Annotated in this window: 49 protein-coding genes (2 of these 49 only partly in view); 12 read left to right on the top strand and 37 right to left on the bottom strand. The window is 67.2% G+C overall.

All coding sequences use genetic code 11. The features are described from left to right. The 8 genes from K4043_RS09245 to gap all read right to left on the bottom strand — a co-directional run. Window positions 1–1,046, bottom strand: the 5' portion of a protein-coding gene (locus tag K4043_RS09245) for a M1 family metallopeptidase (RefSeq protein WP_265309081.1). 271 nt of this gene lie to the left of the window's left edge; only the first 1,046 of its 1,317 coding nucleotides appear in the window; the start codon lies at window positions 1,044–1,046; its stop codon lies off the left edge, out of view. Window positions 1,047–1,173: 127 nt separating this feature from the next. Further along, window positions 1,174–2,178, bottom strand: coding sequence for a class I fructose-bisphosphate aldolase (locus tag K4043_RS09240; RefSeq protein ID WP_123730338.1), 1,005 nt, complete (start codon window positions 2,176–2,178; stop codon window positions 1,174–1,176). Between the two features lie 152 nt (window positions 2,179–2,330). Continuing rightward, complete coding sequence (pyk, locus tag K4043_RS09235) at window positions 2,331–3,797, bottom strand: pyruvate kinase (RefSeq protein WP_123730337.1); 1,467 nt, start codon at window positions 3,795–3,797, stop codon at window positions 2,331–2,333. A 213-nt stretch (window positions 3,798–4,010) separates the two neighbouring features. Next, window positions 4,011–4,652 carry an HAD-IA family hydrolase gene (locus K4043_RS09230; RefSeq protein ID WP_265309080.1) on the bottom strand — a complete coding sequence of 214 codons (642 nt, stop codon included), beginning with the start codon at window positions 4,650–4,652 and terminating at the stop codon, window positions 4,011–4,013. Continuing rightward, window positions 4,649–5,824 carry a phosphoglycerate kinase gene (locus tag K4043_RS09225; RefSeq protein WP_123730335.1) on the bottom strand — a complete coding sequence of 392 codons (1,176 nt, stop codon included), beginning with the start codon at window positions 5,822–5,824 and terminating at the stop codon, window positions 4,649–4,651. Before K4043_RS09225 ends, K4043_RS09230 begins: the two co-directional genes overlap by 4 nt. A 114-nt stretch (window positions 5,825–5,938) precedes the next feature. After that, window positions 5,939–7,309: a DUF3999 domain-containing protein gene (locus tag K4043_RS09220; RefSeq protein ID WP_265309079.1), complete on the bottom strand. Its 1,371-nt coding sequence runs from the start codon at window positions 7,307–7,309 to the stop codon at window positions 5,939–5,941. Then, window positions 7,309–9,975, bottom strand: coding sequence for a DUF2339 domain-containing protein (locus tag K4043_RS09215; protein ID WP_265309078.1), 2,667 nt, complete (start codon window positions 9,973–9,975; stop codon window positions 7,309–7,311). The genes K4043_RS09220 and K4043_RS09215 overlap by 1 nt, the downstream gene beginning before the upstream one ends. 177 nt (window positions 9,976–10,152) lie before the next feature. After that, the gene (gene gap, locus K4043_RS09210; protein ID WP_019183902.1) at window positions 10,153–11,154 is read right to left on the bottom strand and encodes a type I glyceraldehyde-3-phosphate dehydrogenase; all 1,002 of its coding nucleotides are present in this window, start codon (window positions 11,152–11,154) and stop codon (window positions 10,153–10,155) included. 200 nt (window positions 11,155–11,354) lie between these two features. On the opposite strand from gap, the gene K4043_RS09205 reads away from it, so the two are divergent. Next, a complete protein-coding gene (locus K4043_RS09205) occupies window positions 11,355–11,984 on the top strand; it encodes an OmpW family outer membrane protein (RefSeq protein WP_265309077.1) in 630 nt (209 codons plus the stop codon). 110 nt (window positions 11,985–12,094) lie between these two features. Here K4043_RS09205 and K4043_RS09200 read toward each other — a convergent pair whose 3' ends face one another. After that, window positions 12,095–12,796 carry an aspartate/glutamate racemase family protein gene (locus K4043_RS09200; protein WP_265309076.1) on the bottom strand — a complete coding sequence of 234 codons (702 nt, stop codon included), beginning with the start codon at window positions 12,794–12,796 and terminating at the stop codon, window positions 12,095–12,097. Window positions 12,797–12,917: 121 nt separating this feature from the next. Here K4043_RS09200 and K4043_RS09195 point away from each other — a divergent pair, with 121 nt between their 5' ends. Both K4043_RS09195 and K4043_RS09190 read left to right on the top strand, forming a co-directional pair. Further along, window positions 12,918–13,733, top strand: a complete 816-nt coding sequence (locus tag K4043_RS09195) for a S1/P1 nuclease (RefSeq protein ID WP_265309074.1) — start codon at window positions 12,918–12,920, stop codon at window positions 13,731–13,733. A gap of 10 nt (window positions 13,734–13,743) precedes the next feature. Next, complete coding sequence (locus tag K4043_RS09190; protein WP_265309073.1) at window positions 13,744–14,556, top strand: MBL fold metallo-hydrolase; 813 nt, start codon at window positions 13,744–13,746, stop codon at window positions 14,554–14,556. A gap of 33 nt (window positions 14,557–14,589) precedes the next feature. Here K4043_RS09190 and K4043_RS09185 read toward each other — a convergent pair whose 3' ends face one another. From K4043_RS09185 to K4043_RS09175, 3 genes are read right to left on the bottom strand one after another with little or no spacing between them, the layout of a single operon-like run. Continuing rightward, the gene (locus tag K4043_RS09185) at window positions 14,590–15,162 is read right to left on the bottom strand and encodes a hypothetical protein (RefSeq protein ID WP_265309071.1); all 573 of its coding nucleotides are present in this window, start codon (window positions 15,160–15,162) and stop codon (window positions 14,590–14,592) included. Then, complete coding sequence (locus tag K4043_RS09180) at window positions 15,159–16,370, bottom strand: TonB family protein (RefSeq protein ID WP_265309070.1); 1,212 nt, start codon at window positions 16,368–16,370, stop codon at window positions 15,159–15,161. Before K4043_RS09180 ends, K4043_RS09185 begins: the two co-directional genes overlap by 4 nt. Next, complete coding sequence (locus tag K4043_RS09175) at window positions 16,363–16,728, bottom strand: BlaI/MecI/CopY family transcriptional regulator (protein WP_265309068.1); 366 nt, start codon at window positions 16,726–16,728, stop codon at window positions 16,363–16,365. The genes K4043_RS09180 and K4043_RS09175 overlap by 8 nt, the downstream gene beginning before the upstream one ends. A gap of 235 nt (window positions 16,729–16,963) precedes the next feature. Between K4043_RS09175 and K4043_RS09170 the strand changes: the two genes are divergently transcribed. Continuing rightward, the gene (locus tag K4043_RS09170; RefSeq protein WP_265309066.1) at window positions 16,964–18,916 is read left to right on the top strand and encodes an acetyl-CoA hydrolase/transferase C-terminal domain-containing protein; all 1,953 of its coding nucleotides are present in this window, start codon (window positions 16,964–16,966) and stop codon (window positions 18,914–18,916) included. A 134-nt stretch (window positions 18,917–19,050) separates the two neighbouring features. Here the strand turns inward: K4043_RS09170 and tkt are convergent, their stop codons facing one another. The 14 genes from tkt to K4043_RS09100 form a co-directional block, all read right to left on the bottom strand. Continuing rightward, window positions 19,051–21,060 carry a transketolase gene (tkt, locus tag K4043_RS09165; protein ID WP_123730324.1) on the bottom strand — a complete coding sequence of 670 codons (2,010 nt, stop codon included), beginning with the start codon at window positions 21,058–21,060 and terminating at the stop codon, window positions 19,051–19,053. Between the two features lie 151 nt (window positions 21,061–21,211). Continuing rightward, the gene (locus K4043_RS09160) at window positions 21,212–22,555 is read right to left on the bottom strand and encodes a dicarboxylate/amino acid:cation symporter (protein ID WP_123730323.1); all 1,344 of its coding nucleotides are present in this window, start codon (window positions 22,553–22,555) and stop codon (window positions 21,212–21,214) included. 67 nt (window positions 22,556–22,622) lie between these two features. Next, window positions 22,623–24,326, bottom strand: a complete 1,704-nt coding sequence (locus tag K4043_RS09155; protein WP_265309064.1) for a BatD family protein — start codon at window positions 24,324–24,326, stop codon at window positions 22,623–22,625. Further along, window positions 24,323–26,032, bottom strand: a complete 1,710-nt coding sequence (locus tag K4043_RS09150; protein WP_265309063.1) for a VWA domain-containing protein — start codon at window positions 26,030–26,032, stop codon at window positions 24,323–24,325. The genes K4043_RS09155 and K4043_RS09150 overlap by 4 nt, the downstream gene beginning before the upstream one ends. Then, window positions 26,029–27,036, bottom strand: a complete 1,008-nt coding sequence (locus tag K4043_RS09145; RefSeq protein WP_265309062.1) for a VWA domain-containing protein — start codon at window positions 27,034–27,036, stop codon at window positions 26,029–26,031. The genes K4043_RS09150 and K4043_RS09145 overlap by 4 nt, the downstream gene beginning before the upstream one ends. Continuing rightward, complete coding sequence (locus K4043_RS09140) at window positions 27,033–27,494, bottom strand: DUF4381 domain-containing protein (protein ID WP_265309060.1); 462 nt, start codon at window positions 27,492–27,494, stop codon at window positions 27,033–27,035. The genes K4043_RS09145 and K4043_RS09140 overlap by 4 nt, the downstream gene beginning before the upstream one ends. Next, on the bottom strand, window positions 27,491–28,414 hold the full coding sequence (locus K4043_RS09135) for a DUF58 domain-containing protein (RefSeq protein WP_265309059.1): 924 nt from the start codon (window positions 28,412–28,414) through the stop codon (window positions 27,491–27,493). Before K4043_RS09135 ends, K4043_RS09140 begins: the two co-directional genes overlap by 4 nt. A 5-nt stretch (window positions 28,415–28,419) precedes the next feature. Further along, window positions 28,420–29,442, bottom strand: coding sequence for a MoxR family ATPase (locus K4043_RS09130; protein ID WP_265309058.1), 1,023 nt, complete (start codon window positions 29,440–29,442; stop codon window positions 28,420–28,422). 115 nt (window positions 29,443–29,557) lie between these two features. After that, window positions 29,558–29,845 (bottom strand): YkgJ family cysteine cluster protein, encoded by a 288-nt coding sequence (locus tag K4043_RS09125; RefSeq protein ID WP_123730317.1) that lies wholly within the window; start codon window positions 29,843–29,845, stop codon window positions 29,558–29,560. 132 nt (window positions 29,846–29,977) lie between these two features. Beyond that, window positions 29,978–31,966, bottom strand: coding sequence for a type IV pilus secretin PilQ family protein (locus K4043_RS09120; RefSeq protein ID WP_123730870.1), 1,989 nt, complete (start codon window positions 31,964–31,966; stop codon window positions 29,978–29,980). Window positions 31,967–31,986: 20 nt separating this feature from the next. Continuing rightward, the gene (locus tag K4043_RS09115) at window positions 31,987–32,523 is read right to left on the bottom strand and encodes a pilus assembly protein PilP (RefSeq protein WP_123730316.1); all 537 of its coding nucleotides are present in this window, start codon (window positions 32,521–32,523) and stop codon (window positions 31,987–31,989) included. Further along, window positions 32,520–33,197, bottom strand: a complete 678-nt coding sequence (locus K4043_RS09110) for a type 4a pilus biogenesis protein PilO (RefSeq protein ID WP_123730315.1) — start codon at window positions 33,195–33,197, stop codon at window positions 32,520–32,522. The genes K4043_RS09115 and K4043_RS09110 overlap by 4 nt, the downstream gene beginning before the upstream one ends. Continuing rightward, the gene (locus K4043_RS09105; protein ID WP_123730314.1) at window positions 33,194–34,015 is read right to left on the bottom strand and encodes a PilN domain-containing protein; all 822 of its coding nucleotides are present in this window, start codon (window positions 34,013–34,015) and stop codon (window positions 33,194–33,196) included. Before K4043_RS09105 ends, K4043_RS09110 begins: the two co-directional genes overlap by 4 nt. Then, window positions 34,015–35,073 carry a pilus assembly protein PilM gene (locus tag K4043_RS09100; protein ID WP_123730869.1) on the bottom strand — a complete coding sequence of 353 codons (1,059 nt, stop codon included), beginning with the start codon at window positions 35,071–35,073 and terminating at the stop codon, window positions 34,015–34,017. Before K4043_RS09100 ends, K4043_RS09105 begins: the two co-directional genes overlap by 1 nt. A gap of 223 nt (window positions 35,074–35,296) precedes the next feature. Between K4043_RS09100 and K4043_RS09095 the strand changes: the two genes are divergently transcribed. After that, window positions 35,297–37,717 (top strand): penicillin-binding protein 1A, encoded by a 2,421-nt coding sequence (locus K4043_RS09095; protein WP_123730313.1) that lies wholly within the window; start codon window positions 35,297–35,299, stop codon window positions 37,715–37,717. A 182-nt stretch (window positions 37,718–37,899) separates the two neighbouring features. Further along, window positions 37,900–38,547 (top strand): hypothetical protein, encoded by a 648-nt coding sequence (locus tag K4043_RS09090; RefSeq protein ID WP_265309054.1) that lies wholly within the window; start codon window positions 37,900–37,902, stop codon window positions 38,545–38,547. An 18-nt stretch (window positions 38,548–38,565) separates the two neighbouring features. Here K4043_RS09090 and K4043_RS09085 read toward each other — a convergent pair whose 3' ends face one another. Next, on the bottom strand, window positions 38,566–39,330 hold the full coding sequence (locus tag K4043_RS09085; RefSeq protein WP_265309052.1) for an alpha/beta hydrolase: 765 nt from the start codon (window positions 39,328–39,330) through the stop codon (window positions 38,566–38,568). Between the two features lie 96 nt (window positions 39,331–39,426). Here K4043_RS09085 and K4043_RS09080 point away from each other — a divergent pair, with 96 nt between their 5' ends. Beyond that, entirely contained in the window at window positions 39,427–40,212 is a 786-nt protein-coding gene (locus K4043_RS09080; RefSeq protein ID WP_265309051.1) for a helix-turn-helix transcriptional regulator, read from the top strand. A gap of 206 nt (window positions 40,213–40,418) precedes the next feature. On the opposite strand, the gene K4043_RS09075 is transcribed toward K4043_RS09080, so the two are convergent. The 10 genes from K4043_RS09075 to K4043_RS09030 all read right to left on the bottom strand — a co-directional run bounded on the left by K4043_RS09075 (window position 40,419) and on the right by K4043_RS09030 (window position 53,509). Continuing rightward, window positions 40,419–42,035, bottom strand: a complete 1,617-nt coding sequence (locus K4043_RS09075) for an autotransporter outer membrane beta-barrel domain-containing protein (protein WP_265309049.1) — start codon at window positions 42,033–42,035, stop codon at window positions 40,419–40,421. A 1,096-nt stretch (window positions 42,036–43,131) separates the two neighbouring features. Further along, complete coding sequence (locus K4043_RS09070; protein ID WP_265309048.1) at window positions 43,132–44,409, bottom strand: citrate synthase; 1,278 nt, start codon at window positions 44,407–44,409, stop codon at window positions 43,132–43,134. A 316-nt stretch (window positions 44,410–44,725) separates the two neighbouring features. Beyond that, on the bottom strand, window positions 44,726–44,986 hold the full coding sequence (locus K4043_RS09065) for a type B 50S ribosomal protein L31 (protein ID WP_019183873.1): 261 nt from the start codon (window positions 44,984–44,986) through the stop codon (window positions 44,726–44,728). A 112-nt stretch (window positions 44,987–45,098) separates the two neighbouring features. Continuing rightward, entirely contained in the window at window positions 45,099–46,034 is a 936-nt protein-coding gene (locus K4043_RS09060) for a nucleoside hydrolase (protein ID WP_088432679.1), read from the bottom strand. Between the two features lie 317 nt (window positions 46,035–46,351). Further along, entirely contained in the window at window positions 46,352–48,463 is a 2,112-nt protein-coding gene (gene recG / locus K4043_RS09055; protein ID WP_265309047.1) for an ATP-dependent DNA helicase RecG, read from the bottom strand. A gap of 1 nt (window position 48,464) precedes the next feature. Next, window positions 48,465–48,857, bottom strand: coding sequence for a RidA family protein (locus tag K4043_RS09050; protein ID WP_121039448.1), 393 nt, complete (start codon window positions 48,855–48,857; stop codon window positions 48,465–48,467). A 401-nt stretch (window positions 48,858–49,258) separates the two neighbouring features. Then, window positions 49,259–51,418 (bottom strand): bifunctional (p)ppGpp synthetase/guanosine-3',5'-bis(diphosphate) 3'-pyrophosphohydrolase, encoded by a 2,160-nt coding sequence (locus tag K4043_RS09045; RefSeq protein WP_121039451.1) that lies wholly within the window; start codon window positions 51,416–51,418, stop codon window positions 49,259–49,261. Between the two features lie 156 nt (window positions 51,419–51,574). Then, window positions 51,575–51,874, bottom strand: a complete 300-nt coding sequence (gene rpoZ / locus K4043_RS09040; RefSeq protein ID WP_005410877.1) for a DNA-directed RNA polymerase subunit omega — start codon at window positions 51,872–51,874, stop codon at window positions 51,575–51,577. 112 nt (window positions 51,875–51,986) lie between these two features. Further along, window positions 51,987–52,652, bottom strand: a complete 666-nt coding sequence (gene gmk, locus K4043_RS09035) for a guanylate kinase (protein ID WP_088432676.1) — start codon at window positions 52,650–52,652, stop codon at window positions 51,987–51,989. Continuing rightward, complete coding sequence (locus K4043_RS09030) at window positions 52,649–53,509, bottom strand: YicC/YloC family endoribonuclease (RefSeq protein WP_121039457.1); 861 nt, start codon at window positions 53,507–53,509, stop codon at window positions 52,649–52,651. The genes gmk and K4043_RS09030 overlap by 4 nt, the downstream gene beginning before the upstream one ends. 120 nt (window positions 53,510–53,629) lie before the next feature. On the opposite strand from K4043_RS09030, the gene rph reads away from it, so the two are divergent. The 5 genes from rph to K4043_RS09005 form a co-directional block, all read left to right on the top strand. Continuing rightward, window positions 53,630–54,358, top strand: a complete 729-nt coding sequence (gene rph, locus K4043_RS09025; RefSeq protein ID WP_123730306.1) for a ribonuclease PH — start codon at window positions 53,630–53,632, stop codon at window positions 54,356–54,358. Beyond that, entirely contained in the window at window positions 54,355–54,744 is a 390-nt protein-coding gene (locus tag K4043_RS09020; protein ID WP_259259268.1) for a VOC family protein, read from the top strand. The genes rph and K4043_RS09020 overlap by 4 nt, the downstream gene beginning before the upstream one ends. Beyond that, on the top strand, window positions 54,741–55,334 hold the full coding sequence (gene rdgB / locus K4043_RS09015) for an RdgB/HAM1 family non-canonical purine NTP pyrophosphatase (protein WP_265309045.1): 594 nt from the start codon (window positions 54,741–54,743) through the stop codon (window positions 55,332–55,334). Before K4043_RS09020 ends, rdgB begins: the two co-directional genes overlap by 4 nt. Beyond that, window positions 55,334–56,551, top strand: a complete 1,218-nt coding sequence (gene hemW / locus K4043_RS09010; protein ID WP_265309043.1) for a radical SAM family heme chaperone HemW — start codon at window positions 55,334–55,336, stop codon at window positions 56,549–56,551. The genes rdgB and hemW overlap by 1 nt, the downstream gene beginning before the upstream one ends. Window positions 56,552–56,719: 168 nt before the next feature. Continuing rightward, window positions 56,720–57,671, top strand: the start of a protein-coding gene (locus K4043_RS09005) for a DUF1631 domain-containing protein (protein ID WP_265309042.1). 1,484 nt of this gene lie beyond the right edge of the window; the window shows 952 of its 2,436 coding nt (coding positions 1–952); the start codon lies at window positions 56,720–56,722; the stop codon falls past the right edge of the window.

Below are 57,671 nucleotides of genomic sequence, written 5' to 3'. Positions count from 1 at the left end.
CGCAGCGCGTCCAGCCGCGTGCGCCAGATGGTGACCTGCGCCTGGTAGGCCGCCTCTCCCTGCGCCTGCTGGAGGTAGGCGGCGGTCATGAAGTTGGCCATGCCTTCGTTGAGCCAGAAATGTTCCCAGCCGGCGCAGGTCACCCGGTTTCCCCACCACTGATGTGCGGCCTCGTGCGCCATCAACGCGGTTTGGGCGGGGTCTTCCAGCAATTGCTGGCCGTAGCGCTCGGACATCAGCGATAGCCCGGCCATTTCCTGCCCGATCGTGCGGGCCACCAGCGCCTGCTGATAGTCGCCGCGATACGGCAGTCCCGCGCGTGCGGCGAAGAAATCCAACATCGCGCCCGTAGCGGTGAACACGCGCTGCAGCTGCCCGGGCGAGCGCTCCCTGGACAGGAACCGCAAGCCGGTCGCGCCATGCTGCTGGGTGGCTTCGTGATAACGGCCCGCGGTGAAGCCGTAGACATACCCCGGCATCGGCGTCTCCAGCTGCCATCGGTGTTCGATGCGCCCATCGGGAAGCGTGCGCACCGGCAGCGCGCGACCGGTCCCGGCGGCCAACAGGCCCGCCGGCAGGGTCACGGACAGGGCCAGCGTGGCGCGCTCGTCGGGGGCATCCACCGAGGGCATCCACTGACTGGTCGAAAAGATCGTGTAGACCTCGTCGCGCTCGGGCGCGAATTCCAGGCCATACGGCGGTTGGCCGTGATAGCGGATCGTCACGCTGGCGGTATCGCCCCGCGCAAGCGGTTCGGCCAGCGTGATGTGCACCTTCGCCTCGTCCTGCGCGAACGCCAACCCGCGATCGCCCTGCAGCACCGCCGTCACCTTGAGCGCGCCGCTGTCCAGCGTCACTGCGCGCAGCGCATGCTCGGCCCGGAACCGCACCGTCTGCTCGCCAGTGACGCGCTTGTGGGCGATGTCGGGCACCAGCGCGACCTCGTAATGCAGCACATCGAAGCCGCGCGATGCCACGGCGTGCGCCGATGCGCTCACCAGCAGCAACGGCAGTACACACAGCCAGATACAGAGGCGAGCGAACATGAGACCCATCCATGCGAAGGTGGACCGCATCGTGCCAGAGCACGCGCGCCTTTGCGCACCGTTGTATCGCGCAAACAAAAACGCCGGCACAAGGCCGGCGTTCTCGTTGACGGTGGTCAGGCGTGAATCAGCCGTTCCACTTGCCCAGGGCGGCCTGGCCGTTTTCCTTGGCGCGATCAAACACGGTCTGCTGTGCCTTGGCGATGTTGGCCTTGGTGTCCTTGGCCCACAGCTTCAGCGCAGCCTGCTGCATGGCGCGGCCGTAGGAGAAGCTCAGCGGCCACGGCAGGTTGCCCATCTGGTTCATGGCGTTCAGATGCGCGGTGGACTGCTCATCGCTCTGGCCACCGGACAGGAACACCACGCCCGGCAGGATCGCCGGCACGGTGCTCTTGAGGCACATCACGGTCGACTCGGCCACTTCCTCGACGTCGGCCTGCTCTTCGCAGCCCTTGCCGGAGATGACCATCGAGGCCTTCAGGATGGTGCCTTCCAGCAGCACGTTCTGCTGGTACAGCGCGTCGAACAGCGAACGCAGGGTGGCTTCGGTGACTTCGTAGCAGGTCTCGATGTCGTGGTCGCCGTCCATGATCACTTCCGGCTCGACCATCGGCACCAGGCCGCATTCCTGGCACAGCGCCGCATAACGGGCCAGCGCGTGGGCGTTGGACTCGATGCAGGTGCCCGACGGGATGCTTTCACCGATGTTGATGACCGCACGCCACTTGGCGAAGCGCGCACCCAGCTTGTAGTACTCCTGCAGGCGCTCGCGCAGGCCATCCAGGCCTTCGGTGACCAGCTCGCCCGGGCAGCCGGCCAGGGCATGGGCACCCTTGTCGACCTTGATGCCCGGAATGATGCCCTGGGCCGCCATGTACTTGGCGAACGGGACGCCATCCTTGGTGGACTGACGGATGGTCTCGTCATACAGGATCGCGCCGGAGATGTGCTCGTTCAGCTTGGGCGTGGTGAGCAGCAGTTCGCGGTAGGCGCGACGGTTCTCCTCGGTGTTCTCCAGGCCGACGCTGGCGAAGCGCTTGCCGATGGTGCCGGTGGATTCGTCGATCGCGATGATGCCCTTGCCCGGGGCGACCATGGCCTGTGCGGTTTCAGCCAGCTGTTCGATGCTCATGTACTTCCTGTGGCGGGTGCGGGAAAACGCCAATTATAGACCCCGCCTCCCGTGAACTGGCCGTCCACGAAATCTGGAAACGATTCCATCTGAAACGACGAACCCGCGCGGCCGTGAGGCCACGCGGGTCCGGGTCTTTCGAGGTGGGTCGGTTAGAGTTCGCCGAGACCGCTCGCACGGCCGTCTTCGCCCACTTCCAGCAGGCGCAGCGTGTTGGTGGCGCCATGGGTTTCCATGTGCTCACCGCTGGTGAAGACGACGCGGTCGCCGCTCTGCAGCTGGTTCGCTTCGAACAGCAGGCGGATGCTGCCGCGCGCGGCTTCGCGCGGGGTCAGGCCGCGGCTGTCGAAGTTGATCGGGAACACATCGCGCATCAGCGCCATCTGGCGGCGGGCGCCGTCATGGCGGGTCACCGCGAACACCGGTGCCGAGGCACGGAAGCGCGACAGGTAACGCGCGGTGCCACCGGATTCGGTCATCGCCACGATCGCGCGCACGCCCACGTGCTGGGACAGGAACATGGTGGCCATGGCGATCGCCTGATCGGCACGTTCCAGGTTGCGCGGCGAGGCGCCGAAATCGGTCTCGGTCTGGAACTGGCGTTCGGCACCGAGGCAGATGCGCGCCATCGCTTCGACCGCCTTGACCGGGTACATGCCCGCGGCGGTTTCGGCCGACAGCATCACCGCATCGGTACCGTCGATGACCGAGTTGGCCACGTCCAGCACTTCGGCGCGGGTCGGGATCGGGCTTTCGACCATCGACTGCAGCATCTGGGTGGCGGTGATCACCACCTTGTTCTGCGCCAGCGAGGCCTTGATGATCTTCTTCTGCAGGCCCGGCAGTTCGGCATCGCCGATTTCCACGCCCAGATCGCCACGCGCGACCATGACCACGTCACTGGCGTCGACGATCTCTTCGAGGTTCTCGATCGCTTCGGTGCGCTCGATCTTGGAGACCAGCGCGGCGTAGCAGCCGTGCGACTCGGCGATCTCGCGCGCGTCGTTCATGTCCTGCGCGTTGCGGCAGAACGAAACGGCGATGAAATCCACGCCGATCTTGGCCACGATGCCGATCAGTTCTTTGTCGCGCTCGGTCAGCGCGCCCAGCGACAGGCCACCGCCCTGCTTGTTCAGGCCCTTGCGGTCGGACAGCACGCCATCGTTGAGCACCGTGTTGATGATGCGTTCGCCCTGCACTTCGATCACCTGCAGCTGCATCAGGCCATCGTCGAGCAGCAGCACGTCACCGGCGACCACGTCCTGCGGCAGGCCGAGGTAGCTCACGCCGACCTGGGTGGTGTCGCCCGGCGGCGGGGTGGCCGAGGCAACCAGGTCGAAGCGGTCGCCCGCCTTGAGCTTGATCTTGCCTTCAGCGAAACGCTCGATACGGATCTTCGGGCCCGGCAGATCGGCCAGGATGCCCACTTCCACGCCCACGCGGGCGGCGGCGGCACGTACATCGGCGGCGCGCTTGGCCTGCCCGGACGGGTCACCGTGGCTGAAGTTGAGGCGAACCACGTTCACGCCGGCGCGGAAGAGATCCTCCAGCACGCCCGGCGGGTCGGTTGCCGGTCCGAGGGTGGCAAGGATCTTGGTGCGACGCTGACGCTCAATCATGGTTAATGGGCTCCCGTTAAAGGAGTGAAATTAGCACACCCGTCACGTCCCATGAATACGATTACACCGCTGGCACGCTTGGGTTTCGCTGTTGTCCTGCAGACAGCCCGAGACGACCGGGCGGACAGTCGTTTGACCGCCCGGCGGCCAGCGCCAATCGCGGCGGGGCTTTGCGCAGGACATGCGGCGGCGTACGGATCGCCGCCGCGACCCTCAATCGATCAGGGTGAGCAGGTCGTCCGGTGCCTGCGCGAGGTGCGCCGCCCCGGCGACCGTGAGCTCTTCGGCACCGCCGAAGCCCCACAACACGCCGATATTGCGCAGACCGTGATGGCGGGCGCCTTCGATATCCATGCGCCGGTCGCCGATCATCCAGCACTCCGCAGGGGTCAGCGACAGCCGGTGCAGGGCCTCGGCGACCAGCTGCGGCTTCTCGCTGCGGCTGCCATCCGGGGTGGCCCCGATCACATCCTCGAAGCAGTCGCCGAACGGCAGGTGCTCGACGATGCGCCGGGCGTGTGGCTCGTTCTTGGCGGTGACGATCGCCAGCCGATGGCCGCGTTCCTTCAAGGCCTGCACGACCTGGCCGATCCGCGGGTAGACCTCGTGCTCGCGCCAGCCGACCACGTCGAAGCGCTCGCGGTAATACGTCACCGCCTGTTCGACCTGGGCCGCATCGTTGAACAACGGCGCGAAGCTGGTGCGCAGCGACGGCCCGATCCAGCGCCGCAGGTCCGCCTGCGGCGGAACCGGCAGGCCCATCTGGGTGAGCGCATGCGCCACGCACCCGGTGATCCCGACGGCCGAATCGATCAGCGTGCCGTCGAGATCGAAGAACAGCACATCGCGGCTCACGAGCCGCGGGCCTCCAGCGCGGCGACGGCCGGCAGGGTCTTGCCTTCCAGGAACTCCAGGAACGCACCGCCACCGGTGGAGATGTAGCTCACCTCGCCCGCGATGTCGTACTTGTCGACCGCGGCCAGGGTGTCGCCACCACCGGCGATCGAGAACGCCGGCGAGGCCGCGATGGCACGGGCCAGCGCCTCGGTGCCATGGCTGAAGGCCTCGAACTCGAACACGCCGACCGGGCCGTTCCAGACCACGGTGCCGGCCTTGGCGATCAGGCCAGCGTAGTGCTGGGCGGTATCCGGGCCGATATCCAGGATCAGGTCATCCTCGGCCACGTCGGCGACGGCCTTCACCGTGGCGTCGGCGTCCGGCAGGAACTGCTTGGCCACGACCACGTCGGTCGGCAGCGGGATGTCGGCGCCACGCGCCTTGGCATCGGCCACGATCTTCTTCGCAGTGTCCAGCAGGTCCGGCTCATACAGCGACTTGCCGACCGAGTAACCGGCGGCCGCGATGAAGGTGTTGGCGATGCCACCGCCGACGATCAGTTGGTCGACCTTGCCGACCAGGCTGGAGAGCAGTTCGAGCTTGGTGCTGACCTTGCTGCCGGCCACGATCGCCAGCAGCGGCTGGGCCGGGGCGAGCAGCGCCTTGGCCAGCGCGTCCAGTTCGGCCATCAGCAGCGGACCGCCAGCGGCGACCGGAGCGAAGCGGATCACGCCGTGGGTGGAGGCCTGCGCGCGGTGCGCGGTGCCGAAGGCATCCATGACGAACACATCGCACAGCGCGGCGTACTTCTTCGCCAGCGCTTCATCGTCCTTGCCTTCGCCGACATTCATGCGGCAGTTTTCCAGCAGCACGATGGAACCCGGTGCGACGTCCACGCCATCGACCCAATCACGCACCAGCGGCACCTCGACCCCGAGCAGCTGCGACAGGCGCAGCGCCACCGGGGCCAGCGATTCGGCCTCGCTCCACACGCCTTCCTTCGGACGCCCCAGGTGCGAGGTCACCATCACGGCGGCGCCCTTCTCCAGCGCCAGCTTCAGCGTCGGCAGCGACGCGGTGATGCGCTGCTCGGAGGTGATCTGGCCGTTGTCGATCGGCACGTTCAGATCCTGGCGGATCAGCACGCGCTTGCCGGAGAGATCGAGGTCGGTCATGCGAACGATGGACATAAGCAACTCTTTGGCTCTGAAGAAGGAAGGGCGCCGTGCGGCGCAGACGATCATTGTCCCGGCTGCGCGGGTGCATCGCAAATCCATAACAGGGACGGAGGTAGTTAAGCGCGCTTAACTACCTCCGTCCCTGGGCGGCTGGCGCAGCAGGCTCACCGCGAACCCACCGACGATCAGTACGCCGATCACCAGCAACGCCCACAGCAGCCACTGTTTCCAGTCGCGCTGCGGGGCCACCGCGGCATCGCCGGCGAGGACTTCCGGTGCGCCCTGCACGGTGGCCTGCGCCGGTTGCCACTGCGCGCCATGCTGCTCGCGCAACTGCGCGACCACCGTGGCCACTGGCGCCTCCTGGCGTTCGGCACGGAGGCTGCCGGCGGCCACCGCAAACGGCGGCTCGCCCTGACTGAGGAAGACCAGCGCTTCGGGCTGATAGCCAAGCTTGAGTGTTGGCGCCGGCATCGACTGCGGCTGGCTGGCCACCAGCTTCCAGTAACGGTCACGCGTGCTGCGTGCCAGCGGCTGGGTCTGCGATTGGCGACGGTCGGCGGCGTCCTGCAGCTGATAGGCCACCCACGGGCCGGCGCGCACCTGCCACGGTTGATCGGCATCATCGCGGCTCAACAGCGTCCACTGCACCACGCTGTTGTCGGCGGTGGCGATATCGGCCTGCGCGATCGGGAAGCGCCCGTCCAGCTGATACTCGAATTCGCCGGGTTTGCCGGCGGTACCGGTCAGCGACTGCCAGCGCCACGCGATCGCCTGCGCGGCCGGCGCCAGCTCGGCCTGCACCGTGGACAGCGCCGGCAAGGCATCGGCGCCGATCGGCAGGATGCGGAAGTACTTGGCCTGGCGCGCGATCTCGATGCGGCGCTGCTGCAGACGGCGACCTTCGTACTGCAGGTCCACCAGCGGCACGTCGTCGGCGATGCGCAGCCAATCGCGCAGATCGTTGCTCATCTCCACGCGAACGCGCGCCTGCAGCGGCGACTGTGTCTGCCAGTCCAGGCGCAGCGCCTGCACGCCGGTCTTCAGCGCGCTGGCATCAATCAACCAGCCGGCCGGTTGCCCGGCCGCGCCACCGCGTCCCAGCCGCGCTTCCACCCGGCGCACGCTGCCGTCGGTATTGCGCTCTGTCAGCAGCTGCAGATCATCGCCGGAGGTGCCGGCCATCGGTGGCAATGGGAACCAGGACAGCGTCTGCCATTGCGGGGCCTGCGCCAGTGGCTGGTCGGCGGCCAGCAGTGCCGAGGGCAGTGCCTGGCCTTGTGCGTTGAACACCTGCACGTCGGCCAGGCGTGGCGACACCGCGGTGCGATAGACGCCCTCGTCCAGCGTCAGCCGGTAGGCACCGGCCTGCGGCTGCGCGAGCTGCAGCGGCCACTGCTGGCGATAGGCCTGGCGGTCATCGGTGACCTGGGCCTGGGCTTGCGCCAGCGCCGGAAGCGCCAGCGCGGTGAGGAGGATCAGCGGGCGAAAGGTCATCAAGACTGTGGCTCCACGGCGGGGTCCGGCGCGCGCGGCGGCGCCGGTGCCAGATAGCCCACGACCGTGCACAGCAGGCCGTAAGCGATGAAAGAAGAAATGCCCAGCAGGTTGCCCAGGTGCTGGCGGTCGATCAGCACCAGCTTGGCCAGCACCACGCCCATCAGCACCGCACCGACCAGCCACAGCGCGCGTTGCCCGCGGCGCGAGCCCCACACCCAGCTGATCACGCCGAGCACGCTCCACACCACGGTCAGGCTGGTCTGGGCCAGGGTCGAGGACCACAAGCGCTCGTTCCACGGCACCCCACCCCAGTGATGCACGGCGTGCAGGGTGATGCTGGTCAGGGCGACGAAGCCGGCAATCGCCAGCAGCGGTATGCGCACCGCACGCAGGCCATCCGGCGCCTGCGCGGACCACAGCCAGCGCGCGGCGAGCACCAGTACGGCGAGCTGCGCCAGTTCCACCGGGTTGAGCAGCGGCAGCCACGGCAGCGGTGCAGCGCCGGCCGGGACCAGCAACAGGCCCGCCCAGCTCACGCCAAGCACCGCGAACAACGTGCCCTGCAGCGGCGTGCGCATCGGATCGAAACGCTCGCCAAGCGGCACGGTCAGCCAGCGCCAGCGCAGCAGCGCCACTGCGGTGACGAGCAGCCACGGCAGCAGCATCAGGGCCAGGCCCCAGCCCTGTGCCAGCGCGAAACGGTCGGCCAGCCACAGGCAGGCCAGCGACACCACGGACGGCCACAGCAACCACCACAGGAACTGCGCCGCCAGCGACGTGCGGTCGTCGCCTGCGCGCAGACACCACAGGCTGCGCACGCCCAGCAGCGCGAACACCGCCCAGGCCAGTGCGCCATAACCGGCGAACGGCTGGTCATGCACGTCCGCTTGCCACAGCGCCAGCGGGAACGCGGCCAGCACCATCGCCAGCGTGGTGAGCACCAGTGCGCGTGCCGGCCAGCGCCGATGCATCTCGGCGGCCAGCCACCCGGTGACGGCCGCGGCGATCAGCAGCGCATCGGGTTCGCTGCGGTGCGCGACGAACCGCAGGATCTCGTGGGTGACACTGCCCAGCCACCACAGCAGGCCCCACAGGTAGTAGACGATGGCCGGTGCATCGCGCTGCGCACGGCGATAGCTGAAGGCCGCGGCAAAACCGGCCAGCGCCAGCAGCAGGCCGCTCATGAAGGTCGGGTTGGCAATGGCCGTGGCGTCAAGATGCCAGTAGTCCGCGCCGACCACGAAGCCGAACGCGGCCCCCAGCGTCAGCAACGCACCGGTGATCTGCGGCAGCCAGCGCTGCTGGCGCAGCCCGAGCCAGGCCAAGGCGGCCCCTTCCAGCGCGAACACGCTGGCGGTGGCCCGTGCAGACAGCGCCAGCGGCACCGCCAGCGTCGCAAAGCCCACCGCGAGTACCGCATGCGACTGCCCCAGCGCGGCATAGCGCTCGCGCTTGATCAGCGCCCACGCCAACCCCGCATACAACGCGGCCAATGCCAGCGAGCACAACGCCAGCAGCAGGCGGTCGTCATGCAGCAGGCCTGCCTGCAGCGAGAACGCGATCAGCGGCGTGCCGAACACCAGGCTGCCATCGATCAGGTCGCGCTTCTCCGCGCTTTGCCGACGCGCATAGAGGATCGGGATCAGCAGGTAGAAGGCGAAGAACAGCAGCAGGAACGGCTCGGTACTGGTGAACTTGTCCGCGCTGTACTGAAGCACGCCCCAGGCCGTACCGATACCGAAGGTGAAGGCGAAACCAAGCAGGTTCAGCGCGCGCCACGGGCGCCACCAGGCAATCGCCAGGATCGCCGCATTGAGCACCGCGTAATACGAGAACAGCGCGACATGGTTGCCGCTGCCGGTGGACAGCCAGATCGGCGCCATGAAGCCGGCCAGAATGCCGAGCACGGCCAGCGTGCGCGAGTTCTGCACCACCGCCAGCACCCCCATGCCAGCGACCAGCAGCACGCTGAGCGCGAACGCCGGTGCGGCGGGAATCAGGTCGTAGCGCTTGAACGCAGCGAAGATGGTCAGCAGCAGGATGCCGATCGCACCGCCCTGCAGCGCCAGCGCGAACAGGCGCCGGGTATCGCGCTGCACCCAGCCGAACACCAGCCCGGCCAGCGCCGCCAGCGCGATGGCGGCCAGGCGCAGCTCGATCGGTGCGTTCAACCAGCCCTGGTCGCTGGCGTACTTGAGCAGCGCGGCGACGCCGGCCAGCAGCACCAGCATGCCGATCTTGACCGGCACGTTGCCCTCGGTGAACCACTGTTTGAGGGTGCCGATAATGCGCTCGCCGATGCCGGGGCCTGGTGGTTCAACCGGTGCCACCGGCGGCGCGGGCCGGGGCGGCAGCGGGGGCGGCATCGTGGCTGCCGCTGCGGGGGCAGCGACGGCGTCCGGGGTCTGGACGGGCGTCTCGACCGCTGGCCGCATGGCGAAGTCCAGCGGCGCGGCCACGGTGTCCACGGATTCAATATCCGTCCACCGCAGCGGCCTTTCCGGTTCGCTCGGCGCCGGCGCGGCGTCCCAGGCAGACCCGGCCGCGCGGTGTTCCAGCGCGGCCACGCGACGGCGCAGGCCCGCGATCATCACCAGCGCCACGATCAGCAGCAGCGGGATCGCCAGCAGTACCAGCACCAGCAGGACAATCAGAGCTTCCATTCCAGGTCATCCTCAAGAGGTCGCCCCGGCTGCACCCGGCAGGCGCAGTGCCGGGGCACGCGAGCCATGCTAATGGATCGGCGGCACACGCGGGATCAAGGCCTGGCGCCCCCCCCTGAAACGACAGACCCCGGCACGGGGCCGGGGTCTGTGGAATGACGCAAGGGCAGCGCTGGCTTACGCAGCGACGACCTTGACCATTTCCAGGCACTTGTTGGAATAGCCCCATTCGTTGTCGTACCACGACACCAGCTTGACGAAGGTGCCATCCAGCGCGATGCCGGCATCGGCGTCGAACACCGAGGTGTGGGTTTCACCGCGGAAGTCGGTCGCCACGACCTTGTCTTCGGTGTAGCCCAGGATGCCCTTCAGCGCGCCTTCGCTCTGTGCCTTCACTTCAGCGCAGATCTCGGCGTAGGTGGCTTCCTTCTCCAGCTCGACGGTCAGATCGACCACCGACACGTCCGAGGTCGGCACGCGGAAGCTCATGCCGGTCAGCTTCTTGTTCAATTCCGGGATCACCACGCCGACGGCCTTGGCCGCACCGGTGGAGGACGGAATGATGTTTTCCAGGATGCCACGGCCACCGCGCCAGTCCTTGTTGGACGGGCCATCGACGGTCTTCTGGGTGGCGGTCGCGGCGTGCACGGTGGTCATCAGGCCACGCTTGATACCCCACTTGTCGTTGATGACCTTGGCCAGCGGGGCCAGGCAGTTGGTGGTGCACGATGCGTTGGAGACGATCGCCTGGCCGGCGTAGGTCTTGTCGTTCACGCCGAACACGAACATCGGGGTGTCGTCCTTCGACGGCGCCGACAGGATCACCTTCTTGGCGCCCGCATCGATGTGCTTCTGCGCGGTTTCCTTGGTCAGGAACAGGCCGGTGGATTCGATCACGACGTCCACGCCGACTTCGTCCCACTTCAGGTTGGCCGGATCGCGTTCCTGGGTCAGGCGGATCTTCTTGCCGTTGACCAGCAGGTCGTTGCCGGAGACCTCCACGTCGGCCTTGAAGCGGCCATGCACGGAGTCGTACTTCAGCATGTACGCCAGGTAGTCCGGCTCCAGCAGATCGTTGATGGCGACGATTTCGATGTCATTGCCGAAGTTCAGCACGGCCGAGCGCAGCACGTTGCGCCCGATGCGACCGAAACCGTTGATGCCAACCTTGATTGCCATGTTCACAAGCTCCTGCAGCCGCGACGGTGCGGCGCCGATGGAAAGGGGCGTTCATTCTAGCAGGGCCGGAACCGGCCCGGCCCGAGGCAGACGAATGGGAACCGGTTACAACGGTAAATACCCGGATTGATCCGGATCAAGGCGCGCAGGCGCATGGACGGGAAAACTGGCGCCATTCCAACCCGCCACGAGACCGTCTCATGCGCAAGACCTCCCCCCTCCTGCTCTCCAGCCTGGCCGCCGCCCTGGCGCTGGCCGCCGCCCCCGCCATGGCCCAGTCCAAGGGTGACTGGACGATCGGTGCCGGCGTGCACCAGGTTGCCCCGAAGTCCAACAACGGCTCGCTGGCCGGCGGCACGCTGAAGGTCGACGTCGACAACGACATCAAGCCGACCATCACCGGTGAGTACTTCATTGCCGACAACCTGGGCATCGAGCTCCTGGCCGCGCTGCCGTTCAAGCACGACATCAACATCGCCGGCCTGGGCAACGTGGGCAGTACCAAGCATCTGCCGCCGGTGGTGTCGCTGCAGTATCACTTCAACAGCAAGGGCAAAGTCTCCCCGTTCCTGGGCGCCGGCATCAACTACACCACGTTCTTCAGCGAGAAGACCGGCGGCGCGTTGGCTGGCAGCAAGCTGAAGATGGAAGACTCCTGGGGTCTGGCCGCCCATGCCGGTCTGGATTTCGCGATCAACGACAAGGGCTCGCTGCGCGTGGATGTACGCTGGATGGACATCGACAGCAAGGTAAAGCTCGACGGCGAAAAGATCGGCACCGTCAACATCGACCCGCTCGCCTACGGCGTGTCGTACGTGTTCAAGTTCTGATCGGCGGATCAGAACCCAACAAGGCAACACCCTCGCAGCAAGACAGTTTCCCCGGCTTCGGCCGGGGTTTTTTTCGTTCTTCTTCCAGCTGCGGGGCGTGACGTTCGCGGTTACCCTGCAGAGAGAAGATGCCGTCCCGCCGCCTGCGCATGCAGCGTGGTCGTATCGAACACCGGGACCGTTGCATCCTGCGCGCCGACCAGCAGCATGATCTCCGTGCACCCCAGGATGATGCCCTGTGCACCGCGGTCCACCAGTCGCTGCATCACCGCCCGGCAGGTCTCGCGCGATGCGGGCAGCACCTGCCCCTGCACCAGCTCGTCATAGATGATCCGGTGCACCGCCGCGCGGTCATCGGCCTCGGGAACCAGCACCTCCAGGCCGTGCGCCTGCGCGAGCCGCCCCGTGTAGAAATCCTGCTCCATGGTGAACGCGGTGCCCAGCAACCCCACCCGTTGCAGCCCGGCGGCCTTGATCGCCTCGGCCGTGGGATCGGCGATGTGCAGCAGCGGAATCGCGATACCCGCCTGCACCGCGTCGGCCATGCGGTGCATCGTGTTAGTGCAGATCACGATGGCCGTCGCACCCGCGCCCTGCAGGCGCTGGGCCGCATCGATCATCCGCTGGGTGGCGGTGTCCCAGTCGCCTGCATGCTGAAGTGCCTCGATCTCGGCGAAATCGAACGACCACAGCAGGATCCGGCCCGAGTGCAGGCCGCCCAAGGTGTCGCGCACCTGCGCGTTGATCAGGCGGTAATAGTGGGCCGAGCTTTCCCAGCTCATGCCGCCGATCAGGCCAACGATGTGGGCCATGGGGTGATGCCTCCATTCGCCCGGCAATGGGCACCCGACGAGCCTAGCCCAAGCTGACTGGCGCCGCAGCCGGCCAGATCCCGGCAAGCCCGCGCGCGGCCGGCCCGCTAGAATGCCGCGGATGAAAATGCCTTCCCTGCTCCCGGCCACCGCCCTCGCGCTGGCCCTCACCTTCGTTTCCACCGATGCCCTGGCCTGGGGCGCACAGGGCCACCGCCTGGTGGCGCGGATCGCCGAAACCCGGCTGACCCCGCAGACCCAAGCCGAGGTTGACCGTCTGCTCGCTGCCGAGCCGGACCCGACACTGCACGCCATCGCCCCTTGGGCCGATCAGCTGCGCGCCAAGGATCCGGACCTGGGCAAGCGCTCGGCCGGCTGGCACTACGTCAACATCGGCGAAGACGATTGCCACTATGAAGTGCGCAAGCACTGCAAAAACGGCAACTGCGTGGTCGAGGCGCTGAAGGTGCAGACCGCGATTCTCGGCGACCGCAGCAAGTCCGATGCAGAGCGCGCCCAGGCGCTGAAGTTCGTCGTGCATTTCGCCGGTGACATCCACCAGCCGATGCATGCCGGCTACGGCCACGACAAGGGCGGCAACGATTTCCAGGTGCAGTTCAACAACCGCGGTACCAACCTGCACTCGCTGTGGGACAGCGGCATGCTGAACGAGCAGACGCTGGACGACGACCAGTACCTCAAGCGCCTGCTCGCCCTGCCCACGCCCGCATTCGGCAAGCGCTCCAACATCACTGTCGACGCCGTGCAGTGGGCCGAAGCGAGCTGCCGGATCGCCATTGCACCTGGCGTTTACCCGGACAAGCGTACGCTGGGCCCCAGCTATGCGGCGACCTACCGCCCGGTCGCCGAGCGCGAGCTGCGCGTGGCCGGTGAACGCTTGGCCGTGCTGCTCAACGACACCCTGGGCAAACGCTGAGGTCAGCACCATGTCACTGCACGTCGCCAGTTTCTTCCACCCGGACAGCCACACCTTCAGTTACGTGGTGCATGACCCGGCGACGTTGCAGGCGGCGGTGATCGACCCCGTGCTGGATTACGACCCGGACACCGCTGCACTCGGTGCCGGGCCACTGCAGCCGCTGCTTGCCCATGTGCGCGAGCACGGGCTGCAGGTGCGCTGGCTGCTGGACACCCACGCCCACGCCGATCACATCAGCGCCGGGCGCTGGCTGAAATCCCAGTGGTCGGACGCGACGCTGGCGATGGGCCAGGGCATCGTGCAGGTGCAGCGCACCTTCGCGCCACGCTATGCGCTGGATGTACCGACCGATGGCTCGCAGTTCGACCATCTGTTCACCGATGGCGAGCGCTTCACCCTCGGTGATATCGACGCCGAAGTGATCGCAGTGCCGGGGCACACCAGCGACAGCGTCGCCTATCGCATCGGCGATGCGCTGTTCACCGGCGATTCGTTGTTCATGCCGGACGGCGGCACCGCCCGCTGCGACTTTCCGGGCGGTGATGCGGGACAACTGTACCGCTCGATCCAGCGGATGCTGGCATTGCCCGATGCGACCCGTGTGTTCATCTGCCATGACTACGGCCCGGGCGGCCGCGAGGTCGCCAATCAGACCACCATCGGCGAGCAACGCGCGCACAACATCCACCTGCATGACGGCGTCAGCGAAGCCGAGTTCGTTGCTACCCGGCAGGCACGTGATGCCACGCTGGCCGAACCAAAGCTGATGGACGCTTCAATGAAGGCGAACATCCAGGGCGGCGCCCTTCGCGGCGGATAGGGATCCCGCCGCGTGATGAGGCATCGCGTCCGGCTACTTCGCCCGCGTCCCGCTGCGCACGGTCGCCTTGCCTTTCACGATTTCGAAGGTGAAGGCATACAGCAGGCTGACCGGGACAGGTTCGATGCGCGCGGCATCCTTGCAATCGCCCCGGTTCGCTGGAACCTTCCCCTCCGCGAAGTGACACACCGCTGCGGGTACGTACTGCCAGACCGCCACCGCATCCTGCGCTGACTGCAGCAACGGCGCATTCTCAGGGGCATTGCCAGCGGCGCATTCGTCACGGTCCTGCACCGGCAGACTTCGCTCCACGCGGCCCTGGGCATCGATGACCAACTGCAGACACACCGTCGTGGGCGCAAGCTCACTGCGCGGATCGCGATCGCCAAGCACCGGGTCCGGGCCGGCATTGAGCTGCGGCATCCGGTAGCCTTCGGCGGCCTTCAGCTGGTAGCTCGCCGTCTGCGCAGTACCCGTGCCGCTGGCCGGATCCAGGCGCTGATGCCCGACATTCTCTGCCCGCGTGTCCACTGACGTAAGCGTCTCATGGGTGGCACAGCCAGCCATCAACAGCGCTGCCAGTGCGGGGACGCAAGGCTGCCTCATGGCGTTGGCACCTCGTCATCCATGGCAAAGGTGACCGGAACCTTCAACGCCGATGCCACGGCCTTGCCATTCCTGATCGCCGGCTCGAAGGTCCATTGCTTCGCCGCAGCGACCGTCGCCTCATCGAACACACCCGCCGGAGTCGCCTCCAGCACGCGTACGTTGGTCGCCTTGCCTTCGGCATCGATGTCCACCCGCACCACGACCTTGCCGACGATGCTCTGCTCGAAGGCGATCTTCGGGTATGACGGCGGCGGCATCTTGTGGGCGATGGCATTGCGATCGGCCAGCTCTGCGCCCTGGCCGATCCCGCTGGCGGGGACGCCGCCGCTGCCCTGACTCGCCCACGCTACCGTGCACAGCCCCACGCACAGCCCGACCACCAGCACCTGCCCGGTCAACCACGGCAACGCCTTCGGCTTGTGTTCCTTCAACATGGCAATCCGCTCCTTCAACATCGGTTGGCTGCGCCAGTGGCAGGCCATCGGGGCAACCGGGTGGACCAACTGCGCCTTGAGCAGCGCGTTGGCGTAAAGCCGGCGCAGCGCCGGATGCGGGTCGACCGTGCGCGCGTCGCAGGCCAGTTCCTGATCCCGCACGAACCGGCGCGCCGCCCACGGCAGCAACGGGTGGAACCAGAACACGCAGCGCAGCGCGGCCAGCGCGGCGTTTGCCCAGGGATCGCCATGACGGCGGTGGCTGTGTTCATGGCGCAGGATCAGGTCCTGCTCGGCAGGGCTGAACCGCTGCTCGAAGTCGGGGCCGACCACGATCCGCGGCCGCCACAGGCCGACCAGCGCCGGCAGGCCCGGGTCGCCACTGGCCTGCCAGCTGCCATCCGTACGCGGCTGCAGCGTGCCCAGGGCCTGCGCGAAGCGGCGCTGCGCGCGCCAGCTGACGCAGGCCATCGCCACCGCGCCCAGCAACCACACCGCCAACAGCAGCAGCGCCCACTGCGAGGCATCGGTGGGCACGGCAGGCGCGCGCAGCGCCGAGGCCATGACCATCACCGGCGCCGTTTCGCTGATCGGCAGCTGCGGCAGTGGCAGGCACGGGGCGACCAGCATCAGCGGCAACAGCCACCAGCTGCGATACGCCAGGGCGGCGCCCCCCAAATGCAGCAGCACAGGCCGTGCGGCGGCCACCACGAGCGCCGCGACCGCCAGCCACACGCTGGCCTGCAGCAGTCCATCGAGCAGGTCAGTCATGGTCCAGCGCCTGGATGAGTTGCTTCAGTTCGGCGATGTCCTGCGCGCTGAGCTCGCCGCGCTGGCTGAAATGCGCCACCAGTGGCGCCACGCGACCATCGAAGACCCGGCCCAGGAAGCCTTCGCTCTGTTCGGCCACCCAGGCCTGGCGCTGCAGCACCGGCGAATACAGATAGCGACGCCCGTCGCGGCTGGCGCTGACCGCCCCTTTGGTCAGCAACCGGTTAAGCAGGGTCTTGATAGTGGGCTCGGCCCAGTCGCGACTGGCCAGCGCGGCGACCACCTCGTCGGCGCCCAGCGGGTGGCTGCGCCACAGCACATCCATCACCACAGCTTCGGCTTCACTGATCTGGCTCATCATTTACACCCGTAATCGACAACTCGATTACGCCCGTAATCAGCGTGTGTGTCAACCCTTCGACAGCCGGTTCATGCAGCCGCTGCCAGCATCGGTCCATGCCCCACGACACGCTCGATGAGACACGACCCAACGGTCGCGCGAAGCCGGGACTGCAGCGCGCCGTGCCCGCGTCGCCGTCTGTTCAAACCCGAAATGCTGTAATGGCCCGCATGATTTCGCAGGATAGCGCCGCATGACCGAACACCTGACCGACCTGGACGCCGCCGTCGACTGGCTGCTGCAGCGGGTCGATGGCCCCCTGCGCATTGGCGCCCCGCTCGCCCTGGGCAAGCCGCACCGGCTGCTCAACGCGCTGTACGCCCGTGTGGAAAACGACGCCTCGCGACCGCTGCAGGTGTACACCGCACTGTCGCTGAACCCGCCGCGCGGCGGTGCCGGGCTGGAAGCACGCTTCATGAAGCCCTTCGCCGAACGTCATTTCGGTGAGGACTTCCCGCGCCTGGCCTACGCCGATGCGATGGTGCGCGACCAGCTGCCGGCGCATGTGCAGGTGGAAGAGTTCTATATGCAGTCCGGCGCATTGTTGAATTCCTCGCAGGCCCAGCGCAGCTACACCAGCCTCAACTACACGCACGCCGCCGATGCGGTGGCCCAGCGCGCGCCGCATGCGATCGTGCAGAAAGTGGCGATGCGCGCGAATGATCGGCGCCTGTCGCTGTCGTGCAACAACGACATCACCCAGGACACGCTGGATGCGATGGTCGCCCGCGGGCTGCCCCGGCCGTTGATGATCGCCGAGATCGATCCGCAGCTGCCGTATCTGGCCGGCTCGGCCACGGTGGATGTGTCGTTCTTCGATCTGGTGATCACCCCGCCGGGGCCCTACCCGGCGCTGTTCGGACTGCCCCGCCAGCCAGTCAGCGATGCCGATTACGCGATCGGCCTGTACGCCAGCACGCTGGTGCGCGATGGTGGCACGCTGCAGATCGGCATCGGCACGCTGGCCGATGCGCTCAGCCATGCGCTGGTGCTGCGGCATACCGACAACGCGCGTTACCGCCAGATTCTGCAGGCGCTGGATCCCGGCCTGGCCAGCCACCCCACCGTGCTGGAGTGCGGTGGCCTGGAGCCGTTCGAGATCGGTCTGTACGGCTGCAGCGAAATGCTCAACGAAGGCTTCCGCCGGCTGGTCCAGACCGGGGTGATCCGGCGCAAGGTGCATGACGATCTGGCGTTGTTGCAGCGGATCGAGAACGGCACCGCCTGGACCACCGACTACGCCACGCTCGAGGCCGAGGGCGAATACCTGCACGGCGCGTTCTATCTGGGCTCGCCGGAGTTCTACCAGTGGCTGCGCGATCTGCCTGATGAGGAACGCAGCGCGATCGGCATGCGCCGCATCAGTGAGATCAACCAGCTCTACGGCGGCGATGAAACGCTGGAGCGGATGCAGCGCCGCGATGCACGCTTTTTCAACTCCTGCATGATGGCCACCGCGCTCGGCGCGGCCGTTTCCGATGCGCTGGAAGACGGCCGCGTGGTCTCCGGCGTGGGCGGCCAGTACAACTTCGTGGCGATGGCGCATGCCCTGCCGGGCGCCCGCAGTGCGCTGATCTTCCGCGCCACCCGCGAGGACAAGGGCGTACTGCACTCCAACGTGCGCTGGAACTACGGACACACCACGATTCCGCGGCATCTGCGCGACCTCTACATCAACGAGTACGGCATCGCCGACCTGCGCAACATGACCGACGAGGACTGCGTGATCGCCATGGCTGCGATCACCGACGCGCAGTTCCAGGCCGCGTTGCTGGACAAGGCGAAGGCGTCGAAGAAACTGGCGACTGGTTTCACTGCGGCCGGTGATGGGCAGCGCAACACGGCCGCCGCCGTCAGTGCCGCACTGGCACCGTTCCGCCAGTCCGGACTGCTGCCGGACTACCCACTGGGCAGTGATTTCACCGAGGTCGAGCAGCATCTCGTCAAAGCATTGGGCTGGCTCAAACAGAACACCCAGACGCCGATGGCCAAGCTGCGCACGGTGCTGTCCGCCATCGCCCAACCCGCCGGTGATGGCGATCAGGCCTATCTGCAGCGGATGGGGCTGGAGGCGCCGAAGACGTTCGGCGAACGCATCGAGGCGCGGTTGCTGCGGCTGGGGTTGGCGCGCACCGCAGCCGGGTGATGTAGATCCACGCCATGCGTGTATCTACCCTCGATCAAGGATGGCGTGGTGTTTGCCCTTCGTACAAACGAAAAGGCCGGGGAATCTCCCCGGCCTTTCGCGTTGCAGCTACCGGGCAGCGCCCGGCGCCACCATCAGTTCGCCAGCTGCGCCTTGGCCGCAGCCACGACGTGCTCGGCAGTGATGCCGAAGTGCTTGTACAGCGCCTCCGCCGGGGCCGACGCACCGAAGGTGTCGATACCCACCACCGCACCGTCCAGGCCCACGTACTGGCGCCAGAAACCGGTGACGCCGGCTTCCACGGCCACGCGGTTGCGCACGGCGTTGGGCAGCACGGACTCACGGTAGGCCGCGTCCTGACGCTCGAAGACGTCGGTCGACGGCATCGACACCACGCGGGTCTTGATGCCGGCGGCATCCAGTTCCGCCTTGGCGGTCACGGCCAGGCCGACTTCCGAACCGGTGCCGATCAGGATCACGTCCGGCACGCCACCTTCCGCATCGGCCAGCACGTACCCACCGCGCGCGATCTGGGCGACCTGCTCGGTGCTGCGCGGCTGGTGCGGCAGGTTCTGACGGCTGAAGACCAGACAGCTCGGGCCATCCTTGCGGGTGATCGCGGCCTTCCAGCTGACCGCCGATTCAACCGCATCGCACGGGCGCCACACATCGTTGTTCGGGATGTAGCGCAGCGAGGCCAGATGCTCCACCGGCTGGTGGGTCGGGCCGTCTTCGCCCAGGCCGATCGAATCGTGCGTGTACACGTGGATCGCGTGGGCCGGGATCAGCGCGCTCATGCGCACGCCGTTGCGGGCGTAATCGCTGAACACCAGGAAGGTGGCGTCGAACGGAATGAACCCGCCATGCAGGGCCAGGCCGTTGGCGATGGCGGTCATGCCGAACTCGCGCACGCCGTAGTACACGTAGTTGGCGTTCGGGTCATCGGTGGCAACCGACTTGCTGGCCTTCCACAGGGTCAGGTTGGAGTGCGCCAGATCGGCCGAACCGCCCACCAGTTCCGGCAGCAGCGGCGCGAACGCTTCGATCGCCAGCTGCGAGGCCTTGCGCGAGGCGATGGTCTGGCCATCGGCCTGGACCTGGGCGATGTAGGCATCGGCCTTGGCGATGAAATCGGCCGGCAGCTCGCCGTGCGAACGACGGATCAGCTCATCGGCTTCGGCCGGGAACTGCGCGGCGTACTTGTCGAACTGCTGTTCCCACTCGGCCTGGCGCAGGGTGCCGGTGCCGCCGGCACGCCAGCCGGCGTAGATCTCTTCGGGAATCTCGAACGGGCCGTACGGCCAGCCCAGCTGCTTGCGGGTCGCTTCCAGCTCATCCTTGCCCAGCGGGGCGCCGTGGCTGGATTCCTTGCCGGCCTTGTTCGGCGAACCGAAGCCGATGGTGGTGCGGCAGCAGATCAGGGTCGGCTTGTCGAACTGCGACAACGCGCTGTCGATGGCGGACTTGATGCTGTCCGGATCGTGGCCATCGACGCCGCGCACCACGTTCCAGCCATAGGCTTCGAAACGCTCGGGGGTGTTGTCGGTGAACCAGCCATCGGTGTTGCCGTCGATGGAGATGTGGTTGTCGTCCCAGAAGCAGACCAGCTTGGACAGGCCCCAGGTGCCGGCCAGCGAGGCGGCTTCATGCGAGATGCCTTCCATCAGGCAGCCATCGCCCAGGAACACCCAGGTGCGGTGGTCGACGATCTCGTGTTCCGGGCGGTTGTAGCGCTGTGCCAGCAGCTTCTCGGCCAGGGCGAAGCCCACGGCGTTGGCCAGACCCTGACCGAGCGGACCGGTGGTGGTTTCCACGCCGGGGGTTTCATGGTGTTCCGGGTGGCCGGCGGTCTTGCTGCCCAGCTGGCGGAACTGCTTGAGCTGCTCGATCGGCAGGTCGTAGCCGCTCAGGTGCAGCAGCGCGTACTGCAGCATCGAGCCGTGGCCGTTGGACAGCACGAAGCGGTCGCGGTTGAACCACTTGGGATTCTTGGGGTTGTGACGGAGGTAGTCGTTCCAGAGCACTTCGGCGATGTCGGCCATGCCCATCGGCATGCCGGGATGACCGGACTTGGCGGTTTCGACCGCATCAGCGGCAAGGAAGCGGATGGCATTGGCCAACTGGCGGCGGGTAGGCTGCGTCATGGTTCTGTCGGAATCGGGAGGCGGCCGCGAACGTGCGGGCGGCCCATTGTCCCACAGCTGATCGGCCGGGTCAGGCCAAAGACAGGCCCGGCCCTTAACGACGACGCCCCGCACAAGGCGGGGCGTCGGGAACCACCAGACCTGCGCAGGCTCAGTCGCGCGGAGCCGGCGCGGGTGCCGGGGCCACCGCGGCCACGACCGGGCCGTCGTCCACCTCGCCCTTGGCCACCAGGGTGGTGAGGGCCAGATCCCCGGTGACGTTCAGCGCGGTACGGCACATGTCCAGGAAGTGGTTCACGCCCAGGATCAGGCCGATGCCCAGCGGGTTCACGCCGACCATGGCGCAGATCATCGCCACCACCGGCAGCGAGCCGGAGGGCACGCCGGCGGTGCCGATGCCGCCCAGGATGCAGACCGCCATCACCATGATCTGCTGGCCGATGCTCAGGTCCACCCCGAAGAACTGCGCCAGGAAGATCACCGTCACGCCCTCGAACAGCGCCGTGCCGTTCTGGTTGGCGGTGGCGCCCACGGTCAGCACGAAGCGCGAGACTTTCTGCGGCAGGCCCATCTGGTCGGCCACGCGCAGCGCGGTCGGCAGGGTGGCGTTGCTGGAGGCAGTGGAGAAGGCCATCACGGTGGCCTCCTGGGTATCGCGGAAGAACGCCAGCGGCGAGCGGCCGGACAGCCACACGGCCACGCCGTAGGTCACCACCATGTGCAGGCCCAGCGCCAGCACCACCACGCCCACGTACGCGCCCAGGCGGATGATCAGCTCGAAGCCGAACAACGCGGCCAGGTTGAACATGAAGCAGGCCACCGCGTACGGGGCCAGGCGGATGACCAGGTTGATCAGGGTCATCGAGACTTCGAAGATGCCTTCGATGGCACGACGCAGCGGGGCCACCTTCTCTTCGGGCGAGAGCACCATGCCGATGCCGAACATCAGTGCGAAGAACATCAGCGACAGGATCGCGCTGTTGCTGGAGGCCGCCTCGACCACGTTGCCCGGCACGATCGACAGCAGCATGTCCATGCCCTTCGGCGTGCCATGGATACCGGCGACGATCTCCTTGCTGCGCTCTGCATTCTCGGCCAGCATCTGCGCGGCCACGACCGGGTCCACGCCCACGCCGGGCTTGAGCACATTGACCAGCACCAGACCGATGCCCACGGCGATGCCGGACAGCACGATGGTGTAGGCCAGCGTCTTCCAGCCGATGCGGCCGAGGGCGCGGATGTCGCCCATCTCCGACACGCCCATGATCAGCGCCGAGAAGATCAGCGGCACGATGAGCATGAAGATCAGATTGAGGAACAGGCCCGACGCCGGGCTGGTGATGTAGTCCATCACCCACTTGGCCACGCCGCTCAGGCCGTCAACGGTGCCGCCGAGGGCATGCACGGTCAGCCCGAGGACCAGGCCGATGATGAAGCCAATGCCCATTTTCCAGTGCAAAGGCAGTTTCTGCCGGGTCGTTGCGGCCTCAGTCATGGAGCGGCGTTCCTCGAAAAAATGAAATCAGCTTAGCAAAGCCAGCCACCCTGACCGACACGCCTTTTTATGAATGCGCGGATGGGTACAACGGCGCAAGGCCATTGTTCTGGGCGGCCGCATGCGCCCGCCAGTGTGGTCCGTCATGGAAGGCGCGCCGCAGGTCCTGTCGGGCCTGGCCGACATCGCCGCCCTGCCCGCCCCAACGGACCTGCTGCATCTGGACCAACGCCTCGCGCTGCTGCGCGTCGTCGAGGCGCGCCAGCACCTGCTCCAGGGTGTGCACACCGCCCATGCCCGCCAGCACCGCGATGATCTCGTCCAACCCGCCCGCTTCCATGGCCCGGCGCAGGTCGGCGCGGGTGTACGCGCTCCCTGCCGCGGCGACGGGAACGACCCCTTCGGCACTGCGCACGGCAACAGGACGACGGCGACGTCGCCAGTCCCAGACCAGGGTCAGCAGCCACAGCACGGCCAGGCCCGCGGACAGCGCTATCCAGCCCCAGGGCCGTGGCGCGCCCTGCGCCGGCGCCAGCTGCAGATCGGTAGAGGCCGCTGCCGGTTCGCCCGGCAGCGCCGAGGTGGTGTCCACCGGCAGGGTGGGTGCGGCACTGCCGGCGCCCCCGGCGGCGATGTCCAGTTGCAGGTCCGGCAGGGTGGCGCTGCGCGGTTGACCGGCGGCCACGTCCCACCACGCCATGCGCAGGCCCGGGACCGTCAGCGGCCCAGCCTGGCGCGGCACGATCGCAAAGCGCCGGGTCAGCGTGAGCTGCGGAGTGTTGCCATTGAAGGTTTCATCGAACTGCGGCGGCTCGGCGAACACCTGCGCGCCCGGGCCCACATCGGGCACCGGCAGCTCCGGGAACTGCGCCTTGGTCGCGCCCTCGGCCACGGCCTCCACCACCACGGTGGCCGCTTCACCGGCACGGCCGGTGGTCGGCGCGGCGGTGTAGCGCAGGCGCAGCCCATGCAGTGGCAGCCACGGTTGGGGTGCCGAGGCTGGCTGCGCTTGGACCTGCAGCGTGCGCTGGGCCGAGGCCGCGCGCAGCCGGCCATCACCGCCGAACATGTCGTTGAAGAAGCCGCCCGCACTGCGCCCATTGAACTGCGCGGCCGGCAGCACCAGCGGCCCACTGCGCTCGGGGATCAGCAGAAAGCGCCGCTCCACCACGTTGTAGCGGCGGCCGTTGACCTCGCGTACCTGGCTGCGGTCATCGCCCACCCGCTGCAGCGATGCACCGGCCGGCGTATCGAGCACCAGCTCACCGCTGAGCAGTTGCGCGGCGTAGAACAGCCGCACCACCACGCCCACGCTCTGCTGCACATAGGGTGTGGAATCGTCGACCTCGGTTTCCAGGAAAACGGCGGCATTGCTGCCGGCCGCCGCCGGGGCTGCGGCGCTGCTGGCAGCGACCTGCAGGGTCAGCGGCTGGGTCCGGCTGCTGCCCACCTGCAGGGCGGGAATCTGCAGCGTGCCACTGCGCCTGGGAGTGAGCAGCACGGCATACAGCGCGCGCGAGGTCGTCGCGCCGTTGCTCCACTGCACCTGGCGGCTGCTGGTCTGGCTGCTGAGATCGAAGTCGGTCCGCAGCGGGCCATAATCCGGCGCGCCGCCGCCCGCATCGGATTCGATGTTCAGGGTGACGGTATCGCTGTCGGTGATCTGTTCGCGGTCGAGCCAGGCGCGGGTCTGCGCATGCGCGGCCATGCTCGCGCACAGCAGCAGGGCAAGCCCGGCGCGCAACCCGCGCTGTATCGTGGAATGTGTCATCGCCCTTCCCGTTTCCTGCGTTCGTTTTCCAGCTGGAACTTGGCCCGCAGCAGGCTGCCCGGGTCGTCCGGTACCCGCCGCATCCAGGCCTCTACCGCCTGCTGCTGCTCGCGCTGCTGCGGGGTGCCGCTGACCTGGCCCTGCGCCTTGTCGGTGCCGTCGTTCTTCCCTTGGCGCTGCATCGCCTGCTGCATGCGCTCGCGCTGGGCCGCGTCGGCCTCGGCCTGCGCCTGGCTGTCGGCAGCTTGCGGCGACTTCTCGCCCTGGGAGCGGCCATCCTTCGGATCACCGGACGAGGGCGGCGGTGACTGCCCGTCTTTACCCTGCCCCTGGTTCTTGCCGGCGTCGGGCTTGTCGGGCGGCTTCTTTCCGTCCTTCTGATCGCTGTTCTGGTCGTTGTTCTGCGGTGGCTTGCGCTTGCGTGCGGCATCGACCGCAGCGCGATTGGCGACCGCATCCGCCATGCCCGGGTGCGCTTTCAGCGCACGGTCGTAGGCATCGATGGCGGCGTCGTACTGGCCCTGTCGCGCCAACGCATTGCCCAGGTTGTACCAGCCTGCGTCCGTATCGATGCCCTCGAACTGCTGCTGGGCCGCCTTGAAGTCGCCCTTGCGGTACGCATCCACCCCCGTGGACAGGCGCTGCTGGTCGACCTGATCGGCGCGCTGCCACCACGTCCGCTCGGCGGCGTGTGCCGTCGTCGGCATCGCCATCGGCAGCGCCGCCATCATCACCAGCGCCACGAGCAGACCGCGGCGGCGGAACGCGAACAGTGCCAGCAGCATCAGCGGCGGCAGCAGCCAGAAGCCTTCATCGCGCCACGTGCGGCCCTGCCCTTCCCGGCTGTCATCGGCACTGACCCGCGGGGTCAACACGTCCAGCGCCGCGAGATCCTTGTCATCGGAGGCGATACGCGCATAGCGGCCGCCGCCACGGCTGGCGACACCCCGCAGCGTGCCCTCCTCCAGCCGCGCCGGCACGATCTGGCCCTCGCCGTTGCGGTAGGCCGCGCCCTGCGGCGTGCCCAGACCGAGCACGGAGACCACGAAGCCCTGCGCACGTGCCGAGGCCGCGGCCTGTTCGGCATCGGCGTCGGCGCGGTCAGTCAGCAGCAGGATGTCGCCGCTGCGCGCGCCGGATTGCTGCAGCAGCTTGACTGCCGTTTCCAGCGCCCGATCGGCACGCTGGCCATCGCGTGGCATGACATCCGGTGCAAGCGCATCCAGATACAGCGCGACATTGGCCATGTCGTCGGTCAGTGGCGCTACGGTGTAGGCATCATCGGCGTACACCAGCAAGGCAATTTCGCCGCCCTGGCGCTCGCGCAGCAAGGTGGCCAGCTTGGCGCGCGCCTGCAGCAGCCGCGACGGCGGCAGATCGGTCGCGGTAACGCGCGAGGAGAGGTCCAGTGCAACCACCAGCGGCGACGGCGTCTGCCACAACGGCTGGGCGACCTGCCGCCACGACGGCCCGGCCAGCGCCACGATGGCGATCGCTGTGCCGAGCAGCAGCAGGATCAACCCACCCCAGGCGCGGCGGTCGCGGCCAACCAGCAGATGACGCAGCAGATGGGCATCGACCGTCTGCCGCCACACATTGCTGCGCCGCCGGCGCAGCCACCAGATCGCCACCAGCAGCGGCAGCGCCAGCAGCGCCCACAGCGCCTCGGGGCGCACAAAATGCAGGACATCCCAGCTTATGTTCATCGCCAACGCCTCGGCAGCAGCCAGGCCAGGCCGGCCAGCAGCAGTGCCAACGCCAGCGGCATCGCATAGCGCTCGATCCGCGGCCGCACCGCGGGTCCGGCCGATTTCACCGGCTCCAGGCGTTCCAGTTCGGCATAGATGCCGGCCAGCTCATTGGTATTGCGCGCCCGGAACGAGCGGCCGCCGGTGAGCTCGGCAATCTTGTTCAAGGTGGCCTCGTCGACCGGATCCTCGCCCGGGGCGATCTGCACGCCAAACAGACTGATGCCGCCGTCACCGCCGAAGGCCACGGTATAGACGCGCACGCCTTCGGTCTGGGCCAGCTCGGCCGCACGCAGCGGCTCAAGCACGCCGGCGTTGCTCACACCGTCGGTAAGCAGGATCAGCACGCGTTGGCCTTCGGGTTGTTCGCGCAGGCGTTTGACCGCCAGCGCGATCGCATCGCCAATGGCGGTCTCACGCCCGGCCAGGCCGACCACGCTGTCGCGCAGCTGATCGCGCACACTGGTGAGGTCGGCGGTCAATGGGGTCAGCGTATAGGCACGTTCACCGAAGATCAGCAGGCCCACCCGATCGCCCACTCGGCGGTCGAGGAAGTCGGCCAGCACGGCCTTGGCCGCCGTCAGCCGCTCCACCACCTGGTTGCCAAGCATCATGTCCGCTTCGCTCATGCTGCCGGACACGTCCACCGCGAGCATCATCTGCCGGCCCTGCTGCGGTGGCGTCACCGCCTCACCCAACTGCTGCGGTCGCGCGGCGGCCACGCACAGGCAGGCCCACGCCAGCCATAGCAGCGCGCGACCCAATCGTGGCCCGGGACCGCCCGAAGCAGCCCCGAGCGATTGCAGCTGATCGGCGGCATACGGCACCCGCAACGCGGCACCTGCACCGGGGCGCGAGGGCCACCAGCGCATCAGGATCGGTAGCGGCAACGCCACCAGCATCCACGGCCAGGCCAAGCCGTCGAGCCAGCTCAACCATGCCGGCAATGTGACCGCGATCATCGGCGCCGCTCCGTCAGCAGCGACAGATAGCGGCGGCGTGCGAGGACGCGCAACCGCTGCACCGCTTCGGCGTCGACACTCGGCCGATAGCCGCCATCGAGCAGCAGCGCGCCGTCGCCCTCGGAAAAGGCCCGGCTGTTCTTCTCGTCCAGGAACGCCAGCCATGCGTCGCCCTGCAGACGTTCCGCCCCGGGCTGGTATTGACGTGCGGCGCGGCGCAGCAACTCGGCGATGGCCGCCACTTCCAGCACCGGCGAACCGGCCTGGGATACCTGGGCATCGAACAGATCGAGCCAACGCTGGCGTGCACGTCGCCGGCGCCATTGCCACGCCCAGATCGCCGCCACCACCAGCATGATCGCGGCAAATACCAGCCACCAGCCCGGTGCGGGCGGCCACCACGACGGGGAGGCTGGCAGTTGCACATCGCGCAACGGCAACGACGCCGCGGCGCTCATGCCACCACCGCGGTCGGCAGCGGGCTCAACCAGCTGTCGCTGGCGTCATCGGTGGCCACCACGTGCACCTGGATGCGGCGCGCAGCCAGGCCGTTCTGCAGCGCTTCCAGCGGTGCCACGAAACGATCGCGCCAGTGTTCGCGCACCGCTGCGCTGCCCAGATCGAGCAGCACCCGGCGGCCCTGCGAAAGAAATGGCAATGCCTCGGCCGGCGGCGCCAGCTCCAGCGGATCGACCAGCAGCATCACCACCACTTCGTGGTGCATGGCCAGTGCGGCCCAGCGTGCACTGCTGATCGTCGCGGCGCGCGCCGGATCGGCCAGCACCACCACGCGTGCGCCGGGGCGAAGCAGCCGCGCCGCCTGCTCCAGGGCACGATCCAGGCCGGCATCGTCGGCGGGCGGTTCGGCATACCAGCGGGTCAAGGCATCGAGCACGCGCAGCACACCCCGGGTGCCGCCGGCCGGTGCGATCGGCGGCTCCTGAGTGCTGCCGCGCACGGCAGCCAGGCGATCGCCTTGGCGCTGCGCCAGCCACGCCGCGACCGCGCCGACGCGCGCGGCCTGCACGGATTTGAAGCGGACCCGGGTGCCGAAATACAGCACCGGGTCGGTATCGGCGACGAGCAGCGTCAAACGCTCGCGCTCGGCCTGGAAGAGTTTGGTATGTGCGCGCCCGGTGCGCGCGGTGACGCGCCAGTCGATATGCCGCGCGTCATCGCCCGGCACGTACTCGCGCGACTCGGCGTATTCCATGCCGCGCCCGCGCGCGGGCGACGGTGCACTGCCGGCATGACCGAGCCGGCCTCGCCTCGCCGGCGGTGCTCGATGCGCACTGCGCCGCAGCGCGACCAGTTCGGCCAGGCGCGGCTGCAGGCCATCGCCGTCAAGCGGCGTGGCGGGATGCGCGGGCACGTCCATGACGCTCAGGGCGCCGGCACGCGGGCCAGCAGCTCGGCCACCAGGCGATCGCCATCCCAGCCCTCGGCGGTGGCTTCATAGCTGGGCAGCACGCGGTGGCGCAGCACGTCCGGAGCCACGTTGCGCACATCTTCCGGGGTCACGAAGTCGCGGCCCGCCAGCCAGGCGCGCGCACGTGCGCAGCGCTCCAGGGCGATCGAGCCACGCGGGCTGGCGCCCCAGGCGATACGCCGGGCAAGCGCCGGGTCATAGCGGGCGGCATCGCGCGAGGCCAGCACGATTTCGATGAGATAGCGCTCCAGCGCCGGCGCCATGTGCAGCGACAGCACCGCCTTGCGTGCAGCGAATACATCGCTCAACGGCATGCGGGCGGGCGCGGCGATCGGGGTGGACAGCGCCTCCCGGGCCCGCTCACGCGCCAGGCGCAGGATCTCGGCCTCGGCGTCCGAATCCGGGTAACCGATCCGGACGTGCATCAGGAAGCGGTCCAGCTGGGCTTCGGGAAGCGGGAAGGTGCCTTCCTGCTCGATCGGGTTCTGCGTGGCCATCACCAGGAACAGCGACGGCAGCGGATAGGTATGGCGGCCCACGGTGACCTGGCGCTCGCCCATCGCTTCAAGCAGCGCGGACTGCACCTTGGCCGGCGCGCGATTGATTTCGTCGGCCAGCAGGATCGGATGGAAGATCGGGCCGGGCACGAATTCGAAGCGGCCTTCCTGCGGGCGCCAGATCTCGGTGCCGGTCAGATCGGCCGGCAGCAGATCGGGCGTGAACTGCACGCGGGAGAAATCCGCATCGAGCCGGGCGGCCAGCGCCCGGATCGCGGTGGTCTTGGCCAGGCCGGGCGCGCCTTCGACCAGCAGGTGGCCATCGGCCAGCAGCGCGGTCAGCAGGCGCTCCACGAGCGCGCTCTGGCCGACGATCTCGGCGGACAAGGCGTCGCGCAGTGCGCGGAACGCGTCGTGCAGGCGGTCGTGCTCCGCCGGAGCGGATGAAGCGGTATCAGGCATGGGGGGCGGCAGATTCATGGCATCCATGTGACCTCCACGGCGGGCAGAGGTTCCATTCCCATGATGGCAGGACAGCGGCGGTTACGGCATCAAGATTGGCTGAACACGAAACGGGTCACCGGCGGATCCCACACTAGGCCGCGTTCGAACCGACGACACGGCCCTCAGTGGAATAGATCGCGCTGCAGTACGGGCCGGACATCACGAAGCGCCGGCACGCCTGAGGCCGGTCGTCATAGATGCTGCAGTTCATGCGCTGGCGGTCCAGCGCCACGCACCATCCGTCCGCACCCTGGGCCATCACGCGCAGCCCGCCCGGCCGTTCCGTGGTCAGATCCGCCGGAATGCAGTCCGATGCCTCAAGCACAACGGTCAGGCGACAACACTGCGCGCCGCAGCTGGAACAGTTGGCTCTTGCCATGGAAAATCACACGCTTCTGCGAAACATCAAGAGGCAGCATAGCGCGGATCCCCGCCCACCCGGTGATGCCCGCCCCGCAAACGGGAAAGGGCCGCACCGGGCGGCCCTTTCCTTGCTGCACTCAGACGCGCGTCAGTTGACGGCCGGGGTATTCCGGGACACACGCAGCACCTTGGGGGTCACGAACACCAGCAGTTCGGCCTTGTCCTTGTTGCGGCTGCGCTTCTTGAACAGATTGCCCAGGAACGGCACGTCCCCAAGGAACGGCACCTTGTTGACACTGTTGCGGTCGGTGAACTCGTACACGCCACCGATCACGACGGTCTGACCGTCGTCGACCAGCACGGCGGTATTCACTTCACGGCGGTTGATGGTCGGCACGGTGCCGTAGCCATCCAGCACGATGTAGCTGTCCACTTCGTCCTTCTTGACCGCCATGTTCAGGAACACGCGGTTGTCGTTGGTGATGGTCGGGGTGACCTTCAGCTCCAGCACCACCTCCTTGAACTGCACGTTGGCCTGGGCCACACCGCCGGCACCGCCGCCACTGATGGTGACGTAGCCGATTTCCTTACCCTGTTTGATCACCGCTTCACGCTGGTTGGTGGTGACCACGCGCGGGTTGGAGATCACTTCGCCGCGGGATTCTTCCTGCATCGCCGAGAGTTCGACGTCCAGCAGGTAGCCCGCGTTGAGGATCGACAGCGCCAGCGAACCGGGGCTCTTGAGCGCATCGACCGGCAGGTTCCAGTTCAGGCCACTGTTGATCGTGGACGGGGCGCGGACCGGAATCGAGCCGGTGCGGCCACCGGCCACCCAGTCGTTGATTGCTTTCTGGTACTCGAAATCCTTGGCCGAACGGTCGTTGATGTTCTTGCCGTTCTGCCCCAGGTCACCACTGAAATAAACGTTGTCGCGGCTGCCGCTGATGCCGAACTTTGCGCCGAGCTCGCGGGCGAACGTATCGGTGGCGATCACGATGCGGCTTTCGATCAGGACCTGGTCGACCGGGCGGTCGATCACGTTGATCAGTTCACGCATCCGCGCGATCTTCTTCGGGATGTCGCTGATCATCAGCGTATTGGTGCGCTCGTCAGCCACGATGCGGCCGCGCGAGGACAGGAAGCCGCTTTCTTCCTGTGAATTGCTGCCACTGCCACCACCACCGCTGCCACTGTTACCGCCGCCGATGCCCTTGGCTTCGGTCAGCGCTTTGAAGATCACGGCCGCGTTGTGATAGTTGATCTGGATGTAGTCGGTGACCAGGTCCTCGCGATTCTCGATCGCGATGCGCGCGTCTTCCTTGTCCTGCTCGAACTTGGCCAGTTCCGGCTGCGGGGCGACCCAGATCACGCCACCATCGCGACGCTTGTCCAGGCCCTTGGCCCGCAGCACGATGTCCAGCGCCTGGTCCCACGGCACGTTGATCAGGCGCAGGGTCACGTTGCCCTGCACGCTGTCGGAGGCGACCACGTTGAGGTTGGATTCCTCGGCGACCAGCTGCAGCACGGTGCGCACCGGAACGTCCTGGAAGTTGAAGGTCACCGGCTTGCCGCTGTAGCCACGCTGGGCAACCGACGCTGCCGCCTGGCTCACCGTGGTGGCGTTGACCGCACCGGTTGCCGGCGCCGCCTGGCGCGGGCTGATCTCGACCACATACTCATTGCCGCTCTGATACGCGAGCGATTCGAATGCGGTGTTGGTGTTGAGCACCAGCTGGGTACCGCCGCCGTACGGCTTGGCGTCGATGCGCTGCACCGGGGTCGCGAAATCGGTCACGTTGATCGGCTTCTGCAGCGCTTCAGGCAGACGCGCGTTGCCGACATCGATCACCACGCTGTTGCCCTGGCTGCGCAGGTCCGGGCTGGCGCCCTGCCCGTCGAACTGCAGGATCAGCCGGCCGGCGCCATCGTCGCCGCGCTTGAAATCGATCTTGGATACCGACAGCGACGCCGGTGCGGTGGCCGCCGCCGGCGTGCCTGCCGGCTTGGGCGCAGCCGCACTGGGCGTGGCCGCCATCACTGTGCCGTTGGCCACCATGAGCGCGACTCCCAGCGCGCACAGGTGGATCAGCTTCTGCCGCCGGACCGGACGCAGCCGCAGGGCGTTGGAAAAGGTCATCGTGCTATCCCCATAATCATTCATTGATCTTCAAGCGCGAGCGTTGCAGGCCGTTCCAGCCAGCCACCCGCGCCATCCGGCACCAGTTCAATCAGCTCAATCCGGTCCTCGAAGACCCCGGTTACCCGCCCGTCGCTCTGCCCCAGATAGACGCCCGGACGCACCCGATAGGTGACCTTGTCCGGTGCCATCACCAGTGCGACGAGCCCGCCCCCGCGACCGATCGAACCGACCATGTCCAAGGCATCCAGAGGGAAGTCCTCCATCGGCTCCTTGCGGCGGTTCGGATCCGGACGCAGCCCCGATCCCCCTTGCGGATTGGTCCAGGCGTCGGTGAACGGGTCGCGCATCCCCTGCGCGGAATATTCAAACGTCTCGAACTGCTGCATCACCGGCAGCGGCTCAAGCGGCGGTGCCGGACGTGCGCGCACGTCGGCCACCCACTTTTCCAGATTCGGGGCATCACCGGGGGTACTGGTCACGCCGCGTGCGCAGCCGGCCAGCAGTACCACGCCCAGCAGGCCGCATACCCGTGCGGTCGAGGTCAGGCGGCTCATTTCCTGCCCCCTTTCTTCTCTGCCTTTTCCCGTTCGGCAGCCGCTTTTTCCTGCGCTTCCATCTCCACGTCATCCAGGTAACGGTAAGTCTTGACCGTTCCGGACAACTCCAGCGCACCGCTGCGGGCGGTGATGCCGGTCTTGGGATCCTTCGGCTTCAGGTTGATGTCGTGCATGGTCAGGATGACCACGCGCGGCAGCGAGGCCACACCGCTGACGAATGCACCGAACTGGTGGTAGCTGCCCACCATGCGCAGGGCGATCGGCTTTTCGGCGTAGAACTCCTTGGGCTGCTCGGCACCGGGCTGGAACAGCTCGTTGGCCAGGCCGCTGGAGAGCGCCGTCTGCGAGATGTCGATGATCAGGTCCGGCATTTCGGTCTTGCTGGGCAGCTGGCGCAGCATCTGCTGCAGCACCTGCTCCATCTGGGTCAGCTGCTGCTTGAGCGGCTCCAGGTTCACCGCCCGGCCCTGCTCCTTTTCAAACTCGGTGCGCAGCTCGGTTTCCTTGTTCACCAGCGAGGCAAGCTCGTCGCGCTTGCCACTGATCAGCAGGAACCAGCCCATGACCACGATGAACAGCGCGAGCACCACGCAGAACACGACCTTGGCCTGCTGCGGCCAGTTGCCGATGTTGTTGAAGTCCAGCTCTTTGAGATTGATTTTCTGGCTCATTGCTGGCTCCCCTCCTGCGCGTTGGCAGGCGCCGGCGGTGGTGCGGGCGGCGTGGTCGGAACAATCCGGCTGCCGGCCGGCTTGGCCGGTGCGGTCGCGTCCGGTGCAGCGGGTGCGGCGGCCGGTTCCTGGGTCGCGGCGGCCGGCGCAGCGGACAGCGGCGCTACCGGTGGAACCGGCGCGGCCTCGGCGGCCGTGTCGACCACGGTGCCATCATCGGCCAGGGCCGTGTCGCTCTGTGCGGGCAGGTTCACCTTGACCACGAACATGTACGGCAAGGACTTGATGTCCATCACCGGGCCGGGCGCCGTGGACGTCTTTTCCTTGTCCGGGGCCTTGGCTTCGATGATCGACAGCTCCGGATTGGTCATCCAGCCCGAGCTTTCCAGGTTGCGCATGTAGGCGCTGACGCGTGCGTTGGACTGCGTGCGCCCTTCCAGGGTCAGCACGTCGCCCTCCTGCTTGAGCGTGGTCAGCACCACCCCGTCGGGGATGGTCCGGACCAGCGCATCGAACAGGTGCACCATCTGCGAACGCTTGGCCTGCAGTTCCTCGATCACGGCCTTGCGGGCCAGCAGTCGATCCTTCTGGCGGTCCAGACGCTCGATCTCCTTGTTCTGCTCCTTGACCTTGTCGATCTCGGCCTGCAGGAAGGTATTGCGATCGGCCTGCCCGCTGACCTGACGGTCGTAGTAGAACCAGATCAACAACGACAGCAGCAGGCCACCGATGGCGGCCCCACCCAGCATGGCGTAGAAGTCGCGCTGGCGTTGCTTGCGCCGCTCGGCGCGCCAGGGCAATAGGTTGATGCGCGCCATCAGTCAAAGCTCCTCAGCGCCAGACCGGTCGCAATCATCAGCGCCGGGGCGTCCTGGGCCAGCGCGTGCGCCTGCACCTTCGGACCCAGCGTCATCTGTGCCAGCGGGTTGGCCACCACGGTGGCCACGCCCAGCTGCTCTTCCACCATGTCCGGCAAGCCGGTCAGGGCCGCGCAACCGCCGGCGAGCACGATGTGATCGACCCGGTTGAACTCGCTGCCCGCATAGAAGAACTGCAGCAGACGGCTGATCTGCTGGACGGTGGCTTCCTTGAACGGCTCGAGCACTTCCATCTCGTAGCTTTCCGGCAACCCACCCTGACGCTTGGCCAGGCCGGCCTCTTCATAGGTCAGCCCGTAGCGGCGCATCACTTCGTCGGTCAGCTGCTTGCCGCCGAACACCTGTTCGCGGCTGTACAGGCTGCGCCCGCCGCGCAGGACGTTCAGGGTGGTCATGGTGGCACCGATGTCCACCAGCGCGACCACGCCATCACTGGCCACCGGCAGCTCGCTGGCGACCAGGGCAAAGGCGTTCTCGACCGCGAAGGCCTCCACGTCCATGACCCGCGCGACCAGTCCGCCCAGTTCCAGCGCCGACTGGCGCAGCTCGACGTTCTCCGAACGCGAGGCCGCCAGCAGCACCTGGACCATTTCCGGGTTGTTCGGAATCGCACCCAGCACTTCGAAATCGAGGTTCACTTCCTCGATCGGGTACGGGATGTAGTTGACCGCCTCGAGCTCGACCTGGGCTTCCATCTCGTTCTCGTCCAGATCGGCCGGCATCGGGATCAGCTTGGTGATCACGGCCGAACCGGCCACGGCCGCGGCAGCATGCCGAGCCTTGGTCCCGGAGCGGTTCACGGCACGTCGAATGGCCTCCCCGACCGCTTCGACCTCCACGATGTTCTTTTCCACCACCGCATTCGGCGGAAGTGGTTCCACAGCGTAATGTTCCACGCGGAAACGATTGCCGCTGCGGGATAGCTGCAACAGCTTTACTGCAGTCGAGCTGATATCGACGCCGATAAGAGGCGACTGGCTTTTTGGGATAAGCCCCACGGTTTCTCCCCTGCCGATGGGCACTTGGACGCAGAAGCTGCGACCGCGCATTAATAACGTTTTTTTTGCAAATCGCAACCGTCAAGCTGTAAAACGGGCATCACTGCTCGTTTCACGCGTCCCCAGACGGCGATCGACTGCTCTCCCCGGGAACACCCCCAGCCGTTCCCTTGCGTAATCTATACTCTGCGACCACGAAATTCGCAATCGGAATCTGTCACTGATGACACGTCTTCGCCGTTGGCTGCGCTGGATGCTGGTCGCGTTCCTGGTCCTGGCATTGATCGGCGCTGCGGTGGCCGGCGGCCTCTACTACGCCATTTCCTCCAAGCTCCCCGACGTGCAGACCCTGCGCGACGTGGAGATGCAGGAGCCCATGTATGTCTATGCCAGCGATGGCAAGCTCATGGCGGTGTTCGGCGAGACCCGGCGCACTCCCATCACCATGAAGGACGTCCCGGAGCGCCTCAAGCAGGCCTTCCTGGCCACCGAGGATGCCCGCTTCTACGAGCACGGCGGGGTGGACTACAAGGGCATCGGCCGCGCCGTCTGGCTGCTGGCCACCACCAGCGACAAGCGCGTGCCGGGTGGCTCGACCATCACCCAGCAGGTCGCCCGCCAGTTCTTCCTGAGCTCGGAGTACAGCTACACCCGAAAGCTGGCCGAGATCCTGCTGGCCCGGAAGATCGAGAGCGAGCTGAGCAAGGACGAGATCTTCGAGCTTTACCTGAACAAGAGTTTCTTCGGCAACCGCGCCTACGGCGTGGCCGCCGCGGCCGAGTTCTATTACGGCAAGAAGCTGGGCGAGCTGGACCTGGACGAAATGGCCTCGCTGGCCGGCATCCCCAAGTTCCCCTCCTCCGGCAACCCGATCAGCAACCCCGAGCGCGCCCGTGAGCGCCGCGACTTCTATGTACTGCAGCGCATGGCCAGCCTGGGCTTCATCTCCCAGGCCGAGGCCGACGCGGCCAAGGCCGTGCCGATGCACGCCACCGCGCATGAGCCGCCGGTGCAGGTCGAGGCGCCCTACGTGGCCGAGCTGGTCCGCCAGGAAATGATTGCCCGCTTCGGCGGCGACGTGGTCAACAAGGGTTACCACGTGACCACCACGATCAATGCCGAACTGCAGACCGCGGCCAACCTGTCGGTGCGCGATGGCCTGCTGGCCTACGACCACCGCCACGGCTGGCACGGGGTGGAGCAGCACGTGGAAGTGCCGGCTGACGCCGATGCCGCCGCGTTGGCGCTCAAGCTGGCCGGCATCCCGGCCCAGACCGGCCTGCTGCCGGCGATCGTAGCGGCGACCGCCGCCGATGGCAGCGCCACCGTGGTGCTGGGCAACCGCAGCGAAGTGGTACTGCCTGCCAGCGCCGCCCGCTGGACCAACAAGACCCCGGCCAAGCTGGTCACCCGCGGCGACATCGTGCGGGTGCGGGCCGGTGAGAAAGAAGGCGAGTGGCTGCTTGACCAGATCCCGCGCGGCCAGGCCGCCCTGGTCTCGCTGGACGCCGAAAACGGGGCCTTGAAGGCGCTGGTCGGCGGCTTCAGCTTCTCCGGCAACAAGTTCAACCGTGCCACCCAGGCACGCCGTCAGCCGGGTTCGAGCTTCAAGCCTTTCATCTACGCGGCCGCCTTCGACAAGGGCTTCAATCCGGCCTCGATCGTGCTCGACGCCCCGGTCGTGTTCCGCGACCGCCGCGGCAAGACCTGGTCGCCGCAGAACGACGGCGGCGGCTTCCGCGGCCCGATGCGGCTGCGTGAAGCGCTGGTGCAGTCGCGCAACCTGGTCTCGGTGCGCCTGCTCGATGGCATGGGCGTGGATTACGCGCGCAAGTACATCAGCGAGTTCGGCTTCGCCGAGGCCGAGCTGCCGCCGAACCTGTCGATGTCGCTGGGCACCGCGTCGCTGACCCCGCTCTCGGTGGCGCGCGGCTATGCGGTGTTCGCCAACGGCGGCTCGCGCGTGGACACCTGGCTGATCGACCGGGTCACCGACCGTGACGGCGTGGAAGTGTTCAAGGAAAACCCGGCCATCGCCTGCCGCGACTGCGCCGGCAGCAGCGGCGTGCCGGTCAGCCAGGTCGTGGACGGCTTCAACTTCGGCTCCGCGCCCGCGGCGAACGCCGCACCGGCCAAGCCGCAGCAGGCGGCCGCCGTCGAAGCACCGGTACCGGTCAACCCGGATGCCAAGGTCGCCCCGCGTGCGATCGATGCCCGTACCGCGTACCAGCTCAACTCGATGATGCGCGACGTGGTCCAGCGCGGCACCGGCACCGCGGCCAAGGTGCTCGGCCGCGAAGACGTGGGCGGCAAGACCGGCTCGACCAACGATCACCGCGACGCCTGGTTCTCCGGTTTCGGTGGCCCCTACGCGACCACCGTGTGGGTGGGCCGCGACGACTTCCGCTCGCTGGGCTACCGCGAGTACGGCGGCCGCGCCGCGCTGCCGATCTGGATCGAGTACATGCGCGTCGCGCTGAAGGACACCCCGATCGCGCAGAACGAGCCGCCTTCGGGCATGGTCCAGGCCACGCTCAACGGCGCCACCGAGTGGGTCAAGGTGGAGGATATGGAGAAGCTGGAGGAGTACGACTTCAACAGCCAGACCCCGCAGGCCGACGACGCCGCGTTCGATATTTTCTGACCGCATGCGCCGGGTTCGCCCGGCGCCGCCGCGTATCGTCCGCCCCATCGCCGCGGTAGAGCCACCCCATGGGTGGCTGCACGTAATCCTTGAACGCAGGCACAGCCAGCCATGGGCTGGCTCTACCTGCCTGTCACATCGCCGGTGTACATTGCCGTGCAGGTCGCCAAGGAGTACCGGTCATGCATCGAGCCCGTCAGCATGCAGCCACCCAGACCCGTGAGCGTCGCCACCAGCTGGCGCATGAAGCCGCCCGCCTGATGGCCGAGGGCGGCATCCGCGACTATCACCAGGCCAAGCTCAAGGCCGCCACCCGGCTCGGCATCCATGACGATGCCTCCCTGCCCCGCAACACCGAGATCGAAGACGCCCTGCGCGAGTACCAGCGCCTGTTCGCCGGTGCCGACCATGGCGCGCAGCTGCGCCAGCGCCGCGAGGCCGCCCTGCGCGCGATGGACTTCCTGCACGCCTTCTCACCGCGCCTGTGCGGCCCGGTGCTCGACGGCACCGCCGATGCCAACAGCCCCGTGCAGCTGCAGGTGCACAGCGACGATGCCGATGCCGTGCAGCGCTACCTCGATGAACATGGCATCCCGGCCGAATCGCGCACGCGTCGGCTGCGGCTGGACCGCGAACGCAGCCTGGATGCGCCGGTCTGGGTATTCAGTGCCGAGGATCTGACCTTCGACATCGCCGTGCTGCCTTACGATGGCCTGCGCCAGCCGCCGCTGTCGGCCATCGATGAGAAGCCGATGCGGCGCGCGTCGGCCACGCAGTTGCGTGAACTGCTGGCTGACAGCGAGATCGAGGGTTACCTGGGCCGTGGGTGAGACTACGCGCGGCCTCCTTCAGGCCTCGGCGAACGGGACCAGAAAGCGCTCGATCGTCGCAACCAGGCCCAGCGGTGTTTCGTTCATCGGGTAGTGACCCGCATTTTCCAGCACCTCCAGGGTGGCCTGCCGATAGCGGCGCAGGTAGGTCCTGTCCATGAGGGCCGCGTTGAACACCGGATCGTGCTCGCCGATAAGCACTTTCACCGGATGCCGGCCGACGATCTCCGCGCTGAAGTCGGTATCAGCCCAGGCCGGGAAGTAACCGGCGAATGCCTCCGGCGACGCGTGCGCCATCGAGTACTGCGCCTTCCAGTCCAGCCACGCGGCGGGCAACCGCCCACCGGTGCTGCGATCGATGATGCCACGGCGGATGCTCACGCTGCCCGCGGCCGCTTCAAGCAACTGCCGCGTCGGTGAATCGTAGGCGATGCCACCGCACGGCACGGGCGCAACGGCGACCAGCGCGCGCACGCGATCCGGGGCGAGCACCGCGATCCGCTCGATGGCCATGCCGCCCATCGAATGCCCGATCAGGCTGAAGGTCTCGATGCCCAGCGTGTCGGCCAAGGTCAGCGCGTCGTTGGCGATCTCGTCGATGGTGTAGTTGCCACGCACATCGCGCATCCCGCCGTAGCCGCGGCAGTCCATGAACACATAGGTGAACTCCTCACCGGACAGCCACGGTTCGATGGGGTCGAACGCATGCGCGTCGCCAAACCAGCCGTGCAGGACCAGGACAGGATGGGCGCCAGTGCCGGCGCGATGAAAGGTGGGGGACATGGCGGCATCGTCAGGAAGAAAGGCTGGGCGATGATCGTAGGGCGTCGGCGCGTGGCCCGCCGTCGATATCAGGCCGATGGCGATAGAATCCGGGCCATGCGCAATACCCTGCTCGATCCCTTTGAAGATCTACCGCGCGCCGTGGTGGTCACCGCCAATGACTACGCCGCCGGATCCGTCTTCCCCGACCACGCGCATCGGCGCGGTCAGTTCGCGTTCGCCTCGCGCGGCACCATCAGCCTCACCACACCCGAGGGACACTGGCTGGTACCACCACAGCGTGCCTGCTGGGTGCCCGCAGGCGTCACGCACGCCATGGCGATGCGTGGCCCGGTCACGATGCTCAATGTCTTCGTGACGGCCGAAGAAGTGGCGGCGGTCCAGTTGCCTGCGCGCTGCGGCGTGTACGCCGTATCGGCGCTGCTGCGGCACCTGATGGACGATGCGGTCGACCTGCCGGCACTGTACGACCGGGAGGGGCGTGCCGGCCGGCTGATGCAGCTGCTGGTCGCCGAGATCGCCGCGATGCCACGCCTGTCACTGCATGCACCGCTGCCCCGCGACCCGCGCCTGGTGCGCGCCTGCCAGCCGCTGTTGGATGCGCCCTCGATCGCCTCCACGCTCGATGAGGTCGCCGCCGAAGCGGGCATGAGCCGACGCACGTTCACCCGCCAGTTCCGCGCGGACACCGGGGTGGGGTTTGCCGAATGGCGCCAGCAGATCTGTCTGCTCGCCGCGATCGAACGGCTGGGTGCCGGGCAGCCGGTCACCCGGATCGCACTGGACCTGGGATACGCCAGCCCAAGCGCGTTCACCTCGGCATTCCGCCGCGTGCTCGGCGAAGCACCCAGCCGGTATGTGGAAACCCGACCGGCGACGTAGAAACGCCCTCGATGCGCATCATCGGCGCACGGACGAACAGGCAAAAAAACGCCCCGCAATGCGGGGCGCTTTCAACACAACCTGCCGGAGCGATCAGCTCTGGTAGTCGCGCACGTCGCTGCCGGTGTAGACCTGGCGCGGACGGCCGATCTTCATTTCAGGATCCACCTGCTGTTCCAGCCAATGTGCGACCGGATCGCGGTAAGTTACCAGGCGCGACGCACACCCAGCTGCGCACCGGCATCCTTGTAACCGCTGTCACCGCGCTGCACACGCAGGTCACCCCACGCCGACCAGCGTTCGCCCAGCCGCAGCTGTGCGCCGGCCTGCGCTTCGTAACGGTTGGTCGGCAGCTTGGCATCCAGCGTTTCGCCGTCGAAGCGCATCGTGTCGCCGCGCGCGTTGTACAGCCAGTTCACCGCGACGAACGGCTGCACGCGGTTGCCGGCGGCATTGTCGTGGCCGAACAGGCGCACGCCAACACGCGTCTCCAGGCCGCCCGCGTTGCCGTCTTCCACGAGGGTGCCGTTCACTTCCTGCAGCGTGTCGCCCTTGTAGTCGGTATAGCTGACCTGCACCTGCGGCTGCAGGTAGATCGCGCGGCGGTCGCTGTTGCTCAGGGCGAAGCCGTAACCGGCTTCCACCGACGCCGCGCGGGTGGTGGCGTTGTACGTCTCACGGGCCAGCCCGTCGCCCTGCACCCAGCTGTCGTAACGGCCGTACTGCAGCCAGCCATCCACGTACAGGCCTGCACTTTCCTCGGCGCTCTGCACCCAGGTGCCATACACGCCCACCGCATCGCCCTTGACCTTGCCGCGCGTGCCGTAACCGGTGATCTGCGAGGTTGCCTGCGTGTTGGCATCGCCGGTGGCCAGCATGATGCCGATCTGGCCGCGACCGCCCTGGCCCCAGCGGTACACGTCGCTGCCGATCTGCAGCGCGTTGCTTTGGCTGTGCGCGTCAACCTGGCCGGCGATGGTGGTGTGCAACTGGTCACGCGAAACCCGCGCCCACGCACCGATGCTGTCGTGCTCGAACGCCGGCTCACCACGGTCGTGGCGGCGCTGCTGGAACATGCGGATCGCGGCGGCCTGGTTGGCCAGGTATGCGCCGGGCTCCGGGCGCAGCACCGGCACCGGATCGGTGGGGTCCGGGGTGATCGGGTCCACCGGGGTCACCGGGTCGGTCGGATCGGTCGGATCAACCGGCGCGCAGATCGGCAGCGACGGGTTCAAGTCGCAGGGATCGCCGGTGTAGGCCGAGCGCAGGTACCAGCCGCCATCGGCCGGGTTGGTGACCCCGCCCTTGTACAGCAGGTATTCGTAGACGCCGCCGGTGGCACGGCCGTTCATCGCGAACGTCGCCCCCGAGGTGCCGGCTACCGAGATCAGCTGGATGCCGTCGGTGGTCTGCGCACCGGCACCGCCGATGTTGTTGACCACGATGTTGCCGTTGCCGGAGGTGTTGCCGCCTACCACGAGCTTGTCCGACGGTGCGCCGTCACCGGCCAGCACGCTGTTGAAGATCAGCGTGCCACCGTTGACCGTCATGTCACCGGCCACGGCGACCGTCTTGTAGCCCGGCGACGGCGCGGCGAAGGCCAGCGTGCCCGACCCCAGGTTCAAGGCGCCCACGGTGGAATCGGCGGTGACGTTCCAGCGCGAGGCGTCGGCCAGGGCCATCGAGGTGACGTTGGTGAGCGCGCCGGTGAGACTGGCGGCGTTTTGGAAGGTGAGGTTGGCCGTGGCCGTGGAATCGACTACGACATTGCCGTTCAACGCGGTGTTGCTGGCAGTGAAGTCAGTGCCATATGTGCCCTTCACTTCCAGGATGTTTCCGTTTCCGCCCACCAACTGAGCATTGTTTTGCACCACGATCGTGGATTGCTCAGGATCTGCCCCGCTTCGCACTGCCTGGACGACAATGGCAGCGCCAGTGGCGCTTTCCACCCGGGAATCGTCGACCAGGACATGCCACGTGGCGGGATCGAGATTGGTGGGCTGACCAGAGAAGCTGTTGGAGACTGAAATGCCTGCAACGCCCCCCCGGACGACCGATCCGCCGGTTACTTCAATGCTGCCGGCGGGAACGTACGCCCCGAAGCGTTGCCCGGTCACTGTAGCGCCCACCAGCGTCAAGGTGCCGCCCGCGCTGACCAGCGCCCCATCCGTGCCTCCACTGACCACGCTGTTGCGCAGGAGAACCGACGGAATGCCGGGGGTCGTTGGCAGGAGCCCGGCAAGGGACAGCCCCGTCGCATTCCCATTGGTGATGGAGCTATTGGAGATCGTTGCCGTTCCACTATTGATAGTGACGGAGGCCGGACCGGTCGAAGTGACCGTTCCTCCGTCCATAAGCAGATTGCCTGCTGCGCCGTTGGCCGCGATGGAACCCGTCGCAGTCCCGTTCCGGATGTCGAGGGTACCGTTGGTGGTGCTGAACGTTTCCGTCGGGCTGTAGTCGCCCGGGTTGACCACCAGCGTTTGCCCGGGACCGACCACTACGGCGGCCAGCGCCGAGTTCTCGCCGGCTACCAGCGCCCCAGACATCAATGCGGCGGCGATGGACAGGGACAGGAAGCGATGTTGGCTGCCACGCGCAACCGTAGTCATCGATGAAAAGCGATGAGACTTCATAGTACGTACTCCCGTCAGGAGAGAGAAAAGCGGCCGTTACTATTCCCTGAGATCATCCGCATTGACATGCAAGAAATTGCAATTCAGGTGATGGAGGTCTCAACGCGACTGAGACATAAGTCGCTCAGATCGGGAGAACCATGCTGCAGGGTGATGTGAAGCGCTCGTAAAGAACGGGGGGCGCTGCATGGGAGTGCAGCGTGGCGTTACATGGGCTTTCCAGCTGCCAAAAAAAACGCCCCCTTGCGGAGGCGTCTTTTCATCATCCGATCAACCGGGGCGATCAGCCCTGGTAATCACGCACGTCGCTACCGGTGTAGACCTGGCGCGGACGGCCGATCTTCATTTCAGGATCCACCTGCTGTTCCAGCCAATGTGCGACCCAGCCGGAGGTACGGCCGAGGGCGAACATGACGGTGAACATTTCGGTCGGGATCTGCAGCGCCTTGTAGATGATGCCGCTGTAGAAATCGACGTTCGGGTACAGCTTGCGGGCGACGAAGTAGTCGTCCTGCAGCGCGGCCTGCTCCAGCTTGACGGCCACGTCCAGCAGCGGATCCTGCACACCCAGCTGTTCCAGCACCTTGCCGGTCATCACACCGATGACCTTGGCGCGCGGGTCGAAGTTCTTGTACACGCGGTGGCCGAAGCCCATCAGGCGGAAGCCGGAGGTCTTGTCCTTGGCCTTGAGCACGGCCGATTCGACGTTGTCGGCCGAACCGATCTCTTCCAGCATCTTCAGCACGGCTTCGTTGGCACCGCCGTGGGCCGGACCCCACAGCGCGGTGACGCCAGCGGCGACCGACGCGTACGGGTTGGCGCCGGTCGAACCGACCAGACGCACGGTCGAGGTCGAGGCGTTCTGCTCATGATCGGCGTGCAGGATGAACAGCAGATCCAGCGCCTTGACCACGTCCTGGTTCAGCTCGTACTGGCCATCGGCCGACTCGAAGGTCTGCTTCAGGAAGCGGCTGACGTAATCCAGCGAGGTGTCCGGCTTGTTGGCCGGCAGGCCCTTGCCGTGGCGGTAGATCAGGGCCGACAGGGTCGGCACCTTGGCGATCAGGCGCACCGCGGCGTGGCGACGCTGTTCGGCGTCGGACAGGTCCAGCGAGGCGTGGTAGATGCCCGACAGCTGCGCGATGGCGGCGGTCAGGATGGCCATCGGATGGGCATCCTTGGCGAAGCTGCCGATCAGCGTGTTGATCGACGGATCCACATCGGCTTCGGCGGCCAGCTCGTCGGTGAAGGCCTTCAGCTGCTCGGCGCTCGGACGCTCGCCGTTGATCAGCAGGTAGGCCACTTCGACGTAGCTCGACTTTTCCGAGAGCTGCTCGATGGGATAGCCGCGATACAGCAGCACGCCCTTGTCACCGTCGATATAGGTGATGGCGGACTTGCAGCTGGCGGTGGCGGTGAAGCCGGAGTCGTACGTGAAGAGACCGGTTTCCTTGGTCAGCTTCGAGATATCGACGCAATCGTTGCCGAGCGTAGGTTTGATGACGGGCAGAACAACCGACTTTTCGCCGGCGTTGAGCGTGACCTGATCAAGATCGGACACTGTGTGCGCTCCTCGAGGGAAGGCGCCCGCCCAAGCGCATGGGTCAGGCACGTGAAGGAAGTCCACGATCGTTATCGTGGATCCCGCCATTATCGCACAGCAACATTTTCGACGCCCTAGGACGGAAGTCGTAGACGCAGGTTCCAGACCTCGCCGCAGGCCCTATCCCAGCGCGCGCAACGGCTCGCGCCAACGCACGGACACAGCGTTCCGTCGGCGGGGCATGCAGGCCTCACCTGGCGTTCAGTAAACCGGGAACAACAAAAAACAACGGCCGCCAAGGCGACCGTTGTTTTCAAGCAGCTGCGTCGACAGATCAGGCCGCGGTCGGCGCCGGCTTGCCGAAACGCTTCTGGAACTTGTCGATACGGCCGCTGGTGTCGATCACCTTGTGCTTGCCCGTGTAGAACGGATGCGAAGCCGAGGAGATTTCAACCTTGACGAGCGGATACTCGTTGCCGTCTTCCCACTTGATCGTGTCCTTGGTGGACATGGTCGAACGGGTCAGGATCTTGAAATCAGAGGTAACGTCGTGGAAAACCACGTCGCGGTAAGCAGGATGAATATCGGCCTTCATGGGCGCGCACCGTAATAAGGGCTGGTGGTCAAGAGCGGCATTATAGTCCCGGCCGCCGCAAAGGGCAAGCCGGGTCCATCAACCGTGCGAAAGGTCCGCCGCAGCGGCGTCATCAGACGCCGAGTGCCGCCCTCACCTGGGCCTCGAAGCGACCCTGGTCGTAGGCCATCAGCAGCTGAGTGTTGTCAGGCTGCCCGGTCTGGCGGTTCCAGTCGACAATGGTAGCACCCCGGCTGTGCACGCCGGCCAGTTCCACGTTCAGCGGACGCGATTCGACCCGCAGCGCGCCTTCCGGCTGCAGCGCCCAGGCCATCGCCAGCGCATCGGCGGCGTACCAGCGCTCGCCACGGCTGTCTTCGGACCACAGGCGGGTCTGGCGCGAGATCAGCTCGTAGAAACGGGCCTTGTCGCTGTCGGCCGCCAGCCACTGCTCGACGTCCGCGTGCAGCAGGCCGTGGGCCACGGTGGCCTCCCAGTCGGCCACTTCGATGTGCGGGAAGCCGGTGAACACGATGTGCGCCGCCTCCGGATCGAAGGCGATGTTGAACTCGGCGGCCGGGGTGATGTTGCCGTGGCAGGTCACCGCCCCACCCATGACCAGGAAGCGCTTCACGCGCTGCGGCAGGGTCGGGTCGAGCTTCAGGGCCAGGGCCAGGTTGGTCAGCGGGCCGAGTGCGACCAGGAACAGCTCACCGGCGTATTCGTGCGACAGGCGCAGGATCGCCAGCGCGGCGTGCTCGGCCTCGGCCTGGCGCTTGGCGGCCGGCAGGTTCACATCGCCAAAGCCATCGGCGCCGTGCACATGGGCGGCATCGACGGAGGGGTGCAGCAGCGGGTCGGCGGTACCGGCGTAGACCGGCACGTCGTCGCGGCCAGCCACTTCGCACAGTTTCAAGGCATTGCGGACCGTGTGGTCCAGGCCTACGTTGCCGGCGGCGATGGTCAGGCCAACGATATCGTGGCGCTCATCGGCGAAGGCCATCAACAGGGCCAGGGCATCATCGACACCCGGGTCGGTGTCGATCAACAGCGGAATCTTCTTGCTCATCGTTGCCGTCTTGATAATCGGCAAGGGACTTTCGCACCCTGTCATGACAAATACAAGGCGGCGCCCGCCGACGCCTCACGTTGGCCACAAAGCCGACGGGCCTTGAATGTGCGTGGCTCCTGCTTCGATTACTCGACCGCAATCGGATGGGCCACTTCGCGGCCGGCAGGCCTGTCTGCAAATGTCCCCCGGTATCCGCCTGGCGGCGGCTACCTCCTCCTTGATTTTGCCGACAGGCCTACCAGCTGCGAAGCGGCTCTGATCTGGAGGGACGTGTGCCGGCCTTCGCCCCCCCCCCCCTGCCGACCGCCCGCGGTTTATGCCGACGCGTACCGCACGGCCGTGCCGATCCAGCGCCGCACCACCTGATCGGCCACGTCAGGTGCCTCGGCCAGCAGCCGCTCGGCAAGGTCATGCACGCCCGGCAGCAGATCCGCGTCGCGGGCCAGATCGGCCATCCTGAAGCCGGCCAGGCCGGTCTGTCGTGTGCCCAGCAGTTCGCCCGGGCCGCGCAGCTCCAGATCCTTCTCGGCGATCAGGAAGCCATCGTTGGTCTGCCGCATCGTTTCCAGCCGCTCGCGCGCCATGTTCGACAGCGGCGCCTGGTACAGCAGCACGCACCGCGACACGGCCGAGCCGCGCCCTACCCGGCCGCGCAGCTGGTGCAGCTGCGCCAGGCCGAGACGCTCGGCGTTCTCGATGATCATCAACGACGCGTTGGGCACGTCCACGCCCACTTCGATCACCGTGGTGGCCACCAGCAGATCGATCTCACCGGCCTTGAAGGCAACCATCGTGGCGAGTTTCTCACTCGCCTTCAGCCGCCCGTGCACCAGCCCCACGCGCACGCCCGGCAACAGCGCCTGCAGCGATTCGAACGTGGCCTGGGCGGGTGTCGCATCAAGCTCTTCGCTTTCCTCGATCAGCGTGCAGACCCAGTACACCTGCTGGCCTTCGCGGCACGCGACCGCGATGCGTTCGATCAGCTCCGGCCGGCGATCATTGTTGAGCGCCACGGTCTGCACCGGCGTACGCCCCGGCGGCAGTTCGTCGATCGCCGAGACATCCAGATCGGCGTACTCGGACATCGCCAGGGTGCGCGGAATCGGTGTCGCGGTCATCACCAGCTGGTGCGGCACGCTGCGCCCGTCCGCGCCCTTGTCGCGCAGCGCCAGCCGCTGGTGTACGCCGAAACGGTGCTGCTCATCGACGATCGCCAGCGCGAGATCCTTGAACACCACACTGTCCTGCATCAGCGCATGTGTACCGACCACCACCTGCGCCTCGCCCGAGGCGACCTCGGCCAATACCTTGGTGCGCGCCTTGCCGGTGACCTTGCCGGCCAGCCATGCAGTGCGCACGCCCAGCGGCTCCAGCCAGGCGCGCAGATTGTTCATATGCTGCTCGGCCAGCAGCTCGGTGGGTGCAGCCAATGCGACCTGCTTGCCCCGCTCCACCGCCAGCATCGCGGCCAACGCAGCCACCACGGTCTTGCCCGAGCCGACGTCACCCTGCACCAGCCGCAGCATCGGATGCGCCTTGGCGAGGTCCTTGCGGATCTGCTCGAACACGCGCTGCTGCGCACCGGTCAGCTGGAACGGCAGGCTGTCGCGCAGCTGCGCCACCAAGGCACCCTGCCCGCGCAGCGATGGCGCGTGATGCGCCTGCAACGCCATGCGCTGCCGGCGCAGACTCAGGTGGTGTGCCAGCAGTTCTTCGATGGCCAACCGGCGTTGCGCCGGATGCCGGCCCGCGGCCAGCGCCACCAGATCGGCGTCCGGCGGTGGGCGGTGCACGGTCAGCAGCGCACTGCGCAGCGAGGGCAACCCCAGCCCCGACAACCAACCGGCTGGCAGCAGTTCCAGCGTGGATTCTTCCGGCAACTTGTCCAGCGCCAGCCCGATGAATTTACGCATCGTCGCCGGCCCGACTCCCTCGACCGCCGGATAGACCGGATCGAGGCTGTCGCCCAGCGCATCCTCTTCATTGCCGCCCATTACCCGGTAACTGGGGTGGACGATCTCCAGCCCGTGATGGCCGGGCTTGGCGGTGCCGTAGCAGCGGACGCGCGTGCCCACGGCAAACTGCGCGACCTGCTGGGCGCGGAAGTGGAAGAAACGCAGCACCAGCGTGCCGTACGAATCATCCTCGATCGCGACCTTGAGCACCGGCCGATAGCGGAACCCGCGCTCGACCGCACTCACCCGCCCCTCCACCTGCGCCGCCACACCCGGCTGCAACTGGGCAATGGTGGTCAGCCGGGTACGGTCTTCATAGCGCAGCGGCAGATGCAGCCACAGATCCTGCAGCGACGACAGGCCACGGGCGGCCAGCTTGATCGCCACCGCCGGCCCGATACCGGAGAGCATCGACAACGATGCCTCCCCGGCTGCGGCCAGCGCCGGTGCAGGAGCCCGTGACCGCGCCACGTCAGGCCTGGTCGAGCACCATCACCGCATCGACTTCGAAGTTGGCGGCCTTCGGCAGACCCGCCACTTCGATGGTCGAACGTGCCGGGAACGGCGCCTTGAAGTAATCCTGCATGACCGCATTGACCTTGGCGAACTCGCCCAGATCGGTCAGGTACAGGCCCAGACGCACGATCTGATCCAGCGAACCACCGGCCTCTTCGGCCACGGCCTTCAGGTTGTCGAACGCACGACGCGCCTGCGCCTCGATATCGCCCACACCCACGATGTCACCGGTGGCCGGATCCAGCGGAATCTGGCCCGAGAAATACACGGTATTGCCCGCACGCACGGCCTGCGAATACGGACCGATGGCCGCCGGGGCCTTGGCACTGGTAATGATCTGACGGGACATGGAAGCTCCACGATTCAAAAGGGGGAACGCAATTGTAGCGCCCCCGCAGGTAGCGCCACGCCATGCGTGGACGCCCTCCAACCGCGCAGCGCCAATGACCCATCCGTTCGCGGTAGCCACGCCACCTCTCTCCGCACCCCCGCCCGCCCTGGCAGGGAGGTGACGGGTGGGCCGGGGCAGGACCGTGTGTTGCCATGGATGGCAACACACGAGCTTACAGGGACGTACTTGCAGCGGGTCCTGCCCCGGCCTGCGCGTCACCTCCCCACGCGAGAAGCAGGCGCACGTGAGCCGCGGTTAGCAGTGCCCAATCAGGAGCATCACCGCGCCACGCGAAGCCAGCCGACCAACGGTCGGCTCTACCCATCCAATCGCCCGACCACCCTCGGCGGGCGGGTGGGTTACTGGCGCCGCACCGACTGCACCACCGACAACCGCCGCAGACGCCGCATCACTTCCGCCAGATGGTTGCGATCGCGCACCTGGATATTGAACGCCAGCACCGCCGCATTGAAATCGCGGTCCAGATAATCCACGCGCTCGATGTTGGAATGGCTCTGCGCGATCGCCGCCGCCAACTGCGCCAGCACACCGGTCCCGTTCTCCACCTCGACGATCAACGACGTGTCGTAATCCCCCGACACCGTCGTATCCCACCCGATCGGCACCCAGCGCTCCGGCGACTTGCGCAGCTCGGCCAGGTTCGGGCAGTCCAGACGGTGCACCACGATGCCCTTGCCGGCCGTGTGGTAGCCCATGATGTCGTCGCCCGGAATCGGCTGACAACAGTTCGCGAAGCTCACCACCCCGCGCTCGCTGCCATTGATCAGGATCTTTTCCTGCGAGTGCTTCGAATGCGCCCCACCGCGCAGCTCCGCATACGCCATCAGTGCCTGCGCGGCCTGGTTCGGCATCCAGTTGCCCAGCGCCACTTCGGCCAGCAGGGCCTCCAGGCGCGGATACCGGTGCTCGGCCAGGAACGCATCCAGGCGGCCCTTCGGCAGCCGCTCCAGCGAGCTGTCCATCGCCTCCAGCGCGCGGTCCAGCATCCGATGGCCCAGCTGCACCGCGTCCTCGTGCTCCAGCTGCTTGAGCTGGTGACGGATCGCCGTGCGCGCCTTGGAACTGACCACGAACTCCAGCCACTGCGGCTTGGGCGTGGCCGAACGCGCGGTGATCACTTCCACCGTCTGCCCGCTGACCAGCTTGGTGCGCAGCGGGACCAGTTTCTTGTCGACCCGCGAGGCCACCGCCATGTTGCCCACATCGGTATGCACCGCATAGGCGAAATCCAGCGCCGTGGAATTGCGCGGCAGCGCCAGGATCTTGCCCTTCGGCGTGAACAGATAGACCTCGTCCGGGAACAGATCCACCTTGACGTTGTCCAGGAACTCCAGCGACGAGCCGGCGGCACGCTGCGAATCGATCAACTCCACGATCCACGCATGCGCACGGCTCTGTGCGCTGTTGGGTGAGTCGCCACCGAACTTGTAGGTCCAGTGCGCGGCCACGCCGCGCTCGGCGATCAGGTCCATTTCCTCGGTACGGATCTGCACCTCGATCGGCGAGCCATACGGCCCGAACAGCACCGTGTGCAGCGACTGGTAGCCGTTGGCCTTAGGGATCGCGATGAAATCGCGGAAGCGCCCGTCCAGCGGCTTGAAGGTGGCATGCACCGCGCCGAGCGCGTGGTAGGCACTGGGCACGTTGCGCACGACCAGGCGGAAGCCGAACACGTCCATGACCTGGTCGAAGGATTTGTTCTCGTCGTGCATCTTGTTGTAGATGCTCCACGGGGTCTTGATGCGGCTGACCAGGCGATGCTCCAGCCCTTCCTTGGCCAGGCGCTGGCTCAACTGCACCTCCACCTGCGCCATGGCCTCGCGGCGCACCACCGGCTGGCTGCGGATGTGTTTTTCCAGGATCGCGTGGCGCCACGGGTACAGCGCCTTGAAGCCGAGGTTCTGCAACTCGCTCTTGACCAGGCTCATGCCCAGCCGCTGCGCGATCGGGGCGTAGATTTCCAGCGTTTCGCGGGCGATGCGGCCGCGTGCTTCGCGGCTCTGCGCGCCCAGCGTACGCATGTTGTGCAGGCGGTCAGCCAGCTTGATCATGATCACGCGCAGGTCGCGCGACATCGCCAGCAGCATCTTGCGGAAGCTCTCGGCGGCCGCCTCCTGGCGGTCGCGGAACTTCAGCTTGTCCAGCTTGGTGACGCCATCGACCAGTTCGGCCACGGCTTCGCCGAACTCAGCGGCCAGCTCCTCGCGGGTCAGCGGCGTGTCTTCGATGGTGTCGTGCAGGATCGCGGCGATCAGCGCCTCCACGTCCAGGCCGAGCTCGGCCAGCACCTGGGCAACGGCGACCGGATGGGTGATGTAGGGCTCGCCCGACTTGCGGGTCTGGCCGGCATGCGCGGCGGCGCCTACTTCCCAGGCGCGGCGCAGCAGTGGCAGTTGGTCGGGCGGCAGATAGTGCGCTGCGCGCTCAAGCTGGAGGACATAGTCGGGTACGGCCGCGCCGGCGGGCGTGGCGACCTTGGCAGTGGGGCCTGGGTTCATGCTCAAAGACTATGCCAGCGGCGTGATATCGGCAAATCCTGAACAGGGAGTTTCACCTGCAACAACATGCCCTCACCGCAGCCACTGGCGGCACAAACGAAACAGCCCGCCAAAAGGCGGGCTGTTCGCAGCAACAACAACGGACGCGCGAGGCGATCAGTCGTCGTTCTTGGACATGTCTTCGTCGGCGACGACTTCGGCAGCGGCCCATTCCAGTGCTTCACGCTCGGCACGCTCGCGCTCGGCCTTCTCGACTTCGTCGATCAGGGCGTTGTCGATCTTGCGGGCGGCAATTTCGCGCAGCGCCAGCACGGTCGGCTTGTCTTCGGTTTCGCTGTTGTCCAGGGTGGCCTGGACGCCATTGGCCAGCTGACGGGCGCGCTTGGACGCCATCATGACCAGTTCGAAACGGTTGTTCACGACTTCCAGACAATCTTCTACGGTGATGCGGGCCATGCGGGCTCCCGGCAGCCGGTGAGGGCTGCTCAATCGAATGAGGGAAAGGGGACGGATTGTACCGGCCAGGGCTGGACAAAATCAAGCCAACCGGCTAGCACCCCGTTGAGAATCAGTCGGTTGTGGCCGGATCCTGGGTCAGCAGGGCCTGGATGAGGCCCGCGTGGCGGACCTTCTGGGCTTCCCGGCGCAGGCGGCTGGCCGTGAAGATGGCACACAGTTCGTCCACCGCGGTCTCGAAAACCTCGTTGACGATCACGTAGTCGAAGTCGTTGAAGTGCAGCATTTCTTCACGCGCGGCGGCCAGGCGCTGGGCGATCACCGCCTCGCTGTCCTGCCCGCGCTTGCGCATCCGGTCCTGCAGCGCCTGCTTGGACGGCGGCAGGATGAACACGGTGACCGTGCCCGGCACCAGCTGGCGGACCTGCTGGGCGCCCTGCCAATCGATTTCCAGCAGCACGTCCTGGCCGGCCGACAGCTGCGGCTCGACCGACTGCCGCGCGGTGCCCTTCCAGTCGCCATGCACCCAGGCATGTTCGAAGAAGTCACCGGCGGCGATCATCCGCTCGAATTCCTCGGCGCTGACGAAGTGGTAGTGCTCGCCATTGATCTCACCCGGGCGCGTGGCGCGCGAAGTGAACGAGATCGACAGGGCGATCTGCGGGTCGCGGGCCAGGGTGGCGTTGACGATGCTGCTTTTGCCGGCCCCGGAAGGCGCGGCCACGATGTACAGCGTGCCGCGCGCAGGCGCGCCGACGGGCGGGATCTGGCTGCTCATTCGATGTTCTGCACCTGTTCGCGGATCTGGTCGATCAGCACCTTCAGCTCGACGGCGGCATTGGAGGTGCGGCTGTCCACCGATTTGGAGCCCAGCGTGTTGGCCTCGCGGTTGAACTCCTGCAGCAGGAAGTCCAGGCGGCGGCCGACCGGCTCACGCTGCTTGAAGACGCGGCGGATCTCGGCGATGTGGCTGCCCAGGCGGTCCAGCTCCTCATCCACGTCCAGCTTCTGCAGCCACATCACCAGCTCCTGCTCGGCACGGCCGGGATCGACCGGGTGCGGCAGGTCGGCCAGGCGGGCCGCCAGCTTGGTGCGCTGGCCTTCGCGGATCAGCGGGATCAGGGTGGTGACCTCGGCAGCGATGCGCTCGATGCTGTCCACGCGCTCCTGGATCGCGGTGGCCAGCTTGTCGCCTTCACGCTCACGCGCGGCGACGAAGCCGTCCAGCGCCGTATCCAGCAGCGCCAGGGCTTCGGCATGCAGCGCGGCCGCATCGACCGCCTCGCCCTGCATCACACCCGGCATCTGCAGCAGTTCGGTGAAGCTCACCTGCAGGCTCGGGAAGCCCGAGGACAGCCGGGTCGCCAGCTCACCGAGCTGGCCCAGCAGCGCATCGTTGACCACCAGCGCACCGGTGACCTCCGGCGCACGCAGGCGCATGACCAGATCGATCTTGCCGCGGCTGCAGCGGGAAGCGACGCGCTCGCGCAGGTGCGGCTCCAACGCACGCAGTTCTTCAGGCAGCCGGACGCCGACCTCCAGGAACCGGTGGTTGACCGAGCGCAGCTCACAGGCCAGCGTGCCCCAGCGGGTGGCGCGCTCGCCGTTGGCATAGGCGGTCATGCTTCGAATCATGCGGGTTTCCGGTGCTCTCAAAGTGCAAATGGTACCCTAGCGGTCTCCTTAGAGCCTCCTCGCCCGCCGGTCCCCGGCCCGGGCGTGGCCCCGCATCCCCCGTCTTACCGGAACTTGAGCATGACTGATTCCCGTCCCAGTGGCCGCCAGGCCGACCAGCTGCGCGAAGTGCGCATCGAGCGCGCCTTCACCCGTCACGCCGAGGGCTCGGTCCTGGTCAGCTTCGGCGAGACCCGCGTGCTGTGCACGGCCAGCGTGGAAAACCGCGTGCCGGGCTTCCTGCGTGGCAAGGGCGAAGGCTGGGTGACCGCCGAGTACGGCATGCTGCCGCGTTCGACCCACACCCGTAACGACCGCGAAGCCGCCCGCGGCAAGCAGGGTGGCCGCACGCTGGAAATCCAGCGCCTGATCGGCCGCACGTTGCGCGCCTGCATCGACCGCGGCGCACTCGGCGAGCGCACCATCACCCTGGACTGCGACGTGCTGCAGGCCGATGGCGGCACCCGTACCGCGGCCATCACCGGCGCCTACGTGGCCCTGGTGGATGCGGTGAACTTCCTGATCAAGCGCGGCGACATCAAGCGCAACCCGATCTTCGGCGCCGTCGCGGCGGTGTCGGTCGGCGTGTACCGCGGCACCCCGGTGCTGGATCTGGATTACGCCGAAGACAGCGACTGCGATACCGACATGAACGTTGTGATGAACGACGGTGGCGGTTTCATCGAACTGCAGGGCACCGCCGAAGGCCATGCCTTCCGCCGCGATGAACTGGATGCGCTGCTGGTCCTGGCCGAAAAGGGCATCAAGGATCTGTTCGCTGCGCAGCAGGCGGCCCTGGCCAAGGCATGAACCGTCGCATCGCCCTGACCACCCTGGTGGTAGCCGACTACGACGAGGCGATCGCCTGGTACACCGGCGCGCTGGGCTTCAGCCTGATCGATGACATCGACCAGGGCGACAAGCGCTGGGTGGTGGTCGGGCCGGGCGATGGCAGCGCGGCGGCCCTGCTGCTGGCACGCGCCAGCAACGACGAACAGCGCGCGCGGATCGGCAACCAGACCGGTGGCCGGGTCGGCTTCTTCCTGAACACCGATGATTTCTGGCGCGACCACGCGGCGATGACCGCGCGTGGCGTGGTCTTCCTCGAAACCCCACGCGAGGAGGTCTACGCGACGGTCGCGGTATTCCGCGATCTGTACGGCAACACGTGGGATCTGCTGGAGCCCAAGCAATGAAACTGGTCCTGGCCAGCGGCAACGCCGGCAAACTGAAGGAACTGCAGGCCATGCTCGGCGGCCTGCCGCTGGAGATCGTGGCGCAGGGCGAACTGGGCGTCAGCGACGTCCCGGAAACCGGCCTGACCTTCGTCGAGAATGCCCTGATCAAAGCGCGCCACGCCTGCGAAAGCACCGGCCTGCCCGCGCTGGCCGACGACTCGGGCCTGATCGTGGATGCCCTCGACGGCGCCCCCGGCCTGTACAGCGCGCGCTATGCCGGCAGCCCGACCAACGATGCCGCCAACAACGCCAAGCTGCTCGAGGCGATGCGCGACGTACCGGCCGATCGCCGCACGGCCCGCTTCTATGCGGTGATCGTGCTGCTGCGCCATGCCAATGACCCGCAGCCGCTGATCTGCGAAGGCAGCTGGGAGGGCGTGATCCTCGATGAGCTGCGTGGCAGCCACGGCTTCGGCTACAACCCGCTGTTCCTCGACCCGGTGCTGGCGCAGACCGCAGCTGAAATGGCACCGGACCTGAAGAACGCGATGAGCCACCGCGCCAAAGCCCTGCAGCTGCTCAAGCAGAAGCTGCCCGCCCTGCTCTGATGGCACACGACCACTGCTCCCACCTGCCCGGCGAAGCCTGCACGGGCGATCACGACCACGCCCCGCGGTTGGTTACGCCGCCGCTGGCACTGTATGTGCATCTGCCGTGGTGCGTGCGCAAATGCCCGTACTGCGATTTCAACTCGCATGCGGCCAAGGGTGAGCTGCCGTTCGAGGCTTACATCGACGCGTTGATCCGCGATCTCGATCAGGACCTGCCGCTCGTGTGGGGCCGGGTGGTGAGCAGCGTGTTCTTCGGTGGCGGCACGCCAAGCCTGTTCCCGCCGGAGGCGATCGACCGCTTCCTGCAGGCGGCCTCGGCCCGGCTGCGCTTCGCACCGAACCTGGAGGTGACCCTGGAGACCAACCCGGGCACCGCCGAGCACGGCCGTTTCGACCGTTACCGCGCCGCCGGTGTGAACCGGATCAGCTTCGGCATCCAGACCTTCAACGACGAGGCGCTCAAGCGCCTGGGCCGCATCCACGACAGTGGCGAGGCCGAGCGGGCGGTGAAGCTGGCGCAGGACGCCGGCTACGACAACTTCAACATCGACCTGATGTACGCGCTGCCGCAGCAGACGCTGGCCCAGGCCGAGCATGATCTGGAGCGTGCCTTCGCGCTGCAGCCCACGCATATGTCGCATTACCAGCTCACCCTGGAGCCCAACACCGTGTTCTTCGCGCGGCCGCCGCAGGGCATCCCGGACGAAGATTCGGCATGGGACATCCAGGAGCACTGCCAGCAGATGCTGGCCGAGGCCGGCTATGCGCAGTACGAGGTCAGCGCCTACGCAAAGCCCGGCCGGCAGAGCCAGCACAACCTCAATTACTGGCGCTTTGGCGATTACCTGGGGATCGGCGCCGGTGCACACGGCAAGATCAGCAGCGGTGCCGAAGAACACGTGCTGCGCCGCTGGAAGCACAAGCATCCGCAGACCTTCATGGACACGGCCGGGACCGCAGCCTCGATCGGCGGCGACGATGTGATCAGCGCCGAGCGGCTGCCGTTCGAGTACATGCTCAACCTGCTTCGGCTGCACGAAGGCTTTGCGCTGAAGGATTTCGAATCGCGTACCGGGTTGGACCGGGCCCGGATCGACGCGCCGCTGCGCATTGCCGTGGCCAAGGGCTGGATGACCGTGACCGGCGATGAGGTCATGCCTACCGAGCTGGGCCGGCGCTTCACCAACGATGTGGTCGAGCTGTTCCTGCCCTGAGCAGGCGGCGCCCGCCCGGACGGTAACGCCGGCCGCTGGCCGGCGCCGGAAACCTCGAACGTTGTCGCGTCTGGCAGGGACCGGGCGAAACCGTTAGATTCCGTGTTCTCAGGGGAGCTGGAAGAACATCGGATGTCTGCGCCCGCACCTTCGTCGTCCCAGCCCGACATGACCCGCTTTGCGGACGTGGCGGCGCCCCCGCGCGTGCGCCGCCTGCTGGCAGCGCTGCACGGGCTGGCGGTCCAGACCCTCACCACCCCGCTCAGATTGACCGTCGTGGAGCTGGAGCGCGAGCTGTTCCGCGATGCCGAGCGCGCCCGCAACAGCCAGATCCAGGCGGACATCTTCGCGCAGGCGCGGCAGCTGCATGAGGTCAACGCGCAGTTCGGCCCCCGCTTTCTGGACGCACTGAGCGACAGCCTGGCCACCCTGCGCGGGCCCCGGCACACCCAGCGCACCGTGTCGACCGAGGTAGCCGTCACCGCCACTGCGCTGACCCTGGTCAACGACACCGACGTGGATCGCGACATCGTCCTGGTCGATATCATCCGCCGCGAAGCCCAGCGCTCGGCCAGCGCCCTGCAGTTGCTTGGCCAACGCTTCGGCGTGCTCGCCGCCGGGCCGGCCTTCGATGCCGATGACCTGCCGTTCGGGCCGCAGGCGCTGTGCCGGATCGTGCGCGAACTGGGTGAAGACTTCGGTCTGGGCCTGGAAACACAGCTGGCGCTGTACCGCGTGTTCGACCGCCAACTGCTGGAGCGGCTGGGTGAGCTGCTGGAACGCGCCAACATCCTGCTGGGGCACGAAGGCGTCCTGCCCGGGCTGGTCTACACCCCGTATCTGGCACGCTCGGCCACGACGCGCCGGATCATCACCGGCCCCGAGCGCGGCCTGCCCGGCGCACGCGGCGGCGCCGCGGCACGCCCATTGACCGGCTGGAACGGCAGCGCACCGAGCGCCGGCTGGGCGGCCATGACCGAGGAAGCCATGGCGATGGCGCCGTCGGCCGCCTCGCCGGCCTACCGCACGGCCACCGATGACAGTACCGGTGCCGCGGCGTCCGCACCTGCATCGGCGGCGGCCACCACTACCCCGCCTGCGGCCGCCGACCTTGGCGCAC

This window comes from Stenotrophomonas sp. SRS1 (genome assembly GCF_026130205.1).
Taxonomy (GTDB): domain Bacteria; phylum Pseudomonadota; class Gammaproteobacteria; order Xanthomonadales; family Xanthomonadaceae; genus Stenotrophomonas; species Stenotrophomonas rhizophila_B.
Note: the sequence above shows the minus strand (reverse complement) of the source record. Positions and strands in the feature narration are given on the sequence as shown.

Coding starts and splice junctions, on each gene's coding strand:
- K4043_RS09060 (WP_088432679.1), bottom strand. CDS start 46,034: ATGAGCAAGAAGATTCCGCTGTTGATCGACACCGACCCGGGTGTCGAT.
- K4043_RS09205 (WP_265309077.1), top strand. CDS start 11,355: ATGCGCAAGACCTCCCCCCTCCTGCTCTCCAGCCTGGCCGCCGCCCTG.
- K4043_RS09045 (WP_121039451.1), bottom strand. CDS start 51,418: ATGAACCCAGGCCCCACTGCCAAGGTCGCCACGCCCGCCGGCGCGGCC.
- K4043_RS09220 (WP_265309079.1), bottom strand. CDS start 7,309: ATGACCTTTCGCCCGCTGATCCTCCTCACCGCGCTGGCGCTTCCGGCG.
- pyk (WP_123730337.1), bottom strand. CDS start 3,797: ATGATTGAGCGTCAGCGTCGCACCAAGATCCTTGCCACCCTCGGACCG.
- rph (WP_123730306.1), top strand. CDS start 53,630: ATGACTGATTCCCGTCCCAGTGGCCGCCAGGCCGACCAGCTGCGCGAA.
- K4043_RS09095 (WP_123730313.1), top strand. CDS start 35,297: ATGACACGTCTTCGCCGTTGGCTGCGCTGGATGCTGGTCGCGTTCCTG.
- K4043_RS09170 (WP_265309066.1), top strand. CDS start 16,964: ATGACCGAACACCTGACCGACCTGGACGCCGCCGTCGACTGGCTGCTG.
- K4043_RS09155 (WP_265309064.1), bottom strand. CDS start 24,326: ATGACACATTCCACGATACAGCGCGGGTTGCGCGCCGGGCTTGCCCTG.
- K4043_RS09130 (WP_265309058.1), bottom strand. CDS start 29,442: ATGAATCTGCCGCCCCCCATGCCTGATACCGCTTCATCCGCTCCGGCG.
- K4043_RS09120 (WP_123730870.1), bottom strand. CDS start 31,966: ATGACCTTTTCCAACGCCCTGCGGCTGCGTCCGGTCCGGCGGCAGAAG.
- K4043_RS09050 (WP_121039448.1), bottom strand. CDS start 48,857: ATGTCCCGTCAGATCATTACCAGTGCCAAGGCCCCGGCGGCCATCGGT.
- hemW (WP_265309043.1), top strand. CDS start 55,334: ATGGCACACGACCACTGCTCCCACCTGCCCGGCGAAGCCTGCACGGGC.
- K4043_RS09090 (WP_265309054.1), top strand. CDS start 37,900: ATGCATCGAGCCCGTCAGCATGCAGCCACCCAGACCCGTGAGCGTCGC.
- K4043_RS09140 (WP_265309060.1), bottom strand. CDS start 27,494: ATGAGCGCCGCGGCGTCGTTGCCGTTGCGCGATGTGCAACTGCCAGCC.
- tkt (WP_123730324.1), bottom strand. CDS start 21,060: ATGACGCAGCCTACCCGCCGCCAGTTGGCCAATGCCATCCGCTTCCTT.
- K4043_RS09125 (WP_123730317.1), bottom strand. CDS start 29,845: ATGGCAAGAGCCAACTGTTCCAGCTGCGGCGCGCAGTGTTGTCGCCTG.
- gmk (WP_088432676.1), bottom strand. CDS start 52,652: ATGAGCAGCCAGATCCCGCCCGTCGGCGCGCCTGCGCGCGGCACGCTG.
- rpoZ (WP_005410877.1), bottom strand. CDS start 51,874: ATGGCCCGCATCACCGTAGAAGATTGTCTGGAAGTCGTGAACAACCGT.
- K4043_RS09135 (WP_265309059.1), bottom strand. CDS start 28,414: ATGGACGTGCCCGCGCATCCCGCCACGCCGCTTGACGGCGATGGCCTG.
- K4043_RS09110 (WP_123730315.1), bottom strand. CDS start 33,197: ATGAGCCAGAAAATCAATCTCAAAGAGCTGGACTTCAACAACATCGGC.
- K4043_RS09020 (WP_259259268.1), top strand. CDS start 54,355: ATGAACCGTCGCATCGCCCTGACCACCCTGGTGGTAGCCGACTACGAC.
- K4043_RS09180 (WP_265309070.1), bottom strand. CDS start 16,370: ATGACTGACCTGCTCGATGGACTGCTGCAGGCCAGCGTGTGGCTGGCG.
- gap (WP_019183902.1), bottom strand. CDS start 11,154: ATGGCAATCAAGGTTGGCATCAACGGTTTCGGTCGCATCGGGCGCAAC.
- K4043_RS09080 (WP_265309051.1), top strand. CDS start 39,427: ATGCGCAATACCCTGCTCGATCCCTTTGAAGATCTACCGCGCGCCGTG.
- K4043_RS09065 (WP_019183873.1), bottom strand. CDS start 44,986: ATGAAGGCCGATATTCATCCTGCTTACCGCGACGTGGTTTTCCACGAC.
- rdgB (WP_265309045.1), top strand. CDS start 54,741: ATGAAACTGGTCCTGGCCAGCGGCAACGCCGGCAAACTGAAGGAACTG.
- K4043_RS09185 (WP_265309071.1), bottom strand. CDS start 15,162: ATGAGGCAGCCTTGCGTCCCCGCACTGGCAGCGCTGTTGATGGCTGGC.
- K4043_RS09145 (WP_265309062.1), bottom strand. CDS start 27,036: ATGATCGCGGTCACATTGCCGGCATGGTTGAGCTGGCTCGACGGCTTG.
- K4043_RS09030 (WP_121039457.1), bottom strand. CDS start 53,509: ATGATTCGAAGCATGACCGCCTATGCCAACGGCGAGCGCGCCACCCGC.
- K4043_RS09150 (WP_265309063.1), bottom strand. CDS start 26,032: ATGAACATAAGCTGGGATGTCCTGCATTTTGTGCGCCCCGAGGCGCTG.
- K4043_RS09085 (WP_265309052.1), bottom strand. CDS start 39,330: ATGTCCCCCACCTTTCATCGCGCCGGCACTGGCGCCCATCCTGTCCTG.
- K4043_RS09200 (WP_265309076.1), bottom strand. CDS start 12,796: ATGGCCCACATCGTTGGCCTGATCGGCGGCATGAGCTGGGAAAGCTCG.
- K4043_RS09115 (WP_123730316.1), bottom strand. CDS start 32,523: ATGAGCCGCCTGACCTCGACCGCACGGGTATGCGGCCTGCTGGGCGTG.
- K4043_RS09175 (WP_265309068.1), bottom strand. CDS start 16,728: ATGAGCCAGATCAGTGAAGCCGAAGCTGTGGTGATGGATGTGCTGTGG.
- K4043_RS09215 (WP_265309078.1), bottom strand. CDS start 9,975: ATGGAAGCTCTGATTGTCCTGCTGGTGCTGGTACTGCTGGCGATCCCG.
- K4043_RS09190 (WP_265309073.1), top strand. CDS start 13,744: ATGTCACTGCACGTCGCCAGTTTCTTCCACCCGGACAGCCACACCTTC.
- K4043_RS09225 (WP_123730335.1), bottom strand. CDS start 5,824: ATGTCCATCGTTCGCATGACCGACCTCGATCTCTCCGGCAAGCGCGTG.
- K4043_RS09240 (WP_123730338.1), bottom strand. CDS start 2,178: ATGAGCATCGAACAGCTGGCTGAAACCGCACAGGCCATGGTCGCCCCG.
- K4043_RS09195 (WP_265309074.1), top strand. CDS start 12,918: ATGAAAATGCCTTCCCTGCTCCCGGCCACCGCCCTCGCGCTGGCCCTC.
- K4043_RS09105 (WP_123730314.1), bottom strand. CDS start 34,015: ATGGCGCGCATCAACCTATTGCCCTGGCGCGCCGAGCGGCGCAAGCAA.
- K4043_RS09160 (WP_123730323.1), bottom strand. CDS start 22,555: ATGACTGAGGCCGCAACGACCCGGCAGAAACTGCCTTTGCACTGGAAA.